At 29.9% G+C, this 57,671-nt stretch carries 46 protein-coding genes, 2 tRNA genes, 1 pseudogene, 1 riboswitch and 1 other annotated feature (1 of these 51 running past the window's edge); of the genes and pseudogenes, 9 read left to right on the top strand and 40 right to left on the bottom strand.

Features of this window, described 5'->3' with window-relative positions; genetic code table 11:
- Positions 1–502, bottom strand: partial view of a CNNM domain-containing protein gene (locus NR218_RS06510; protein WP_406846243.1) — the 5' portion only. Its footprint begins 152 nt before the window's first position; 502 of the gene's 654 nt are visible here — the first part of the coding sequence; the start codon lies at positions 500–502; its stop codon lies beyond the left edge, outside the window.
- A 165-nt stretch (positions 503–667) separates the two neighbouring features.
- Here NR218_RS06510 and NR218_RS06505 point away from each other — a divergent pair, with 165 nt between their 5' ends.
- Positions 668–2,647 carry a P-loop NTPase fold protein gene (locus NR218_RS06505; RefSeq protein ID WP_265848468.1) on the top strand — a complete coding sequence of 660 codons (1,980 nt, stop codon included), beginning with the start codon at positions 668–670 and terminating at the stop codon, positions 2,645–2,647.
- 110 nt (positions 2,648–2,757) lie between these two features.
- Here NR218_RS06505 and NR218_RS06500 read toward each other — a convergent pair whose 3' ends face one another.
- The 7 genes from NR218_RS06500 to NR218_RS06470 all read right to left on the bottom strand — a co-directional run bounded on the left by NR218_RS06500 (position 2,758) and on the right by NR218_RS06470 (position 10,484).
- Complete coding sequence (locus NR218_RS06500) at positions 2,758–3,129, bottom strand: restriction endonuclease subunit S (protein WP_323670459.1); 372 nt, start codon at positions 3,127–3,129, stop codon at positions 2,758–2,760.
- Positions 3,130–3,184: 55 nt separating this feature from the next.
- The gene (locus NR218_RS06495; protein WP_265848467.1) at positions 3,185–3,373 is read right to left on the bottom strand and encodes a restriction endonuclease subunit S; all 189 of its coding nucleotides are present in this window, start codon (positions 3,371–3,373) and stop codon (positions 3,185–3,187) included.
- Between the two features lie 130 nt (positions 3,374–3,503).
- Entirely contained in the window at positions 3,504–3,896 is a 393-nt protein-coding gene (locus NR218_RS06490) for a type 1 glutamine amidotransferase domain-containing protein (protein WP_319946536.1), read from the bottom strand.
- A 244-nt stretch (positions 3,897–4,140) separates the two neighbouring features.
- The gene (locus tag NR218_RS06485; protein ID WP_265848466.1) at positions 4,141–5,178 is read right to left on the bottom strand and encodes a hypothetical protein; all 1,038 of its coding nucleotides are present in this window, start codon (positions 5,176–5,178) and stop codon (positions 4,141–4,143) included.
- Positions 5,178–6,752 (bottom strand): AAA family ATPase, encoded by a 1,575-nt coding sequence (locus NR218_RS06480; RefSeq protein WP_265848465.1) that lies wholly within the window; start codon positions 6,750–6,752, stop codon positions 5,178–5,180. Before NR218_RS06480 ends, NR218_RS06485 begins: the two co-directional genes overlap by 1 nt.
- Before the next feature lie 234 nt (positions 6,753–6,986).
- Positions 6,987–9,164, bottom strand: coding sequence for a hypothetical protein (locus NR218_RS06475; RefSeq protein ID WP_265848464.1), 2,178 nt, complete (start codon positions 9,162–9,164; stop codon positions 6,987–6,989).
- Complete coding sequence (locus tag NR218_RS06470) at positions 9,165–10,484, bottom strand: hypothetical protein (RefSeq protein WP_265848463.1); 1,320 nt, start codon at positions 10,482–10,484, stop codon at positions 9,165–9,167.
- Between the two features lie 112 nt (positions 10,485–10,596).
- On the opposite strand from NR218_RS06470, the gene NR218_RS06465 reads away from it, so the two are divergent.
- Together NR218_RS06465 and NR218_RS06460 are read left to right on the top strand one after the other, a co-directional pair.
- Positions 10,597–10,719 carry a hypothetical protein gene (locus NR218_RS06465; protein ID WP_323670458.1) on the top strand — a complete coding sequence of 41 codons (123 nt, stop codon included), beginning with the start codon at positions 10,597–10,599 and terminating at the stop codon, positions 10,717–10,719.
- 14 nt (positions 10,720–10,733) lie between these two features.
- A pseudogene (locus tag NR218_RS06460) lies at positions 10,734–11,228 on the top strand (DUF1643 domain-containing protein).
- 550 nt (positions 11,229–11,778) lie between these two features.
- Here NR218_RS06460 and NR218_RS06450 read toward each other — a convergent pair.
- The 8 genes from NR218_RS06450 to NR218_RS06415 form a co-directional block, all read right to left on the bottom strand.
- Positions 11,779–12,915, bottom strand: a complete 1,137-nt coding sequence (locus NR218_RS06450) for an SNF2-related protein (RefSeq protein WP_265848462.1) — start codon at positions 12,913–12,915, stop codon at positions 11,779–11,781.
- A gap of 50 nt (positions 12,916–12,965) precedes the next feature.
- The gene (locus tag NR218_RS06445; RefSeq protein ID WP_265848461.1) at positions 12,966–13,649 is read right to left on the bottom strand and encodes a hypothetical protein; all 684 of its coding nucleotides are present in this window, start codon (positions 13,647–13,649) and stop codon (positions 12,966–12,968) included.
- Positions 13,624–14,856, bottom strand: a complete 1,233-nt coding sequence (locus NR218_RS06440; RefSeq protein ID WP_265848460.1) for a ParB/RepB/Spo0J family partition protein — start codon at positions 14,854–14,856, stop codon at positions 13,624–13,626. Before NR218_RS06440 ends, NR218_RS06445 begins: the two co-directional genes overlap by 26 nt.
- On the bottom strand, positions 14,856–17,822 hold the full coding sequence (locus tag NR218_RS06435; RefSeq protein WP_265848459.1) for a DNA-directed RNA polymerase subunit alpha C-terminal domain-containing protein: 2,967 nt from the start codon (positions 17,820–17,822) through the stop codon (positions 14,856–14,858). Before NR218_RS06435 ends, NR218_RS06440 begins: the two co-directional genes overlap by 1 nt.
- 69 nt (positions 17,823–17,891) lie before the next feature.
- Positions 17,892–19,127, bottom strand: a complete 1,236-nt coding sequence (locus tag NR218_RS06430) for a restriction endonuclease subunit S (RefSeq protein WP_265848458.1) — start codon at positions 19,125–19,127, stop codon at positions 17,892–17,894.
- Complete coding sequence (locus NR218_RS06425) at positions 19,120–20,676, bottom strand: type I restriction-modification system subunit M (protein WP_265848457.1); 1,557 nt, start codon at positions 20,674–20,676, stop codon at positions 19,120–19,122. Before NR218_RS06425 ends, NR218_RS06430 begins: the two co-directional genes overlap by 8 nt.
- A complete protein-coding gene (locus NR218_RS06420; RefSeq protein WP_265848456.1) occupies positions 20,677–21,258 on the bottom strand; it encodes a restriction endonuclease subunit S in 582 nt (193 codons plus the stop codon).
- An 88-nt stretch (positions 21,259–21,346) separates the two neighbouring features.
- Positions 21,347–24,139, bottom strand: a complete 2,793-nt coding sequence (locus NR218_RS06415; RefSeq protein ID WP_265848455.1) for a type I restriction endonuclease subunit R — start codon at positions 24,137–24,139, stop codon at positions 21,347–21,349.
- 339 nt (positions 24,140–24,478) lie between these two features.
- Between NR218_RS06415 and NR218_RS06410 the strand changes: the two genes are divergently transcribed.
- The 5 genes from NR218_RS06410 (at position 24,479) to NR218_RS06390 (ending at position 28,041) form a co-directional block, all read left to right on the top strand.
- Entirely contained in the window at positions 24,479–25,180 is a 702-nt protein-coding gene (locus tag NR218_RS06410) for a hypothetical protein (RefSeq protein WP_265848454.1), read from the top strand.
- An 87-nt stretch (positions 25,181–25,267) separates the two neighbouring features.
- Positions 25,268–25,501 (top strand): hypothetical protein, encoded by a 234-nt coding sequence (locus NR218_RS06405; protein WP_265848453.1) that lies wholly within the window; start codon positions 25,268–25,270, stop codon positions 25,499–25,501.
- A 34-nt stretch (positions 25,502–25,535) separates the two neighbouring features.
- Complete coding sequence (locus tag NR218_RS06400; RefSeq protein WP_265848452.1) at positions 25,536–26,285, top strand: hypothetical protein; 750 nt, start codon at positions 25,536–25,538, stop codon at positions 26,283–26,285.
- A 49-nt stretch (positions 26,286–26,334) separates the two neighbouring features.
- Positions 26,335–27,312, top strand: coding sequence for a DUF1002 domain-containing protein (locus NR218_RS06395; protein WP_265848451.1), 978 nt, complete (start codon positions 26,335–26,337; stop codon positions 27,310–27,312).
- A 69-nt stretch (positions 27,313–27,381) separates the two neighbouring features.
- Positions 27,382–28,041 (top strand): hypothetical protein, encoded by a 660-nt coding sequence (locus NR218_RS06390; protein WP_265848450.1) that lies wholly within the window; start codon positions 27,382–27,384, stop codon positions 28,039–28,041.
- A gap of 156 nt (positions 28,042–28,197) precedes the next feature.
- Here the strand turns inward: NR218_RS06390 and NR218_RS06385 are convergent, their stop codons facing one another.
- The 20 genes from NR218_RS06385 to serS all read right to left on the bottom strand — a co-directional run bounded on the left by NR218_RS06385 (position 28,198) and on the right by serS (position 49,943).
- Positions 28,198–29,361: a hypothetical protein gene (locus tag NR218_RS06385; protein WP_265848449.1), complete on the bottom strand. Its 1,164-nt coding sequence runs from the start codon at positions 29,359–29,361 to the stop codon at positions 28,198–28,200.
- A gap of 33 nt (positions 29,362–29,394) precedes the next feature.
- On the bottom strand, positions 29,395–31,188 hold the full coding sequence (locus NR218_RS06380; protein ID WP_265848448.1) for a DUF4209 domain-containing protein: 1,794 nt from the start codon (positions 31,186–31,188) through the stop codon (positions 29,395–29,397).
- 27 nt (positions 31,189–31,215) lie between these two features.
- Positions 31,216–31,839: a hypothetical protein gene (locus NR218_RS06375; RefSeq protein WP_083294933.1), complete on the bottom strand. Its 624-nt coding sequence runs from the start codon at positions 31,837–31,839 to the stop codon at positions 31,216–31,218.
- Between the two features lie 129 nt (positions 31,840–31,968).
- On the bottom strand, positions 31,969–32,448 hold the full coding sequence (rlmH, locus tag NR218_RS06370) for a 23S rRNA (pseudouridine(1915)-N(3))-methyltransferase RlmH (RefSeq protein ID WP_265848447.1): 480 nt from the start codon (positions 32,446–32,448) through the stop codon (positions 31,969–31,971).
- A 420-nt stretch (positions 32,449–32,868) separates the two neighbouring features.
- Positions 32,869–33,651: an MBL fold metallo-hydrolase gene (locus tag NR218_RS06365; protein ID WP_087437087.1), complete on the bottom strand. Its 783-nt coding sequence runs from the start codon at positions 33,649–33,651 to the stop codon at positions 32,869–32,871.
- A gap of 273 nt (positions 33,652–33,924) precedes the next feature.
- Positions 33,925–34,716 (bottom strand): two-component system regulatory protein YycI, encoded by a 792-nt coding sequence (locus tag NR218_RS06360; RefSeq protein WP_049382265.1) that lies wholly within the window; start codon positions 34,714–34,716, stop codon positions 33,925–33,927.
- Entirely contained in the window at positions 34,717–36,048 is a 1,332-nt protein-coding gene (locus NR218_RS06355; RefSeq protein ID WP_265848445.1) for a YycH family regulatory protein, read from the bottom strand.
- Positions 36,038–37,864 carry a cell wall metabolism sensor histidine kinase WalK gene (walK, locus tag NR218_RS06350; protein ID WP_048679004.1) on the bottom strand — a complete coding sequence of 609 codons (1,827 nt, stop codon included), beginning with the start codon at positions 37,862–37,864 and terminating at the stop codon, positions 36,038–36,040. The genes NR218_RS06355 and walK overlap by 11 nt, the downstream gene beginning before the upstream one ends.
- Before the next feature lie 12 nt (positions 37,865–37,876).
- A complete protein-coding gene (yycF, locus tag NR218_RS06345) occupies positions 37,877–38,578 on the bottom strand; it encodes a response regulator YycF (RefSeq protein WP_048787705.1) in 702 nt (233 codons plus the stop codon).
- A gap of 488 nt (positions 38,579–39,066) precedes the next feature.
- Positions 39,067–39,139 (bottom strand) — tRNA-Asp (locus NR218_RS06340).
- A gap of 5 nt (positions 39,140–39,144) precedes the next feature.
- Positions 39,145–39,219 (bottom strand) — tRNA-Glu (locus NR218_RS06335).
- A gap of 392 nt (positions 39,220–39,611) precedes the next feature.
- Positions 39,612–40,895 carry an adenylosuccinate synthase gene (locus NR218_RS06330; protein ID WP_049335768.1) on the bottom strand — a complete coding sequence of 428 codons (1,284 nt, stop codon included), beginning with the start codon at positions 40,893–40,895 and terminating at the stop codon, positions 39,612–39,614.
- 275 nt (positions 40,896–41,170) lie between these two features.
- Positions 41,171–42,571, bottom strand: a complete 1,401-nt coding sequence (gene dnaB, locus NR218_RS06325; protein ID WP_265848443.1) for a replicative DNA helicase — start codon at positions 42,569–42,571, stop codon at positions 41,171–41,173.
- 110 nt (positions 42,572–42,681) lie between these two features.
- Complete coding sequence (rplI, locus tag NR218_RS06320) at positions 42,682–43,128, bottom strand: 50S ribosomal protein L9 (protein ID WP_265848442.1); 447 nt, start codon at positions 43,126–43,128, stop codon at positions 42,682–42,684.
- Positions 43,125–45,092: a DHH family phosphoesterase gene (locus tag NR218_RS06315; RefSeq protein ID WP_265848441.1), complete on the bottom strand. Its 1,968-nt coding sequence runs from the start codon at positions 45,090–45,092 to the stop codon at positions 43,125–43,127. Before NR218_RS06315 ends, rplI begins: the two co-directional genes overlap by 4 nt.
- 27 nt (positions 45,093–45,119) lie before the next feature.
- Positions 45,120–46,031: a YybS family protein gene (locus NR218_RS06310; RefSeq protein WP_265848440.1), complete on the bottom strand. Its 912-nt coding sequence runs from the start codon at positions 46,029–46,031 to the stop codon at positions 45,120–45,122.
- A gap of 89 nt (positions 46,032–46,120) precedes the next feature.
- A complete protein-coding gene (gene metX, locus NR218_RS06305) occupies positions 46,121–47,089 on the bottom strand; it encodes a homoserine O-acetyltransferase MetX (protein ID WP_017175617.1) in 969 nt (322 codons plus the stop codon).
- 71 nt (positions 47,090–47,160) lie between these two features.
- A riboswitch (SAM riboswitch) is annotated at positions 47,161–47,262 on the bottom strand.
- A gap of 85 nt (positions 47,263–47,347) precedes the next feature.
- Entirely contained in the window at positions 47,348–47,677 is a 330-nt protein-coding gene (locus tag NR218_RS06300; protein WP_019834692.1) for an AzlD domain-containing protein, read from the bottom strand.
- A complete protein-coding gene (locus NR218_RS06295; protein WP_265848439.1) occupies positions 47,674–48,369 on the bottom strand; it encodes an AzlC family ABC transporter permease in 696 nt (231 codons plus the stop codon). Before NR218_RS06295 ends, NR218_RS06300 begins: the two co-directional genes overlap by 4 nt.
- 287 nt (positions 48,370–48,656) lie before the next feature.
- Complete coding sequence (gene serS / locus NR218_RS06290; RefSeq protein WP_265848438.1) at positions 48,657–49,943, bottom strand: serine--tRNA ligase; 1,287 nt, start codon at positions 49,941–49,943, stop codon at positions 48,657–48,659.
- Between the two features lie 75 nt (positions 49,944–50,018).
- Positions 50,019–50,222, bottom strand: a binding site (T-box leader).
- Between the two features lie 270 nt (positions 50,223–50,492).
- Here serS and NR218_RS06285 point away from each other — a divergent pair.
- Positions 50,493–51,305, top strand: coding sequence for an NAD(P)H-hydrate dehydratase (locus tag NR218_RS06285; RefSeq protein WP_002488487.1), 813 nt, complete (start codon positions 50,493–50,495; stop codon positions 51,303–51,305).
- Between the two features lie 48 nt (positions 51,306–51,353).
- On the opposite strand, the gene gyrA is transcribed toward NR218_RS06285, so the two are convergent.
- From gyrA to yaaA, 4 genes are read right to left on the bottom strand one after another with little or no spacing between them, the layout of a single operon-like run.
- Positions 51,354–54,008, bottom strand: a complete 2,655-nt coding sequence (gene gyrA / locus NR218_RS06280) for a DNA gyrase subunit A (protein ID WP_019834693.1) — start codon at positions 54,006–54,008, stop codon at positions 51,354–51,356.
- Between the two features lie 41 nt (positions 54,009–54,049).
- Positions 54,050–55,984 (bottom strand): DNA topoisomerase (ATP-hydrolyzing) subunit B, encoded by a 1,935-nt coding sequence (gyrB, locus tag NR218_RS06275; RefSeq protein WP_019834694.1) that lies wholly within the window; start codon positions 55,982–55,984, stop codon positions 54,050–54,052.
- Between the two features lie 9 nt (positions 55,985–55,993).
- Positions 55,994–57,109: a DNA replication/repair protein RecF gene (gene recF, locus NR218_RS06270; protein ID WP_049382260.1), complete on the bottom strand. Its 1,116-nt coding sequence runs from the start codon at positions 57,107–57,109 to the stop codon at positions 55,994–55,996.
- Positions 57,106–57,348, bottom strand: a complete 243-nt coding sequence (gene yaaA / locus NR218_RS06265; protein WP_172457903.1) for a S4 domain-containing protein YaaA — start codon at positions 57,346–57,348, stop codon at positions 57,106–57,108. The genes recF and yaaA overlap by 4 nt, the downstream gene beginning before the upstream one ends.
- Between the last annotated feature and the right edge of the window lie 323 nt (positions 57,349–57,671).

Below are 57,671 nucleotides of genomic sequence, written 5' to 3'. Positions count from 1 at the left end.
GTTTAACGTTGATAATTGGATTAACAAATGTCGCTAACTTAGATGGCTGATCCACATTAAATAATGACTTGGAATGGATAAAACCAACAATTTGATCATCTTTAATGGCTGGATATCTTGTAAATGCATCTACTTTAATTTGTTGAATCGCATCATCAAAACGTGTATTTAAATTGAGTGTTTTGACATGTTCTTGATCGATCATAATATCTTTTGCGACTAAATTATCGAATTTAAATGCTTGATTAATATGATGTAACTCACTGTCATTAATTTCGCCACCTTCATGGCTATCTTGAATTAATTGTTTTAATTCTTCTTCAGAGTGGAATACCTCACTCTCTTTAGCTGGTTTCATGTTGAACATTTTCAAGATTAATCGTGCTGCACCATTTAATAGCCAAATAAATGGATACATTATTTTATAGAAAAAGATGATTGGCTTCGCAAAGAGTAATGTAATATACTCAGCTTTTTGAATCGCAATGGTCTTAGGCGCCATCTCACCTACAACTACATGTAAAAATGTCGCGATAACAAACGCACCACCAATAGTAAATGGAATAGATTTTTTATTGAGGATATTTCTATTTGAATAATTATAGAAATATCCTTATTTTAATGGTTAAATAAAAATTAGATTATGTAGTTTTTATTAAGCAAGGATGTGTTTATAATTCTAGAAGATTTTGAAATAAAAAATAAAAAAGATGACGAATTAAATTTAGATAAAGATGTAAAAAAGTTTATAGATAAATATATTAATAGTAATTATAAAGGCACCGTATTATTAAATGGAAGATGGGGAATAGGGAAGAGTAGTTTTATTAATTTAATTAGAGAAAATTATTCTTTAAATTTTAATCGTACTAGAAAATTTATAACTTTGGACTATTGGAACAAATTAAATGCTGAAAATTTTTATTCATATTTATACTATCAAATACGACCTAAAACTTTTTGGTGTATTAAGTTTTCACCATTATTATTTGTTATTATACTTGCTATTTTTCAATGGATTGTTACTTTGTTTAAAGACGTTAGTATATTTAACACATTTAACTTTTTAATGGGTTTATTTGCAATTTTGATTGGGAGTGTACTGACATTTATTAAAGATCATTTTTCAATTGAAAAAATATTTGAATGTTTGTGTAAAAATTTTATAAAAAGGAATAAACCTATATTTGTTATTGATGATTTCGATAGGATAGATAAAGAAAGTAAACAAATTTTATATAATAATATCTCTACCATAAATATGTTTGAAAACTCTTTAATAATAGTACTTGGAGATTATGGGAAAATAATTTTAGAAAATGATGATATATTTGTTCAAAAAATATTGAATAATATTCAATATATGCCAGATAAAACAGATTCTTTTAATGTTTGGAATTTTGTGAATAATGAGATAGAAAAAATAGTTCCAATTGAAAAATATAGTTCAGACAATACTTTAATTATGAATAGAGTTAGTGATATATTCATCAATGAAAAGAGAACATTTCGAGAGGCGAAACAGTTACTTAATTTATTTAAATATCATTATGAAGAGAAAAGTAATACTAATATAAATTTCAGTGAACTATTAGCTATTAGTTATATATATCAGTTCCATCAAATAGAATATAATTTTATAAAAGAAAATTTAGACATAATATATAGTAATGATTTAGAATTAAACGAAACATACTTAAAAAGAGACGATAAAATTTTAATTCAAAACGTATTTAAAAATAATCAACTAAAAAGCGATTATAAATTTACATCATTTGTATATAGTGTATTTCATAACAATAATTATACAAAATTTAATTATCCATCAATATCTAAACAAATAAATTTTGTTATTTACAAAATTGAAAGCAATCAAACCTCAATAATAACAAATGAATTTGTCCATAATTTTTTAATTAGTGATATAGATAAATCAATACAAATTGTAAATGAAAATAATGATGAATTGGAAAGGTTTTATCATTTTTTAAGTGATAGTTATTTAGACCAAAATGTGGTTAAAGATAAAAAATTATATACTAATCTAATGGAAAAAATGGCCTATCTCTCTGAAAATGAATATAACGATAAATTTAGATATGCGGATTCTTTAATTTATAAATTAATTACTAATCTTAGAGTGAAGTTTGAAATAGAACCAGAAAATCAATATTCAGATATCATTATGATTAGTGAGAATATAGATGTTTCTCAAAAATTAGATTTACTACCAAAATTTGTTCCTGCTAGATCAGATAAACTGCAAGGGCAACAAAAAAAATTAGTCGTTGAAACAATTAAATTTAATTTAATTGATATTAAAAATTGTTCGAAACCTAACATAGTTTTTTATTTTTATACTAATTATTATGAATATATATCAAAATATATAAACATCGATAGAGATTTATTTGAAATTTTTAAATTTAATAATGAAGCTTTAGCTGATTATATTAATAAAAATTTTGTGAGAATAAGTTTAGGAAGTAATGGCAAAAAAAGAGAAATTAGATTATATGAAATATGCTTTAATGATAAATTTAAGGAAAAATTTATAAGTAAAATAGATGAATTAAAAAACATGAATATAATAGATGAAGATATAATATTGAGCACTAAAAAATTTTCTTTATCTGAATATATGTAATCACCTCGGTGAAAAATTATTTTACCAAGTTGAATATAAAAAGTTAGCTTTTAAATATATGGCTAACTTTTTATATTTGGGAATTTTAGTTAACATAATAGGTCGTAGTATTACACAAACATCTTTTGTAGTAATCCTTTTTTACGTTGTTTTAATAACTCAATTTTATGTATCTGCTTATTAATCTTTCTATTAATTATCTGAAACAATCGTCCTATTTGTTTTTGTTCCTTTAATATTGGAATTAACAACTTTATTTGTTCCATCTGTTTTCTTGACACTTCAGAAAATGTTGATCCAGCAGCATGTTTTAATGCATATTTTTTTATATAGTTACTGATAGTGTAAATAAAATAACTATCGATTTTCTCACTATTAGGTATAATCGATTGGAATCCTTGATTAGTACAACCTTCTTTTGCTAATATGGCTGTATTTCCTATACTTGCTCTTGAAGTAAATAAAATTGTATTAATCGGCAATAATTTAGTAGAGCTTTTTTTATAACCTAAATTTGTTATTTTCTTCTTACTACCTCTAGCATAAATTCTTTCCCCCTATTTCATTCGGCGTATACCAATCAATTTCTCCATTCCAATATTCTGATGCTTTTGTACTTGGCGTACCGCCTCCTGTAATTGTAACAACATCACTTAACTTATGAATATGCCACATATCTAAAAAATTCGAAAATCTTAGCTCTGGAGTTTTTATGTGTTCAGTCATGTTTTAACACTCCTAGTTCTTTGTGATATTTGTTTATTTCTGATTCCACATTATATATATTTACTCTTTCACAGCCTAATTCCACAAGTTGTTGAAATATTTCTAATGCGTATATCTTTTGATATATCATTCATTTAGCCATTTTAAAATTTAATCTTTTATTAATTAATTTATCAACGGCTTGTGCAACCTTTTTTGGTGATTGTGGATTTTGCCCAGTCACCACTCTTTGATCGACCTTAACATAAGGTGTAAACGGTGATTTTGCTTTACTATAATATGCTTCACGTTTTTTTATTTCATTTTCAAGCATAAATGGTACAATTTTATTGTAATTTGCTAAAACTTCTTCTGAGTTAGAAAAACCTGTTATTTGTTTATTATCAATTAAATATCTTCCATTATCATTTTTAGCATTTAATAAGTCAGCAATACCATGGCACGCTACAGATACAATACCACCACGCTTGTATACTTTATTTATAGCATTTTGAATATATTGATTGTCTGGAAAATTAAACATAACTCCCTATCCACCAGTAAAGTAGATAACATCATACTCCTTAGGTATTGCTTCACTAATTGACAGAGAATGTTTCAATTTATTCATAAATACATCATCTTTATAATATTTTTTTGTAAGGTTATCTAGCATTAATAGTTTTAAGCTTACCGGATCAATAGGCGTATTACCACCTTGTCATATATGATCAATTTTCTTTTTCATTTTCAGTTATCATTTTAAATTTTCTTTAATAAAATTTTACCTAAGCAATATGATGATGTATTGATATACCAAATGAGTATATTAAATTGCATAATTTTGTTCTAATTTTATAAATATATGTATCAGATGATGTATTAAGTTCTTTAATATCAAATTCTTTTTTTACAATCTCCCCAAAATTAACTAACGCTAATTTGTTTTTGTTTATATATAAATCGGGATATTTATTTATCAAATTAGTATAATATTCTTTTAAATCACCAATGAATTCAGTTTTTTTAATTCCCTTTTTCAAATCGTAATAAAGCAAATAATCTTGATCCTCATTTTCTAAACTAATTAATTTCTCAAATAACTTTGATTTAAAATTAATGTTTTTTTTGTATTCGGAAGGCATGATTAAATTTTCTTTTTCATGAACTTCCAAAATAGTCAAATGTGTATGAAAACACTTATTATCAACTGATTTTTCATAAGCTAATGATATTTTTCTTCCTGTTTCACCAATGTCGTCTTTGGGATGTTTTTTGTCTGAATCAACTATCACAAATACAAAATCTTCATTAAAATCAACACAATTTTTATAAGAATAATCTATTGAGCCCCCGCCTCCGTTATTATAGTGAAACTTTAAATTTGTTCCAGAAATTATCGTTTCAGTTTTTTCAACTAATTGTTTATAAAATTTACCATCCCGGGCATCTTCTGTTAGAAATGTAACTTTATCACTTAAATTAATATTGTTTTTATTTATATATGACCATTTCAAATATGTTTTATTGCTTAATTTTTTATTAGTAGTAAAATTTAATATAATTCGATAATTAACTTTTTCAATAAGACTATAGTATTGAGTAAACATTGAACAGAGATTAATTATAATTTTCTTAACCTTTTCATCTTTTAAATTCGCTAATAAGTCGTTTCGATTAATAAAAACATAATTTGATTCCACTAACAGTACATTATTACTTGATTTCATTATTTTTTCTATTTGATCAATTATATATTCAAATGAATCTATTTTTTCTTTTTTATGTATTTTCACAAAAAAATCATCTGCAATACTAAATATCATTAATTTTCACGCCCTTTCGGAATAAAGAAATCATACGGCCAATTATTTAGGTATCCTTCTTCAGAATAAGATACTTCCCTAATATTTGTTTTGTTTTCACTTTCTTCAAATAATAATATATTTACTTCATCACTTTTAATCTTAGATTCTTTTTTAGCAATCAGATAACCTAAGTAATTTATTAATGTTTCACTGTGTGTTTCAATTATTATTGAAAATTTACATTCCTTGTTCATTAAATATAAAAGTTCTACAAACACTTCTAGAAGTTGACTTTGCAATGCAGGATGTAGGTGTAATTCTGGTTGCTCTATTATAAGAGTTTGAATTGGTTGGCTTCTTGATAAAAAATTTCTTTTTCTCTTATTCGATTTTTGTACTAATCTCCAACAATATACTAATAAAGGTAAAAGTTGTGAATAACCGAATCCAGTATCAGCTAAGTTAATTTCTTGTTCATTCTTCACTAAATTTATAGATATATTAGATTCTTTTTCTCTAACTTTAAATTCAACCCCAAAATTTTCTCTTGTCCATTTTTCCCAATTTTCTTGTTCTACTTTAGATAAATTTCTTAAAATCATGGGTATATTCTCTCCTTGAGGAGCTATTTCATCAACAGATAATCCTTGAATTCTATAATATCTTTCAGCACTAGCTCTTATTGGAGCAATATATTGCGAATTTTTAAAATAATCATCTAAGTAAGAATTAACTATATTTAAGAAAGAATTTAAATAAAAACAACCATTAATATTATATAAATTATCTAATAATTCACTTTTCTTTTCACTTTCTAATTTTTCATATTTTTCTGTCATAATTTTACTTGAAGATATCAATTCTTCAAATTCTTTAACAAAAACTTCTCTAGTGTTTAAAGGTAAATTTTCAATTATATCTTTTATCTTTTTTTCGCCTATTCTTCCATTCTTAATTTTTTTAATTTCATCATATAATTTTGTTTCAATATATTTTGAAAAACTTTTTCTTCTTGAAAGATAATTTTCTTTTTCATTTTTGTATATTAATTGTGGAATCAATTCCTCATTCAAGTAAGTATTTTTTATAAAGTGGAAATCAACATTTTTAACTTCCATATTATTTATAATTAAATTGGAAATATTAGCATTAGTACTATTAAAACTAATAGAATAATCAAAAATTTGAATTTCAACTCTTGATATTTCTTTACTATCAAAGCATACTTTTAAACTTATTTCCTCTTCTTTATCAATAGGTCTGAAGTTTCTTTTAAATGTAAATCTTGAAAATAATAAACTTTTTTTTATATCCTTTTGATGAACTTTAAATAAAAATTCAAAGTCTATAGTATTATTTGTTTTATTATCTGAAATAGAATCCTTGAAGCTACCAAAGTCGACTAATTGTGGTGAATACCATAAAATTGGTTCACTTCTTTTCAATCTTAAGCTTTGTTTAAATAAAGGAAATGTTCTCAAAAATGTACTTTTCCCAATACTATTTTTACCTAATAGAATAGTTAAGGGTTTAATGCTAATGTTTCCAGTATCATTTAATGCTCTCAAATTTTTAATTCTAATTTTATCCATAAAAGTTACTCCTTTAATTATACGAAATATTGCGAAATTAAAAATAAATAATATAGTATCAATTATAAACAATTTTTGTAATTTACAAATATATTCTTACATCATTAACTGATATGCTTCTGCTTATCAGTTAATGATGTGTTTTTTTATTTTAATTTAATTATTGATATTTATAGTATTAGAAGTTAAAATGCAGAATAATTTAAAATATCATATTTCAAATTACTATATTTTTTATTTATTTTGTAAATTTTCTAATCCTATGTTATCACTTTCACTTCCTAAAATAACTGTTTTACTATTTCTTGAAAACCTAGGCCAATAAGTATCTTTTAAGCTTATAAGTGATGAATGCTCTGATTCACAATTTTCAAAGATACAATTTTTTAATTCGAATAGTTTATATTTTACTTTTTCATAACATCCTAAATTTATAACATATCCACCTTTAACATTAATGTTTTTAAATAGACATCTTTCAATTTTTGTATCTCTAAAATCTTTCTTATTAAATAAAAAATCTAAATAACCTTTTTTAAAGCCATCGGGTTCAATTGTAGCATTAGAAAATACTGAATTATAAAATTCATTTCCATCCCTATAGAATGTCTCAAAATAACAATTATTAAATGAAGTTTTCAAAAATTTATTTTTATGATTTATATCTATTGCATCTACATTAATTGCCTTTAAATTTTCAATTGTGCAAAAACTGAAAGACACATTTTTCATTTTGTTCAACTCTGAATTTTCAATTGTACAAGTATTAAAAGTCACGTTTTTCACTTTATTCAATTTTAAATTGTTTACTTTACTACTAGATATATCAATATTTTTACTTTCACTATTTTTTATTTCAATATCTATTATGTCAAAATTACTTATGTTTAATTCCTCATCTACTTGATTTATAATAGTATTTTTTATTATTCCATTATTATCAGCATTATAAGAACATTTTAAATCTCCTAATTCGCAAAAATCATCAAAAATAGAATCTTCTATTTCTATATATTTAGGTCTAGGCCAATATGAAAACAATTTTTTTAAATTTTCAAAAGTTGAATTCTTTATTTTAATCGTTCCTTCATTAGTTTCAAAAAAGCTACTACTAGTATAAGAATTATCTTTATTTGTATCTATAAGTATTTTTCTTTTTAATATACAATTTTTTATTTCAATATCTTTACATTTTAAAAAATTTTGATTCTGAATATCTACATGACTATCCTTTATAATTGTTTTACCATCTTCACCTTCATATAGTGGTCTAGTAGTTCTTATTAATGAATGCGATATATTAATTTCAGAATCATCATCACTCTTTATAATTGAACTATCTTGCTCACTAATCGCATAAATTCTACAATTTTCAAAGTCTAAGATACCTGATTTTAATGTCATAGGGACAAAATCATCTTTTATATTTATATCACAATTTTTAAATTGTAATCTCCCTTTGACAGTAATAATTGATGATAGGTTAATAACCTTATTTTTAATAATTTTTTCTTCATCTTGATTTACAACCATAATCTGTTCTAACTCAAATAAAGTTTTTTCTTCAAGACTTTCTGATTCTTGACTTAAATCGTCTTCAATATCTAAATCTAGAATAAAATCGTCATCTATTGTAACTGAATTAAACCAACTAAAACCTTCTATCCCTCTTAGTTTATAGATATTATTTACTGTATTTTTTATTTCTTTTATTGTTTTATTACCAAAATCAAATAATTCGACAATTTCTTCAAATTTACTATTAAATTCAAAATTATTATCGTTTAAAAAACCATATTCTAACAATAATTGTAGTAGTACTTTTTTTGTAGTAACAGAGTCTAATTGATTTACAGATTCAACTAAATTAATTGTAGAATATTCGATGTTTAAGTACCTAAATAAACTATCTGCAAAGTACTTCTGATTTTCACTTGTGTTTTCGAAAGTTTTAGAAGCTTCTTGCAATAATGTATACAATATTTTTTTATCTACTTCTTTTAAATCATTTATACTTTTACTTTGATTAATGCCAAATAGCATCTGTTCTTTTAACTCTTTTACTTTCAATGCTAATTTTTCTGTATGACTATATAGGTTCTCAACTTTATGCATGTTATTTAATAACATATTATCAATTTCTACATCTGTAGCGGACAATCTTTTTAATAATTCTATTAATACATCCTGTGCTTGAGCCAGACTAGAAATTTGTTGAGAGATTCTAATATTCTTTTTATTTGATAAGGTTGCTAAATCGATTATTCTAGTGTACCACTTCTCATTTTTTATAGTTTGAAATTGTTTTTCTGATTCACTTGTTAATTTGTCAATAGCTGTCTTTAGATATTGAATATCGTTATTATTTTGACCAAAATCATTTAAATTAAATTCAACTTCATACTGACTCACCTATAAATCCTCCAATATATTCGAAATATTTTCTGATGATCTATCTATTTTATTATCTAAACTTTTCATAATTGCATGATTTTTTTTAATTTTTTTCTCATTTATTTCTATTTCATTTATTAAAGTATTCAAATTCATTGTTGTACCATAAATATAACCACTAGAATGTAGTATTTGTTCAAATGCCCCTTTACCAAATATTTCATCCATTATATTTTTAGTAGTTTTACCGACATACATTCCAACAATAATACCTGTTGCAAAACCGATTACTCCAGCAGGAAAGAATAAACTTAACCCTCCCATAGCCGAACCAATAACTGCTCCACTCAAAGTTTCTTGTCCAATCTCCGTAAAAGCCTTTTCTTTAGTTATCTCACCATTTTTATATTTTAAATAATTAAAAATACTTGATGTACTAAAACTTACGACAGCTCCAACAATTCCGCCATTTTTCATTTGTTTAGCAACGGCATTTTTAGTTATTTTACTATTTGCTTGGCCATTTTTAACTTTATTTATTAAACGTTCACTAGAATTTTTTGACGTTTCAAAGTTTCCTATTTCTTTTACTTTCATATTTTCTTTAGCATTTTTTAACTTTTCCAAGAGTTCTATATTATTTTCTCTTATAGCTTTTTCTATATTTTCATTTAACATTTTTTCAACAGATTGCTTAGTACCATCAGTTCCGACTATTATATCATTAGGACTAATAGTATTTTTATCTATTGCTTTTAAAATATCTTTAACATTTGTGCGTAATCCAGTTTTTCCAATAGCATTTTTCACTGAAACGCCTTTCTCTACCCCAGTAAGTCGATTTTTCACTATGCCATCAATACCTGGGGCATTAGACGTCTCTTCACCTACTAATTTCGTTTTTTCAAAAAGTCGTTTAAGACTTCCATTTCTATCTCTTAAAAAATCCACTTCTTGAGCTGTACCAGTTAATCTTCTTTTTAAATTATCTTCTATTGGTTGTCCACCTGATTGAATATATTGTTGAGCTAACTTAGGATCATTAAAAACACCACTGATACTAAAAGCATCTACGTTCAATTGATGAAATACCTGTATATCTCTCGCACATTGTTTACTACCTTCAAATGTTAAATTAGTGTTAGCTAATTTATTTATAGATTTTGCAACTCCATCTAATGATTGGCTACTAATTAGTTCATATTGTGCAGCTAAATTAGTAAAGTTCATTGCCTCACTAATTAAGTCAGGATTGTTTTTTAATTGTTTTTTTAAATCATTACATAGCTCGATCGTCTCATGTACTTCTTTACATCTTTCACAGTATTTCATTGACATGTTTAAACCTCTTTTTAAATATAAATATTGCAAAAAATAATTAATATCTTTAAAAATATTTTATCATAATATTATGTAAATCTTATATGAATAAGAACAACCCGCATACAAATTGGAATATCATTATACAAACTATGTAAAAAATCAAAATGCATTACCTAAAAAAGTCTACGTCATTCGTGAAGATGATGTAGACACTTTTTGTTATGTTATGCTTTTACCAGAAGAATACTAAAGGGAGTGACGATGATGAATACAATCAAAAGTACGATACACATAGAAGCGATTTTTAGCGATGATGAGTAGCACTGCTACTTGATCAAAAAGACAGACTTAGGATGAAAAGAAACTAACGCGTTCAGTGATAAATATGTATACTCATTTAGATGGTGTATTATCACTCGATCTCACAACTATTCTCATACTCAACCAATTAGCCAATTCTAAACAATATGACGCTGTATATATTGTAAATCTGTTCTCTAATATTAAAATCCGAAATAACTTCAAACATATCAAAGAGCCTTACAATAAACATACAATTATACCTTTAATGAAAACGATAAGCGAAAGTGACACAGTCATTCTAGCCTATGGAGCCTATGCGAAGCGACCTGGGTCGTAGAATGAGTTGAACAGGTGACGCAAATGTTGAAGTCTTATAAAAAGAAAGTCAAAAAACTCTTAAATCCAGTAACAAATGAAATTATACATCCACTTAACCCTAAAGTACGTTATAAATGAACGTTGAAATAAAAGGAGGATTATTTATGCCACTCAATCAGATTGAAAAAGGTTGGTAGTTGCTTAGCATCATAAAATTACGTTTCAATAGTGAATAGTATGTTATTTCGTAGCTATTGAAGAAGAGGAAATATTAGATGAAATCTATGATGATTCTATAACAATGATATTTAACAATGATTTCCAAGATATTATTAATTACAATCTATCAAAATGAAACTTGTATTATTTTCAATCAAAATAGAGCATCCTTCACTTTACGGTGAGGGATGCTCATACTTACTTTTTTTAGTTTATCTTTTTTCGATGAGGAATGATCTATGTTTTTTGAATTTTTATCAATTATTAACTGTAATTTCGACTTACTTCACAATTTTTCTTCCAGTTAATTTTGTAATTTTAGCAGATAAACTCGTTTCTTCAATAGGCCTCTTAACAACACATTCTGTTGAATCAATCATTATGTTAATACTAATTTAATATGAATCTTCTATATATTAACTACCATTTATATATTCTTAGTCATTACCCATCTCTCTTAATAAAATTTTTATTTATCTATTAAATGAGTAAAGAAAAATTCTAAGTCTTCATCTTCAGTAGGTAATATTTCTAACTCATGATTATCAATAGCATCTAACATTAATTGTTCTTTTTCAGATAATCTTTTATATATTCTTTCACCTAGGGAGTAGTTCCCTTGTTCCATTTGATAATATTGCTGAAAATAATAATATTGTGTATAATCATCTGATTTTAACCCTAATCTATGTATTCTATCTTTAGATTGTAGTAAATGGACTAAATTGTAACTATACTCAAAGTAAATTGCATCATGACAGGTTTTATGAAGAGAAACAGATTCTGCTAAAGTGTGTGGATTTGTAATAAGTATTTCAACTTCTTTATTTTTAAATTTATTAATAATTCTATTTCTTTCATCTTGACTTACTGCACCTGAAATCACTTCTGCTTTTATACCCATTTTATTTAAATCACTTTTTAATTTATACATAGTTTTGACAAAAATACACCAAACTATTGCTGTTTTAGATTTACTTACTATTCTATTAATAAGTTTTAATAGTTCTTTCATTTTAGACGTTTTATCAATTTTATATACTAACTCCTCTACTTCTTTCGAATAATCTTGGTATTCAACAAACTTTTCATGATTAACACTTAAATCAAGCATTTCTTCAAATTCTTTTAAATCTAATGTTTCTAATAAAAGTGAAGGGGAGCTTTCTAATTGCATAATTTTAGCAAATAAAGCTAATTGATTAGATTTATACTTTGATAAGATAATTTTAAATAATTCTTGTTCTTCAAGACTAGCTTCTATGTCAATAATTTTATCCTCATTTGAAGGCGGTACACCTAACTCTTCTTTTGATGTTCTTGTAAAAAAAGGTTGAATTTTATCGTTAATCATTTTGATTTCTGAATTATTAGGATTACTTAATAGTGGTATTTCAAAATTAAAGAAATGATTATAGTCATATGGATACAATAAATTCAAAAGATTATAAATATCTTTGTAGCCATTAGGAATAGGTGTACCAGTTAAAGCTACCATATACTTAGCGTCTTTTGTAATTCTTAAGGCAGAACCAGCTCTCATTCCGACAGGATTTTTGATACGATGAACTTCATCAAATACAACTAATGTATCTTCAGTGATCAAATCCTTAATTTCTTCTTCTAGAGTATTAAGAACCTCATAGTTAAGTAATATCAATTCTTTATTAAAACTTTCATATTTAGAACCATTTTCTTCTCATTAGTTGTATTAAGATCTTTTATATTTAAATAAGTTAATTTTCGACTATCACCAAAACAAGATTGATATTCAGTTATCCAAGAACTAAATGAGTTTAAAGGACCAATCATTAAAATTTTATTTACTTTGTTGATAGTATTTAAATATGCATACATACCATATACTGTAGAAGTTTTTCCTGAACCAGGAACAGAAAAGTTTCCTGATTTTTGCATCATTGTTAAGTAAAAAGCATCCTTCATTTGTTTTGGTCTTAATTGTCTCTCTAACGCTTGATTAACTATTCTCTCGAATTCGAAATATCTTTCATTAAATCTAAGATCATCATTTTTAATATCATTACCAATAGTATATTTATAATCAATATATGAATTTATTCTGTTAATATACCGAGTAACATTTTCATTGATATTAACACTTACTCCTAATTTAATAGCTAATTTTTTTATTTGCTCAACAATATTATAAATATCTTTATAATATACATTTTTTCTAAATACAATTTTGGAATTAGTATACTCTTCCACATATTTTTTAATACGTAATTTATATATTCGGTGCTTGATTACTTTTTTTAATAATTGCTCGTTTGCTTCTAATGTTAGCTCCTCGTTATGATTCATTTGAACTTGAAACATTACCATACACCTCATGCTTAATATTTTTAATTTCTTCTTCTAATCTTTCTAAGGAATTTAAAAATTGTGGATAATCAGTTTCATCGTCCAATCTTAATACAATATCAAAGTCGATATTTTGTAAAGCATCTATTGCTTTTTCTATTTGGTTTTTGGGAGCATTAATACTGTTTCTTTTTTTTACTTTTTCTTGATATTTATCATAAGTATTTTTAAGATCATCTTTTAGTTCTTCATCGCCACGCACTTCTTTATTAATAAATTCAACAGTGGTTTCTTCTTCCTTATCATCAAACTTTTCTAAAAATCTTTCACATAACTCCAGGTTGTCTTCAATAAAAGGTTTAAATTGCGATGTATTAACTAAATTTTTTATTTTTCTTATATAACGGGTCATATCCGTATTCGGTTTAAGAGCTATATTAGTGAAAATAATATTTTTTACATCTTCCCGTTCTTCTTCTGTTTTTATTTTATTAAGTACAGCTTTTATTTCTCCTAATGGACCATCTAATTCCCAGTCGCGAGCTAAATAATAATGTTCTGGCATATCAATAAATTCTAAGAATTCGACCATTAAATTTGCACGATCAATCAATTTTGTAACTTCACTAGTCTTTTGTCCTGTATTTTTAGCATATTCTTCAACTGTAATTAATTTATTTTTTACAACATCATTATATACACCAACTAATCTATCTATTGGATTATATCCAACTCTTTCTTCACGTCCATGTTGTAAATATAACTCCAATAATTTTATTTCTTTCTTACTATCTTGTATGTCTTTACCTATGATAATTGCATCTAAATAATTAAATTTTAAATCTTCTTTAGCAAGATCTCTCAAACATGTAAAACGACGATTACCATCAATGATTCGTCCATCTCTTAATATAACTGCAGGTTCAGTCTGTCCTAACGCCTTTATATTATTTTTAGTTTTCTTAAATGCATTTTCATCACTTTCTTTAATAAAATCAGCAATAATCTTGTTGTATTCCTCAATATTACTTAAATCAAATGATTCTAGGTGGTTATCTGCTTTATACTTACTAATCCAAGTTGCAATCCTATCATTTTGATCATTATAGTATAAATTGTCTAATTTTATTTTATACACATCATATTCATCAGTTATACCATCTACTGTTAATCTAGTCGTCAAATTAGTTTTTATTAATTCATTTGTATTTATCATATTCATTAATATTCAAACTCCTCATAGTAATAATTCAAATCTAAATAAATTTTTTCCATAATTTCGTCATAATACATATCGGTCCTCTTAATTGATTCAATTAATCTATAATATTCCAAATTTATATCATATTTTTCATTAATGATTTCAGTTAAATCAAAAATATCTATCATTTTCACTTTCATAACTTCTTCTTCAATTAAATCACTAACTCTAAAATCTTGTTCTTTTTTTAGAAGATAATTCCCTCCTATTTTATTACTATATATATTTTCCAATCCTCTCAAAATAGATCGATAAAATATAGGTTCAAAACCAAAAGAATCAATTTTTTCATTATCAACAACAACAATAATTGCACTTATTGACCATACTTTGTTATCGTCTAATTTTTCTAACACTTTATGTCTAAAATCTTCTAAAACATTCGGTGTTAGACCTATCTCATTCAATTTTTTTCTTGTAATATACTTCTTAGGAGAGAATTCTAATAATTCCATAGTTTTATACTTGTCATATAGCCATGATCCAAATGAACTTAAGTTCCATATTCTTTTATCTATGTTTGTTAAGTCAACAATGTCCATATTATTATAAAATTTTTCGTTATAATAATTAATGGTTGTTTCATATTTATTTTTTAATATATACGAACTAAAAGTTTTATAATCTAAATATTTTAAGATAATTTGTAAGTCTGTATCAACCTGATTTAATTCTTTTTTTAAATCTTCTATAAACATAAACTCTTTACCGTCAAGAACATTTTTGACACAATTAAGAGATTCTTCATTAATAGAAACAAAGTCTTTTTTAATATAATCATCTACAATATAATCGTCTATATACTTTAGATAATTAGCTCGAACTGTTTGCTCTTTAACTCCAAATGCTTCGTAATATAACTGAACGAATTCATCTACATGAAGGGGAGCATATTCATACATAAAGTCTTTTACTTGTTGTTCTCTATCCACATTGCCAATTGCTATATTAGGCATTCTTGTTAATTCTATATTTAAATCGCGTCTCTTTTCACTTGTTCTTCTAATAATATTATGTAACTCATTTTCATGTTTAATATTATATTTTTCCATAAGTAACGAGTGATACTTAAACAAAATTAATGTCGATATTTCAAGATCTTTCCATTCTTCAAAATTAATTTTTTCATAAAATAAATCCCAATCATATTCATCATATGCATAGTATCTATAATATTTTTTCCCACGACTTACTGCATTCGAAGTATCACTTAATCTATTTTCTAAATATCTAATATCAATATTGAATACTTCTTTATCTAACCTCTGTTCTTCGAGAAATAAATTAATTATTTCTAATAAATCATTAATATGTAATGTCTCTTTTCCAAATTCTTCTAATACGTAATCAATAATGCTTGTTTTCGTCTTAGGAATTAATTTATTATCAATTACAATTTTTCCTTTTTGTAATTCATCTCGCACCCTTTTTTTCAATTTTACAGAGGCTTTTTCATCATTAAGAATATCTTTCCATGACTTAGTACCTTTTTCATATCTATTAGATAAATAATAATATAAGCTATCTTCGAACAACGATTCATATTGCTTTTTATCTAAATTATAGTTACTAAACCAATAGGCATTTTCATCTTCTTTAAAAGTTTGTTTCGTACTACTCGTAACTTTTTTTACTAACTGCCTCACTCGTTCTCTAGTAACTCCAATAGCTTTACCAATCTCTTCTAGGGTCTTACCTTCTAGTCGAAGTTTCATCATTTCTAATACGTTCTCATTATAATTATCAGTTACATATGATAAAATCGAATACTTTTTTGAATACACGTTACCAAATTCATCAATTGATATTAAATCTAGTTTTATTAAATTATTAAAATACTTATAAACATTTAAATTGGTAAAATGAGAGCTTAGTTCATCACATATTTCTTTTTTTCTATACATATAAGAATTATTTTTTATAAATGAATATACTACCTCTTGCTCTGTATCTTCATTAAATATCATTTCTTTTATATTTTTAATTATAAATTGATTTCCTATTAACAAATCTAATTTATAGCTAATGGAAAATTGTTCATTATTCAATACTGCATTAATAACGTTATCTAAATTAACTAAAATATTATTTAATTGCTTTTCTCTCATGACTAATAAATAATTATACGGTGATTTTTTTAGATATATTCTCGAAATATCACCTATAAAGATTTCATTTTTGTTTTGTACAACAACGTATTTAAATAACTTTTCAAAAATGTCATTCAAAGTTTTTTTAGCTATACCTGGTATATTTAATAAATCATCGTATGAAACTAATAATAATCTATCTATTTTATTCAAATTATACGTAAGTACTATTTTTCTTTCTTTGTTAGAAAATCCAAGTTCCTCAATATTGAGTTCATTCACATATCTGCTTTTAAAAAAATATTTTATTGTGCAATTTAAAAGAGTTTTGGGTATATTTTCATAAATAACCCTTCTAATATCTTTATCTGGATTGTTTAAGACTAATTTAAATAAGTCTCTATCTACTAAGTTGATTTTTTCTCTTAATCTATTGCAAATACTTTGAATTTCACTTATAAGTTGATCATCGACTTTTCTAAATTTCTTTATATCTTCGTAACTCAAATCAATTACTGCATCTATTAATTTTATATTGTTTATTTTCATAATTTTTTTAATATTTTCGTTATTAATTACTTTTTCAATATCCATTGATTTCAACGCTTCAATAGTTATATCTTTAGAAATGATAATATCATCATTATTCTTGAAAGTTATACTATCTCTAAATTCCTGAATTTCTTGGATAGATTTAGCACCTAAATTTCTTATATTCTTCAAATCCTCATCAGTTAATTTCTTTAATTGATAGACATAATCATAACCATTCTTTATTAATTGATTTTTACAGCGATTTGATAATTGTGAATCTTTTATTCTCATTTTATCTCTCATGGAATCCCCCTAGTTTACACAAAATGGATTTAAAGACAACTCTGTTAACATAATAGGCCGTTATAAGAATTACACAAACATCTTTTGTAGTAAGCCTTTTTTACGTTGCTTTAATAATTCAACTTTAGTAGTATTTTGATATATTTTAAAATCTAATTTAGTTAAAAATTCACCAATTTTATTAACTATATTCCAATCAATATCATTTGTATTTAATTTAACAGGTAGTTTTATTTTGGAATCCATAATAATTGGCCCAGAAAACTTTACAGACCAATTATATGTCTGGGTTAACTTTCTCAATGAATATAAAATAAAAGTATGTGCTTCAATACTTAAATTCTCATTATAAAGAACTCTCATTACATTTGAAGTAACAAAATCTTGTGTTTGTATAAACATTGCATCTGGGTTATCTATAGAAATTGTTATACTACCTTTTTTAAATTTTTTTAGATTATTCCCATGGTAATCTAATGTATCTTTACTGATATTCATATATACTCCATTATTTGTAGTCTGTGCTATAACATACGGAATATCACCATCTAAAAGATTACTTTTAGGTAATCGATTACCACTTTCTATCTTTGAAAATATATCTTTAATTTTGAATTCAGACCAATTATCAAAATTATTAGTAACCTTATCTTTAAATTGTAATTCCTGTGAAAAAATCTTTTGCATATATCCACGCTTTTGTTGCTCTAATAATTCTAATTTCTTCTCTTCCAATTCGATTTGTTGGTCGAGTTTGCTAAAGAAAGTTCCAATTTTTTCTTGTTCTTCGATATTTTTAGGTATGATGAACTTCATCATTTTAATAGTTGCAACAGTTAAATGTGGTTGAGCGCTTTGAACTGTAACTTTATTTAAAAAACGTTTCATAAAATTTGAAGTGAAAAGTGTTAAAAAGAATTGAGAAGGTTGTATAGTTCTTAAAATAACCATTCCTGAATTAATCCGCATATCTTGGAAAGGAATTTCTTCATGATAGCGGACTACATTGCCTACCGTTCCTCTTGTGGTTAAAATTAAATCATTTAATTTTAATTTACCTTTACCCATTGCAATATCTTTTTTTCTAGTTATAAATTTTAGATTTTTAAAACTCCATCCTTTTTTAGTAACATTTTCAGCACTTAAAAAAATACAATCACCTTTTTTTAATAAATCTTTACTACTAGGATAATGTTTACCTCGATCACCATCTATAATAGAAAAATCATCAGTAATAGACTTATTTTCCCATTCTTCACTAAATTCAGGGAATCTTAATTTTGGAGTATTAGTTTGTTCAGTCATGTTTTAACACCCCTAGTTCTTTGAGATAGTCGTTGATTTCTGATTCTACATTGGCGATTTCTTTATCAATATCTGACAATTGTCGTTGAACTAAATCTAAGTCAATCGGTTCTTCTTCTTCAAATGTATCGACGTATCTTGGAATGTTTAGGTTATAGTCGTTGTCTTTGATTTCATCTAGGGAAGCGACGTAACTGAATTTATCAATCGTTTCTCTATTACGATATGTTGTGACAATTTTATCAACATCTTCATCGGTCAAATGATTTTGGTTTTTACCTTTTTCGAATGATTGTGAAGCGTCAATGAATAATATATTATCATTATTCTCACGACATTTTTTGAATACTAATATACTGGTTGGAATACTTGTTCCAAAGAAAAGGTTTGCTGGTAATCCAATGACCGCATCTAGATAATTCTTTTCTTCAATTAAATATTTACGAATCGTTCCCTCAGCTGCTCCACGGAATAATACACCATGAGGTAAAACGACAGCCATTGTGCCATTATCATCTAAATAATGAATCATATGTTGAATGAAGGCAAAATCTGCTTTTGACTTAGGTGCTAATTTACCATAACCACTAAAGCGTTCATCGTCTAAAAATGATGGGTCGGCACTCCACTTCGCACTATAAGGCGGATTAGCAACCACTGCATCAAATTTTTCTCCTCTAAAAGCAGGGTTTTCTAATGTATCATCATTATCTATTTTAAAACGTGTATAGTTCACATCATGAAGCAACATATTCATTCGTGCTAAGTTGAATGTAGTATTGTTATATTCTTGACCGTAATAGAAGCGGACATCAGCTTCACGTCCAACACGTAACAATAATGAACCTGAACCACATGTTGGGTCATAAACATTTTTTAAATTAGGTTTATTCGTTGTGACAATCTTAGCTAAAATTTTAGACACTTGTTGTGGCGTATAGAATTCCCCTGCTTTTTTACCTGCATTAGCCGCAAATTGACCAATTAAATATTCATAAGCATCCCCTAACATATCAATTTCAATATCACTATGCACAAACGGAAGTGTAGCTAAATTAACCATGACTTTAGAAATAAGTTTCGTACGTGCTGCATTCGTATTACCTAAACGTGTCGAGTTTAAATCCATATCAGCGAATAAATGATCAAAGTCTTCTTCACTATCTTCACCACGTGTTGATTCTTCGATTTTATTAATCGCTTTATGTAAATCTTCGATTTCGAATGTTTGAGTTTCAATTTTCTGAATTAAGTGACTAAATAAATCTTGAGGTTCAATCACAAAACCAATTAAATTAATTAATTCTTGTTGTAACGCTTCACGATATTCTTCATCTTTCCAAGCGTCTGCATATGAAATGTTGTCTTCTTTTAATAACTCAGCTACTTCTTCTTCTGTTTTTTCTGATAAGAATCGATAAAAGATAAGTCCTAAAATATAATTTCTAAACTCGCTTGCATCCATGTTTCCACGTAAATCATTCGCAATACTCCATAATTTCTTTTGTAATTCGGCTTGCTGTTGTCTTTGTTTTTCCGTTGTTGACATTTATATGTCCTCCTTAAATAAATATTCTGATAAAAATTGGTCCATTAAGTAAGTTCGTTTCGCTTGTAAATACTTTAAGTGTCTACGTCGTTCATCAAGTTTTCCTATACGCTGTTGTTGTTCTAATGGAGGTAGCGTCATCTTAAGTTGTTTAAGTTGATTCAACGTTAATTTTTTGACTAATGAACCTCCTTGCTTAAATTGATTTAACTGACTCTTCGCTTGAGATGATGCATTCATCCAATAGACAAAATAATTAGCATCGATGTGTGCTGTGTCAATTTCAATATGTGTATAATTATAAGGTAGAATACTTTCATGATGTTGTTGACTCACAATGACACACTCACTCGTCATCATATTAATCACGATATCACCCGTATGCACCATCTTGGCTTGATGTTTTGTGCTTAGTGTTACATGCTTAGGTTGATGTGTTGTCGGTTGAAAAACTCCATCATCGAACTCCATCATACGTTGATCGTAGATAGGTAATGTTATGCCCTGAGAAGTTTCTACGGTCTCAAGTCGATTGATTAAAGAACCATTATGAAACGTAAATAATTGAGATATTTGACTCACCTTCTTTTTGTATTTTTTTATTACTACAAATTGAGTATATAACAAAAAATCCTTGTAGTAAAGAAAAAATACAAGGATTTTATAAAAATTATTCAATCATACCATATTTTTCAACTGTATCTTCAATAAATTGTATAATTTGGTCGGTTTTTCTTTTACGTTTCATAAAAGGCTCTGATATATTTTGACCGATAGATTTACGATCGATATTACCACTATATTCATACTCATTAACAGCTTCGTTAAGTAACATAGCAGAAAAGGCTTTTTGTTCTGCAAATGCATCAATTTCTTTGGTTTTTTCTTTGTCTTCAAATTCATAGTAAGCTTCATTAATATCGGAATCTTCTTTTAGTGATGGAACAACTTTATCTAAGAAGCTACGAATCAAATCAGCTTTCAAACGTAATTGTTGATCATCGGCTTTATCTAATAACTTATGAATTTGATGACGTTTTTCATCACGTGCTTTTGCATCAGATAGATTAATTTGACCAATAAGATCCATAATATACTTCACATTAATCAAATCATTACGCATTAATTCAACTTGGAAATCAATATCATTTAAGACAGAAACAGCGTCATCGTTATCTCCTTTTATAACACGCACGACTTCTTCATAGATATTTAGGTATTTCCCTTTATAATCTTCATACGTTTGTTCTGCAATGCCAAGTTCATTTTCTGTAAATTGAAATTCATCAAAGGTTTTTAATTTGATTAAAGTATTCGATAATTCACGGAATGAAATAACAAATTCTTTTTTTAAATCCTCAGCCTCTAATTTATCGACATCTAAAGGCGTTGGCGCTAGTTGAAAAACGTTTTGCAAGATATCTCTGAAATTATCTAAATATTCTTCGTAAGACAGACTTAATACTGTATCTGTATTATCTGTTTGTGAGAAAATTTCAATGGCTTCATCCGTTTGTTTTTTTAAATCACGATAACATACAATATTACCGTAAGGTTTACGTTCTTTTTCAACGCGATTCGTTCTTGAATAGGCTTGAATTAAATCATGATGTTTCAAGTTTTTATCAACGTAAAGGGTATTCAGTTTCTTACTATCAAAACCAGTCAAAAACATATTAACTACAATAAGAATATCAATCTTGTCATCACGAACCACTTCTTTCATACGCTTAGATACGTCAGAAAAGTAGCCTTCGAAATTATCTGTATTATAGTTCGTTTTAAATGTTTGATTATAATCATTCATAATGCGGTCGAGCACTTCTCTTGAATGAACATGATTGTCATCCTCTTGTGCATCTTCATTAGCCTGATACGTAAAAATAGTTGCAACATTTAAATCATGAACACCTTCGGTTTTTAGTCTTTGGAATGTATCATAATATTTAATCGCCATTGGAATACTTTGAACCGCAAACATAGACGTGTAATTTCCGTTATCTGTTTTCTTATGATAATTTGAAATTAAATGTCGGCAAACAGCTTCAATACGTTCATCTGCCATCCAAATTTCTGACGTATTAATTTTTGATATATATTCTTCGTCTAAATCTTCATGTGAATTAAACGTTTGATTATATTCAACGGAAAATCCAAGTACATTATGGTCTCTAATAGCATCTTTAATGAGATAGTGGTGTAAACATTTATCAAAAATGTCCGCTGTAGCTCGGCCATCTTGACTCTTGTTTTCTTCAAAACGTGGTGTCCCCGTAAATCCGAAATACTGTGCATTTTCAAAATGTTGCTTAATTAAACGATGCATATCTCCAAATTGCGTACGATGACATTCATCAATAATAAAAATCACTTTATCTTGTTTATATGATTCCATTACTGAATGATTGGACTTCACTGCGTTCGCCATTTTTTGAATCGTTGTCACAATTAAAGGTAAAGTTGGATCGACTAACTGTCTCAATAATTTACGCGTATTATCCGTAAAATCAACCGAGTCTTCTTGGAATTTATTAAATTCAGCTAACGTTTGATTATCTAAGTCCTTACGGTCGACCAAGAAAATTACTTTTTTAATATTTTCTTCTCGCGATAATAATTGACTCGCTTTAAAAGAGGTCAGTGTTTTACCACTACCTGTGGTATGCCAAATGTAACCATTGTTATTTGTTTCTAATGCACGATTTAAAATAGCTTCCACTGCATAGACTTGATAAGGACGTAAGGCCATTAGAATTTTATCTGTTTCATTGACGACCATATAACGACTAATCATCTTAGCAATGTGACATGGTTCTAAGAAATCTTCAATAAAGTCTTTAAGATAGTTAATACGCTCATTTTGTTCATTACTCCAATAAAACATTTGTCCCTTAAAGATTTCACGATCACTATTGGCGTAGTAGCGTGTTTCCATTTTATTACTAACGACAAATAATTGTATGTATCGGAATAAACCCGTATAGTTTTGACGACGATAACGCTCAATTTGATTAAAAGCTTCCGTAATCGCTACCCCGCTACGCTTCAATTCTATTTGAACTAATGGTAGACCATTAATCAAAATCGTCACATCATAACGACTTTTATACTTATCTTTCACACTGATTTGATTAGTTACTTGGAATTTATTCTGACACCATTGTTTTAAGTTCATGAAATCTATGTAAAGATCCGTATCATCATCTCTCTTTAGTACATAGCGATCGCGTAATTGCATCGCACTGTCAAAGACAGACTTACCGTTAATCCCTGTCATTAAACGTTCAAACTCACGATCCGTCAGCGGTTTCCCATTTAATTTATCCTTATGACGTTCATTGATAATGTTCCGAAAATTATCATGTAGTTGTTCAACGTTATGTATATTTACTCGTTCGTATCCTAAACTCTCAAGTTGTTGTAGCACTTCATTTTCTAATGCATATTCACTTTGATAAGCCATTCATTCATTCACCCTAAACTTAATCTTTCTTTAAATATATCAAAATTTAGTAATAATTAATATTGTATGCTGTGTTTTTTATTAACATATTCATAAATCCTATTTATTAGGTTGATGATATTTCACTAAATTACTTAAAAAACTCATTAATCAATCGATTAATGAGGCAATTACAATAGATACATATATAAATAAATCTATTCGTTCTGTCACTTATTCATCCAATCTATACATTAATTAAATAAAAAATTTCATATAATATATTTTCACATTAAATGTTAAAAACTATCCTTTTAGGGTACGATATAAATAAATATGCTTTTTAAAGGTGATTTATAAATGATTTATAATAAATTAATTAGTAGTGCATTAGCTTTTACAATAATTTTGAGTGGATGTAGCTTAAACCTGAATTTAGATGATAAAGATAAAAAAAGTTCGAATGATCCACAACAATCAAAAGTGGCACAAAATGATAAAAACTCATCAAATGAGCAAAATGAGTCAGAGAATAATATCAATAATCAAAATATTAGTAAATCTTCAACAGCTAAAGAAAATGATCAACAACCTCCAATAAATAAAAAACCTATAAGTGAATATCATGCATTAAATGTAGCTAAAATTTATGCTAAAAAATATTTAAATTCTGGACGAGAACAAAGTGGATTTTATATTGATAAAAATGCAACAAATAATGAAGCTTATTTTGTTAATTTTAAAAACGGAACAGTTGCTGGACCTGCATTAACACAAACAATTAAGGTTAATAAATATCGTGGAGAAGTCATAGATAGTTATACTAATGCAACTGATGAAGAAATGAAACAATTTAATAAAGCTAAAGAACAAAAGTATGGTCAAAATCAAGAAGACAATAATCAAATTACTAATGACAATCAAGAAGAAACAAACACCAAAAATCAATCATCGGAAGATAAAGAAGGTACGGAATCTAATCATAATGATGATAATGTGCAAGAAGAATCATCGTCTTCTGAGGATCAACAAGCACAAGACAAATCATCAGAAAATGATTAGTAGCTTAAATCTATGTAATTTAGACTATATTTTTAACATATTTTAGTGGAAATAGATAGAATATAAGAAAAATAAGGAATGTTCAACATGTCCAACAAAATTGCAATTGCTGGTGCGGGTGCATCGAGTGAAGATGTAAATACTTCAGAGTATAATGAAGAGGATGAGCAATCTAAATACACAGCAGAAGATGCAACACAAGAAAATAACAACCAAAACAATGATGAAAATACTGATGGTAAAAACTATGAAAATGAACAAACCCAAGATGTTGAATCAAAAGGTTCAGGAAATGACAAAGAAACTTCAAACGCTTCATAAATATAAAAACATTATTATCAAAAGGAGTCTTTAATTGGTTAGTGTTACACAAAGAATTTCACAAATTAAACAACCCCGTGGTGGATATTTAAACAGAAAATCATTTGAAGTTAAGCAACTAGAACCAGAAACATTTATAGATACAAAAAATGAAAATATAGCACCTCAAACAATTGGCTTAGTCGTAGACTACCTTACTCGTATGATGACTAATCAAGACAAAGAAAAATCATTTTCCATATCGTTAACTGGCGCAAAATTAGCTGGGGAATTACAAACAGCCGAATCATTGTTAAAAGATATTAATGATAATGATGATCTATCTATTATTAAAGCATGTCAGTTGGTAAATTACGATATAGTATATAGGGCAGGAAGAACACCTAAAGAAGCTAAGATCCCTAATCAAGATACAATTCTTAATATAAAATCACTTATAAATAGAAGTCTTTCATTTTTTGATCGAGTTGGTGAAGTTAAGGTGGATGGTTTCACATTTGAGGGTGGATATACAAGCATTATTAATGCTGGAGATGGAGACTTTTTAACAGAGGACACCTTGTGGGATTTTAAAGTTTCCAAACAACTGCCACAGAAAAATAGTACACTTCAATTAGTCATTTATTATTTAATGGGCAAAGCTTCTCAAAAATCTATGTTTGAAAATATACGTTATATCGGTATTTATAATCCAAGATTTAATCAAATTTATAAATACGATATGACACAATCTGACCCTGAAATGATTAAAGAGGTAAGCAAAAATGTTATTGGTTATGATTAATCAAAGTTGATGTATAAATTGTATTAATTTAAGGGAAGGTGCATTAAAAATGAAAAAAACATTAACTAGTTTAGCAGTAGCTACATTATTGTTATCAGCAACAGGAGTTATTAAAGCGGCTGATAATAAAGAGGATTGGGATGAACCTGTTTTTATTAAAGGCGCTGACTTAGAAGGGCAAGATTTACAACAAACTGAGGATGATCTAGGGGTTGATGATAACTATGAAACTTATAGTGTTAATGTCAATGATGTGAGTAATTATATCCCAAACAGCAGTAATCTAAGTTATATTTATTCAAGTGCAACAATTGAACATAAAAAATGGGGTAAAGGTGTTGATGTGAAAATTGATACACCAGATCACATTACAAAAGTGACATCCGAACAATATCAAAATGCTGCAATTACAGCAGGAATTAAAAATGCAGAAATACATATAGCTTCTGTAGAACCAGTAACGGGTGAAGGTGCTTTAGCAGGTATTTATAAAGCTTATGAAGAAAAAGGTAACGATCTAAATACTGAAGATATTCAAAATTCAAACCAAGAAATGAATGACTTAGGTACAATTTCGGAAGAAAATAAAGGTAAAGATGGATATTCAGATGAAGCTTTAAATGCTTCTATAGCAGATATTAAAGAACAACTTGCAGATATTAAACAAAATCAAGATAAACAAATCACACAACAACAAGTTGAAGACACTGTTAATAAAGTCCTCGATGAGCGTGGGTTATCAGAGATATTATCAGATAATCAAATTCAAATGATTAATAATAATATGGTTAATGTGGCAAACTCTAATGCCTTAACTTCCGATCCTAAAGCATTTAAGCAAAATGCAAAAGATGTATTAAAAAATATTGAAAAAAACTCAGATGATTTATTGAATAAAGCGAAGGATAAAGCCAAAGATTTGAATACAGAAGAAAATAGAAATCTCCTTCAACGCATATGGGATAGTATTGTAGAAATTATTCAATCGATCATTCAATTTTTCTCTAATTTGTTAAATAAGTTATAACGCTACCAAAGTAATATTTTTAAATTCAAAATAGATGTTAATAAACCTCTAAGAAAGGTATGTAATATATTGTCAATTTTATCTACAATCATTGGAGGAGTGTGCACAATAATTGGCGGTTTGATAGCAGTATGGTGTAGCAATTTTATTGAAAACAAAAGAAAAGTACAGCAAGTAGAAGTGCAATTTCGACTCCTCATTCCAAAATTACATTTCTGTGTTGAAAAAAATAATCAACTCACTGATTTAAATTCAGCTATATGGGGGGAGCAAATTCACAGCTTGGTCTTTCTACCAAATGGTTTAGAATTATGGAATAGCAAAGCGGAACTCAAACATAATGATTTAGAGACGTACAAATATTTGTTGGCAAATTTTGATGATTTAAGTACAAATGAAGATATACTTAACACATTTATTGATGAAGGTGTCAAATTAAAAGAGAGTCAAATAACAGAAATTAAAAATTTTTTAAAATATGCATACACTAAAAATAAAACTCAAGATCAGATACCATCTAATTTAATGATAATTTTAAAAACATCCGAAGACATTATCCAACAAACATCTACATCCTTATACTTGATGAACGGTAAAAAAAGACAGTTAATACATGAACTCAATACTTATATACACTATTTTTTAAATAGTCTACAAAAAATTACAAATTATTATTTTGTGTTTCACATCATAATATATCAACTAGAATTAATTCTTATTAAAAAGTAATTAATAAAATTTAATAAACTCTGCTTTATATCATAAAATTACGTCTCAAAAACCGCATCACTTATGATACGCTTCCCCTTATCAATGAAATTACTAAAGTAAAAATTATTATAATATCTTAATACTTTATATTCTTTATAATCAACTCTAATAATTCTATTTTGAAATAATTTTATTAATATATTTTTCATACATCTCAATATTTTCTTTTATGCTGTACTTTGCTTCTCTTACATTAGAAATTCGTATATCTCTATCTTTTCCTAACAATTCTTGTATTTTAGAAGCTTTATCTTTTGATAATTTTTTAAATATATTATTTTCTCTATATACATATAATTTTTCTTCATACGCTAGCATCCTGCTTATTGAATAGTTATTTATCACATTACTCAAACCCTTATCTGCTGTAAAAATTGAATGTAAAAAAACTTCTTTACTATTAGTATTTCTTAGAGCGATTTGGTCTTCTGACGTTCTAATATGAAATAAATCCCAAGCAATACCTTTTAATTTACTCAATAAATTTTTACTATTCAAATTGGTAGATTTAAATATATTATTTTCATCATTATTTATGTAGTCAAAAATAACACTTAACTCTAACTCTGAGTATGCTAATTTATTTTCAGTTTCTTTAATAAAATTTTGAATCAAGTAAAAAATTTTATTTTCTGCTGATTTTTTACTACTATTTTTTATATAAAATGCCATTAAAACTAATAGATAAATTGATTGAAATTGTAGAATATTTGAATCTTGTATATTCAACATATGATAGTATCTATCATCTGTATCTAAAATTACTTCTGAATCATTAAAATATCTTGAGAAATTACGACTTTCAAAATCAAATTGACTTATCCTATCAAATATTGAAAATGATAAAATAGTTTCATATGAAACTATTTTATTTATACTATGAATATTATTTCCATTTTCTATTAAGTAAGGTACGCAGCTTATTTGTTGTTTACTTTTTTTTATATTAGTTAAAATTTTAAAGAAATCACTCTCATACTCACCCTTCACAATCAAATTTCGTAAATAGCTCATTATGTTACTATCAAAGTCAATACATTGACACACTTTAATTAATTCATTACCATTTATAACATCATTATCAATAATTATTAAATTATCATAGTTAGCTATTTCAACAAGATGGTACTTATCGCTATTATTTAGAATTTTTGGAATTTTTCTTTCATTCATCCTTTCCTCAAAATCAAATAAACGTGATCCTTCTAAGAATTTTTTATTTTTTGAATAATCGATTAATGGTTTTTGTGTGATTAGTAGCAACTCTTCTAATTTCATGATATGTCCTCCAAAAAGATTATATATTAATTATCACTTAGTCATTTTTTCAATATTATATCTAGTTAATACCAAAAATAAATAAACAATTAAAATACATTTCGTATAATTTATTTTCGAAAATTCTATTAACCCATGAGCTATTTCATTGCGTAAATTCAGCCCTGACTGTTCAACCATTACAATTTGAATTAGTTTATGTACATCATTTCCAAAGGCAGATTTCACCTCATCTCTGAGTAAAAATTCATTGAATGTTACTTCTTGTTGCGTATTTCCTTTCCTAATAGATGTAGTTGAATAGCCAGCTTTAGAAAACATTCTTCTAACTGTAGATTCAAATTGAGGGACTAAAATATGCAAAGCACTCAAATAATCCTTTTCTAAAAATCGAGATATTCCATGTTCTATAAAAGGAATATTTTTATTATCTAGTAGTTCCCACCTATTAAATTTTTGCATGAAATCTTCAGTAGAAATTTCAAATTCTAATATTAATTTATCAAAAATAGCTTTAAGAAGTAATTCAACATTAATATTTAAATAATGCATATAATTAATATTAAAATTGATTGTTTTATTATTTTCTTTTGTAGTAGTTTCCACTATTTTTTTTCCATCATTCAATAAACCTTTTGAAATTAAATCTTGCAAAGAAAACTCTTTACTTAACTTATCAACTTGCTCTTCAATTACTGTGATTTTAGGTATTAAGTCATTACTGTTTGCTATTTCATCTAACGAATTTTGTATATCTGACGAAATAAAACATTCAACGATTTTATCAATTTCCTCTTCTGGAAATTCTATTGGAATTCTTATTAGACTCATTTCATTACTTTTTTCGTATTCTTCGTAGGTTTTTTTTACTAAAATTTTCATCTCATTAAATTTTTCTCTTTCTCCAATTTCGCTATAATGTTTCATAGCTTTTTCTAAAAAATGTGCTTTTACCAATAAACTCTTATCTTTTCTTCCTTGTTGGTATTCTGCCTCTAACTCGTAGCTTTTTCCAATTTCTTTTTCCAATTCATTTATTTTTTCAGAAGAGATTAAACTGAATCTTCTGTATTGAATAAGTTCTTCACAAAATATTATATGAGATTGATAATCTTTATCTTCAAAATATTTTTTAATAGCTTTTTCTAACACAATTATAATTTTATTTGAATATTCTTCTAAAATTATTTTTTTGTGGTTAGATTTTAAAATTTCTCTTGTAAGTTCCGAAAGTTCATATACCCTTCTATATTCATTATTATTATCAAATTCATTAATTTTTAGATAAATTAATTCGACAGCTTTTTTGAGTTCTTTCTTATTTCCCATTAGAAGAGATACTTCAACCAATCTAGATATCACTGAGTCATAGTTACTAGCTTCACTATAATGTTCACAAATATAAACTAGGCTAGTTAGTAAAGACTGTGAAATCTCATATTTATTTTTAGCTATTTTATTATTACCATACTCAAATAAGAAATCGGAATATCTTACTTTTAAAAATAAATTGTTTGTCTCATTTAACCTTTGCTCATAGTATTCGATTTGGTTATCAGTAAAATTTTGAATATCTGGCCACTCTCTACCATCAGCAAAACTAATTACCGCTGAAAACCTTCTTTCCTTTTTATTTTTTGATAAAATAGGGTTTCTCTCACATAAAGAGAAAATTTCAATCTCATATTGTGCCAATTTCTCTTCATTTTTTAGATTTTCATTTGCAGCCCAATCTCGAATTTTTTTAAAGCCTTCTATAAATTCTGAATAATATTTAGTAGCCTCAATTAATTCCAGTTCATTTACTTTTTCTTTAAATTTGTCCATATCTTACCTCATTGAATTTAAAATATATTAATCTTCACTTTCTATTTCATTGTTTTGCATAAGTTCTAAATAAGCTAATTGAATAAAACTTCTATATCTATAAACAAGATCATCGTCCAAAAGATAGCCGCCATTCCTATCAATATCTCTAACTGTATCGTAAATACTTTTAATAATTTTAGTTGGTTCATAGTTCTCATTTTGAAAGTCTTTTGTAAGAAATTCAAAAGCATTATATAAATGTTCAATGGTTTTAAAATGACCATTTTTCGCAACTTCTTTAAAAACCTTTTCTGGTAAATTAATCAAAGAAAAGTACTCATTAAATTTATTATTTTCTTCTGCTATATTTTGCCCTGCTCCTAAGTGAATATTATCTCTTGGATCTTCTCCACCTAAGTGACGAATTTGGAAACTTTCAGATACTTCCATTGCATCTTTTAAATGAGCAATTTCTGCTAATGAAACACTTACTTTACCTGCATTATTTTCAAAATTAATTTGATGAATCCTATTTAATAAACCTGTAATTTCTTTTCTAAATACTAAAATTACAATCAATAAAAGTAATGGGAAACTGAAGTTTTTATATAAATACGCTGAATATTTTAAAACTTGCTCTAAAATAATACTAAAATTTGATATTTCCAAGAATACACCTCATTTGTGTAAAATAATATAATGATAGAGAAGAACTAACAGGTTTTTCATCAATCATAAATTAATGATGCGAAAATAATTTCTATATTGTTTTTACTTAAATGCTAAATATTCCTCCACCTACTTATGATAACTTTCGCCTCTCATAATCTTAAATGCTCGATACACCTGTTCAATTAAGACGACGCGCATCATTTGGTGTGGGAAGGTCATTTTACTGAATGAGAGTGCGTAGTTGCTACGATTTAAGACGTCTTGATGTAGTCCGTTTGATCCTCCAATGACGAAGACGAAGTCGCTTTGCCCTTGTGTCATACGTTGTTGTAGTTCTTTAGCTAAACCTTCTGATGACAACATTTTACCTTGTATTTCTAATGTAATAACGGTGGCTTGTGGTTTAATTTTGGCTAATAATCGTTGTCCTTCTTTTTCTTTGACTTGTTCAATCTCTTTATCACTCATAGTTTCGGGTGCTTTTTCATCCGGCACTTCAATCATCTCAATTTTAGAATATGCACCGAGTCTTTTTTCATATTCAGCAATCGCTTGTTTCCAGTATTTTTCTTTTAATTTGCCGACAGCTAAAATAGTAATCTTCATTATAGTCCTCCGTGTTGATAATAGTTATTCTACTTATCCACAAGTTATCAACTTGTTAACAGAATTCCCTCTAATTATAACAGGAATGTATATAAATTCTGTGGAAAATTTGAGATTTATCTACAAAAAATGTCATTTATATACTATTTTTGTGGATAAGTATGTGTATAATGTGAGTATTTCTGTGTGTATTATTCACAATAGTGGATAACTTTCTTTAAATTTGGGGATAACTTCACGACCGTCTTTTATATTTATTCACAGATTCTAAATAAATCACTCTAATTATCCACTTTTTAATGAATATTCATGTATAGTCCAAATTGTTAGATAATAACTTTAATTTTTCCAAAAAAAGAGCTTAATAAAAACCTCATATTTTCTTAAGGCTTTCATTAAGCTTCATACTTCATTTCAATTTTATAACGTGTAAATCGGTGTCGCTTGTGCTTTATCTGTATCACATAATAATACTTCTTTTTCAGTATCGATATCATGTTCATTTAATACTTGTCCAACACTCATGCGTGCTAAATCTTTCATATTATTATCACGAGATAAGTGTGACAGATAGATACGTTTCGTATGACCTGTAATCACATCCGCCATCGCATGTCCTGCATCTTCATTTGACACATGTCCCATATCACTTAAAATACGCTGTTTCGTCTTCCAAGGATAACGACACATGCGTAACATATCTACATCATGATTACTTTCAAACATAAAAGCGTCACTACCTTGAATCATACCTTTCATTCGATCTGACACATAGCCGGTATCTGTAATCATTGTAAATTTTTTATAGTTATTATGGAAAATGTAAAATTGTGGATCAATCGCATCATGAGAAACATTAAACGATTCTATATCAAAACCTGCAATCGATTTTGTTTCATATGGATTGAAAATAAATTTTTGATCCATTGGAATTTTATCATCTTTTTTCTCAATCGCTTTCCACGTTTTTTCATTCGCATACACTGGTAAACCATATCGACGTGCAATGACGCCAAGTCCTTTAATATGGTCGCTATGTTCATGTGTCACTAGGATGCCATTCAGATTCTTCATATCTCTATCAATCTGACTAAATAAATCTTCCATCTTTTTACCCGTAAGACCAACATCTACTAATAGACTGCCTTTCTCACTTTCTACATAAGTCGCGTTTCCTGTACTACCGCTTGCTAATACGCTCATTCGAATCAAGATGGTTCATCCTTTCTCTTTATCTTAAATTTTAATTATTTAGAGTGCCTTCAGTCTAATTATTTTATATTTACTCTTTTTCTAAAAAAATATAGTTTCGAACTTGTATCTCTGTTCGAAACTTTCCGCTCTAAAAGTACTTTTATATTATACTATACCAACCTGTAACTAGAAATTCCAATTCTCTGTTTATATTAAATATGTAAGAGCAAAACAACGGGCAAATTTGACCGTCATTTTGCTCTATTTAAAATGAATCACTTTTTAGTTATCAATCACTTTAGGATTGACTGAAGTGGCTTCAACATAATATTTTTTCGTTTCTTCTTTACCTTTATGTTTCACTTTGATTTCCCAGTTTGCTTGTAGTAATTGAACGTTGGTTTCTCTTACTACTGAGTAATATCCTAATCTTGCATCTAATACTTCATCGCCAGCTTTTAAATAACGATTGAAATACAAGCTTTCAATTGCTTTACGCGGCGTAATGACTTGCTTCTTAGGATTATTGTCACCTTTTGCAGGTTCAATTTTACTCATTAATGTTTGTTTATACATTGTCGCTTTACCATCGTCTATATTAAAGCGAAGGCGTGCTTTATTGTTATTAAGCAATGGGTACCCATCATACGTTTGTTCGTAAGTGACTGTATTTGAATTAATATCGCCAAGTTGATAGACCTTACCATTATAAATATGATTGATAATGTAATCTTTTAAATCGCTGAGATTACGATCACTTACATTTACAGTATTGTCTACGTCACCGCTTACTGTGAAACCAGAATCACTTGTTTCTAATGAAGATTTATTTTCAGCGTATGATTTAAAGTTTTTAGAAGTAGCAGTAATCATTTGCATCTTCGTACCACTTACATCTTTATTTAATACATCTGTCGATACTTTAATCTCTTCTTGCTGGAAGTTTACTTCATTATCGCTTTCAGTTTCATTAATTTGCGATTTAGTCACCTTATTAATATAAATCAGAATGAGAAAAATATTGACTAGAACAAACACGAAAATAAACAATGTTTTGGTTAGTTTCCAGTTCATTTATTCAAGCCTCCCATCCTGATATACATACCATTCACCATCATACTCAACATACCACGTTGGAATAAATTCACTATTACGTTGTACTTCGATGTCATCTTTATCTGGCTTATCATCTTCTTTATAGCCAACGATCATATTCGATATTTTTTCAAAATCAATATTATGATTGTTCGCAAGTGACGCACGCACAGTTTCCAAACTATCTAATGATGTCGTTGCACCTTCTAAAGGCACGCTTGAACGTAGAAGGGCACGTTTATAGTCATAAATTCCTTTTTCTCCCCAAGTCACGTTAATTTCATTTAACTGCTGATCATTAAATGTAGGATGTCCATTGAGGAATAATTGATAGGTTAATTCTCCTGACATATTATCCGTATTGAACAGACGGAAATCATCGTTAAAGAAACCACCATGATTATTAATATATTCGAATGTACTTGGGATGGAAGTATCCATATCTTTCGAACCAGATTCATCTTCCGATAAGTTTTTATAATGGTACTTTTTACTGTCATCATTATAGTTTGCGACGCCGGTATTATTATTATATGTGGTTGAACCACTTTTTCCGCTTCGAATAATGACAGAATCATCAAATAAAATTGAGTTCATCGTTTCGACTGAAATCGTATCATATACCATACGATATGAGCGTAGGTCTTTTGGATGTTTCGGCGCAAAAATATGCGTCGATTTATCAATCGTCGTCTTATTCGTAATCACTTCCGAATAGGTTTCCATATCTTTTTCTAAATGATGAATGGTTTTAGTAAATGGCGTTACCTTAGCGTCTATCGTCACTTTCATGACTTGTTGATGATGTTTACTCAACGCATATAATTCTAAATCACCCTTAGGATTTTTATCAATTAAAATTCGATTAAAACTAAAATGTTTAGGAATTTTAGCTGAGTTATTAAGTACTTGACCTAAATAGGTTGTTAATGGCATATCATACGTAAAATCCAACACGACAAAATCATGGTCTAATATCGGAGTTTGCAAGTTATACCCTTTTTGCATCAATTCTACTTTACTCACTTCATGATCTTTGAGTGGATCAATAACTTGAGCGAGTTGAGATCTTGATGGTGTCAATCCTTTTACTTTATCCCCTTTAACTGACACAACTTGATAAGGTGAAATCACTGTGTCCATCTTTGCAGCTAAAGGTTTACCAATGGTTTTAGTATTATTTTTTTTACTATCCGCGCTGTCTAAATTATTTAAATCTGGAGTAAAGTTCCAAATCATATACGTAAGGACAATACTCATCATGACTAAAAGAAAAAGGATAACTGATTTAATATGTTCCTTACTGTTCATCCCAATCACCGTCGTCTATCACTTCACATGGAAGTGTAATAAATATCGATGTGCCTTGTCCTTCAACACTGTTTGCCCAGATACGACCATTATGTGCTTCGACAATTTCTTTTGAAATGGCCAGTCCAAGACCTGTACCACCCATTTTACGTGTACGTGCTTTATCTACGCGGTAGAAGCGATCAAAGATTTTATCTACTTTATTAATTGGAATACCGATGCCATTATCTTTAATACGAATGGTCATTCGATTATAAAGTGCATTTTGTTTCACGTGGAACTCGACACGTTTATCTCCACGAGAATATTTCATCGCATTCGTAATGACGTTATCAAATACTTGTGTCATCTTATCTGGATCTATTTCTGTGAAAATCGTTTCATTTGGAATTTCACGTACAAACGTTGTATCTTTCGCTGCCATTTCATGTCGATTAATAATTTTATTAATAAACATATTAAAGTCGACAATTTCTTTTGTAATTTGTTCTGTCTCATTATCCATTTTAGATAATTGAAGTAAGTCATTTACTAGTCGAATCATACGTACCGTTTCTTCACGTGTGACTGAAAGGAACGATGGCGCAAGATTTTCATCTTTCCAAGCGCCTTCTTCAAGTGCTTCAATATAACTGTTCATTGATGTTAACGGCGTACGTAATTCGTGTGATACATTGGCAACGAATTCGCGACGTTCACGTTCCACTTGTTGTTGCTCTGTAACATCGTGTAATACGGCGATATAACCATTAACAAATCCCGTATCTTGTACAATCGTGCTAAAGTTGACACGTGCAATAATACCTTCTTCTTCGTTCATATCAATTAAGATACTATCATTATTCTCTTGAATTTCTTCTAATGAAAAATCGCCTTCTATTTTTAAAACATTTAGCATGTAATAACCAATGAGATCTTCTTTCGCCATACCTAACATTTTAATCGCCATATCATTCACAATACGAATACGACCACGTCGATCCGTCGCAATGATACCATCACTCATATGTGTGATGACAGAATCGAGTCGACGTTTCTCACTTTCTGTATTCGCTTGGGCTTCTTGTACACGTTTAGAAAGATTATTAAACGCAAGCGCAAGTTCACCAATTTCGTCATTACCATAAATCTTAACACGCTGTGTATAGTTCCCTTTCGACATTTCAACTGTTTGGTTACGCATATCTGTAATCGGTCGCGTAATCGTTCGCGCAATAAAGAAACCGAGTATAACCGTGATAAATAAGGAAATAGCCGTACCAATAATAAAGATTTGGTTAATATTGTTAAGCTGGTTATATACATCATTAATATTTGACTCTATGTAAATATTACCGATCACATCATTGCTATTCTTAACTGGTAAGTTGTAAATCCAAATCCGTTCTTTACCATGACCATAGTCTTTTAAGACGTTATGACTATTTGCTTCGCCAAGAGAGATTGCTTTTTGAACAGAGTTATCATTCACTTTTTGATTAATTAAGCTATGTGATGATAACTTCGCTGTAGCCATTATAATTTGATCTTTATCAATAAAGCGGATTTCTTCAATCTCTTGTCGGTTAGCGTATTCATTCAGTAGCGATTGAACTTCCTTTTGTGCATTTGAAGGATTGTCTTTATAAATACGCTCAATATTGACTTCGAGTTGTGTCGCATATTGTTTAATATTCTTCATGAAATTATTTGTTAATTCTTTTTCTAAACTATTAGTGAAATACAGACCAATAATCTGCATTCCAATAATAATCAGTAAGACATAAACAATAACGAGTTTTGTGTGAAGGGATTGGAGTTGTTTCAGCCACTTCATCGTTTGCAACTCCTAATCATGTTGTTGGAGGAAGTATCCAACGCCTCGACGTGTCACAATATATTCTGGATGAGATGGATCGTCTTCAATTTTTTCTCTTAAACGACGAATGGTTACATCCACTGTACGCACGTCTCCAAAATAATCGTAGCCCCAAACCGTTTGTAATAAGTGTTCACGTGTCATAACTTGACCCATATGTTTTGAAAGATAGTGGAATAATTCAAATTCACGATGTGTTAATTCAATATCCTCACCACGTTTTTTAATTGAATAAGCATCGGGATAAACCACGATATCTTTAATCGCAATTTCATTCGTTGTACCTTCAGATTCTTGCGCAGGTTGAGAATAGTGACGTCTTAAGTTTGCTTTCACACGTGCAATTAATTCACGTGTACTAAATGGTTTCGTCACATAATCATCAGCACCTAATTCAAGGCCCAATACTTTATCAATTTCTGAGTCTTTCGCTGTTAACATAATAATTGGCATTTCGTATTTTTTACGTACTTCACGACATACTTCCATACCATCACGACCTGGTAACATAATGTCTAACAATACGATGTCTGGCTCTTCTTCATAAATTAAATCGACTGCATCATTACCATCATAAGCGCAATGAACTTCATAGCCTTCTTTTTTTAAATTAAATTCTAAAATATCCGCAATTGGCTTTTCATCATCAACTACAACAACTTTTCTAGCCATATCTATAAACCTCATTTCTCAAATTGTAGTTTAAACCTTAATGTTTATTATATTTTGAGTAAAACATTAACTGTATTATATGGCGCTATCTTACGTCTTAACGCACGTTTATCTACTATATAATTTAACATTAATATTCACTTAATTCTATTTTCATATTTAAAATTATAGAATAACATTAATTTAAAGTTTACCACTCTCGTTTTATATTACAAATAAGTTGAGCACCTTGAATATTGGACAAAAGTCGTAGGAAGACAGAAACGGTACAATGTTACAAAATGATGATAGAGGATAATCGTTGAAAATTAAGAGTGATATATAAAAGATGTATAAAAAAAGAGAGAAATATTAAAAATATATTGCGACGTCACCTATTTGTAATACGCACATCGTTTTACTCATGATAACGTCTATATATTTATAAAAATAAAGACGCAATATTAAAAAAGCATAAAAAAAATGCCTACCCTTTTGGATAAGCAATACGGTCTCGACGGGAATCGAACCCGCGATCTCCTGCGTGACAGGCAGGCGTGTTAACCGCTACACTACGAGACCTAAAATGGTGACTCCTACGGGACTCGAACCCGTGTTACCGCCGTGAAAGGGCGGTGTCTTAACCGCTTGACCAAGGAGCCGTTCTTAAGCACAAGATAGATTATAGCATAGCTTTTATTTTAAAGACAAGAACTTTTTTACATAATTTTAATATTTTTTTATAATTCCTTAATTTTTAGAAAAAAAGAGTTGTTTTGAAGGTATATTACATAACAATATACTTTTTTTCTTTACTTTTACATTATTAATTCATATTCAAATTTAAATGATATGGTTATCATTATCTTATTTTATGTATATAAAAAACGTTGCTAAAGTGAGTCACTTTAACAACGTTAGATGTATACAATTAAATGTTTTATTATTAACGGGCTTCGAAACGTAATTCTCTCATCCATCATATGCTAATCTCTAAAATCAAAAACCGATTTTCGCTCTTAGCACGTTATTGCTCTAGGTTTATACGCTTTTCTTACCATAATTTTTCTAATAGGTTTGTTTGCTCACGGTCAGGGCCTACAGAGAAGATTGAAATATGAACGCCACATAATTCAGAAATACGTTCTAAGTATTTACGTGCGTTTTCAGGTAATTCTTCTAATGTACGACAACCTGTAATGTCTTCCGTCCAACCAGGTAATTCTTCGAAGATGGGTTTACAACGACGTAATTGATCTAAGTTTGCTGGATATTCTGTGATTGTTTCACCATCTAACTCATATGCTGTACAGATTTTAACTGTATCTAAACCTGTTAAAACGTCAATTGAGTTAATAGATAAGTCTGTAATACCACTTACACGACGAGAGTGACGTAATACAACTGAGTCGAACCAACCTACACGACGAGGACGTCCTGTTGTCGTTCCATATTCACGACCTACTTCTCTAATATGATGACCATCTTCATCGAATAATTCAGTAGGGAATGGGCCATCACCTACACGAGATGTATAGGATTTACATACACCGATCACTTTAGATACAAAAGTTGGACCCACACCAGTTCCAACTGTCACGTTACCTGCGACAGGATTACTTGACGTTACAAAAGGATATGTACCATGGTCGATATCTAACATAACTCCTTGTGCACCTTCAAATAAAACTTTTTCATCAGCTACGAAAGCGTCATCTAAAATTTTAGCTGTATCTGTGACGAATTCTTTTAAACGTTGACCTGCTGCATAGTATTCATCGAATATTTCATCAAAGTGTGGACAAGTTTCATTAAACATCCCTTTGAAATATGCATTTTTAATTTCAATATTTTCTTTTAAACGTCTTTCAAATGTGTCTTTTTCTAATAAATCAGCCATACGAATACCAATACGCTGTGCTTTATCTACGTAAGCTGGTCCAATACCTTTTTTCGTTGTACCAATTTTATTATCGCCACGACGACGTTCTTCATATTCATCTTGTGCTAAGTGATACGGTAAGATGACTTGCGCACGGTTTGAAATACGTAGATTATCTGTAGAAATACCACGTTCATTTAAAGCGTCTAATTCTTTTAATAATGCAACAGGATCTACAACTACGCCATTACCAATCACTGCTAATTTATCTTTATAAAAAATACCTGATGGTACTAAATGTAATTTGTATGTTTCTCCACCAAATTGAATGGTATGACCTGCGTTATTACCACCTGAAAAACGCGCAATCACATCTGCTTGTTCTGCTAAGAAATCTGTAATTTTACCTTTACCTTCGTCTCCCCATTGTGTCCCAACTACTACGATTGATGACATGTGAGCACCTCCAAAGTTTTCTCAATTAACCACTAAGTATTCTATCAATACGTTTCATATAATGCAAATAAAAATCGAACATTAAAAATAGCATTCATATCAATCAAATCAATACGTATATTTTATTAAAAAACCTTTAAAATTGTTAATTTATCAATATTTCAAGACAGTTTTACAAATGTTTAATACACATACTTCACTTAACTTTAATTTTAAAAAACAAAATAAAAACCGTACATTTATATTAAAAATAATAATAATGTACGGTAAAAATTTTATGACATGTCTGCATGTGCATAATCAATGTCTGTAAATTTATTATATTGTTTCATAAAGTGTAACTTCACTGTGCCTGTAGGGCCGTTACGTTGTTTAGCAATAATAATTTCAATCTCACCATTATCGTCATTGGATTGAGGTTCGAACTGCGTACTATCGTCATCTTCTTCACCATCGCCTCGATTATAGTAATCATCACGATACAAGAAAGCAACAATATCTGCGTCTTGCTCAATTGATCCTGATTCACGAATATCACTCATCATTGGTCGTTTATCTTGACGTTGTTCTACGCCACGAGATAACTGACTCAGTGCGATAACAGGACATTCTAATTCACGAGCGATGGCTTTTAACGTACGTGAGATTTCAGAGACTTCTTGTTGTCTATTGTCTGAAAAACGTGAGCCACTCCCTTGAATAAGTTGTAGATAGTCAATGACAATCATATCCAGACCATGTTCTTGTTTAAGACGACGACACTTTGATCGTAAATCTGTAATACGAATTCCTGGTGTATCATCAATAAAAATCTTTGTTCTTGATAATTTACCTACTGCAATCGTAAATCGATTCCAGTCTTCTTCTGTCATTGTCCCCGTTCTTAAACGGTTAGAATCTACATTTCCTGAACTACAAATCATACGTGTCGCAAGTTGATCGGCACCCATTTCAAGTGAGAAAATACCTACTGTATAGTTATCTTCATGAGTGGCTACTTTTTGAGCGATATTAAGTGCGAAGGCAGTCTTACCTACAGAAGGACGGGCTGCTAAAATAATTAAATCATTTCTATTAAAGCCCGCAGTCATCTGGTCTAAATCGCGGTATCCAGTAGGAATACCTGGTGTTTGCCCACTATTTTGATCAAGTTCTTCTGCAGTCTCATATACTTGACCTAAGACATCTCTAATATCTTTAAATCCATCACTTTGACGGTTTGCTGAGAGTTCAAGAATACGTTTTTCAGCATCACTTAAAATAGCATCTAATTCAAGCTCATTATTATACCCATCATTCGCAATGCTATCAGCTGTTTGAATTAATCGACGTTTAAGCGCAAGATTAGCAACTATATTTCTATAGTATTCAATATTACGTGTCGTCGGTACATTATTCGATAATTCAGCTAAATATTGAGGGCCACCAGCCTCACTTAACGTACCTTCTTTCGTTAATTGTTCCATTAACGTGACGACATCAATCTCATGAGCATCTTCGTTTAAGTTCATCATTGCTCTAAAGATATGTTGGTGTGCTCCTCTATAAAACGACTCAGGAAGTAATACCTCCTGAGTCGAACCTATTAATTCTGGATCTAAAATAATTGCACCTAAGACAGACTGTTCAGCTTCATTGTTATGGGGCATTTGTCTTTGACCATACATATTATCCATCAATTATTACACCCATCCATCTTAAAATTTTCGACATGCTAGTGCAACATTATATCTTTCTATGAATTGCTTTTAAAAGAGTGGACTACCTATTTGTGTCCCAAATCTTTTTATTTTTCTACAGTGTGTACGCGAATTGCACCTTCAACTTCTTTGTCTAATTTAACAGGTACATTAGTATAACCTAACGCGTGAATACCGTGTGGTAAATCCATTTTACGTTTATCAATTTTAATATCGTGTTGATTTTTTAATGCGTCAGCAATTTGTTTTGTACTAATAGAACCAAACAATTTACCACCTTCACCAGTTTTAGCACTTACTTCAACTTCGATATCTTCTAATTTTGCTTTTAATGCTTTAGCATCATCGATTTCTTGTTGTCTATTCGCTTCAGCACGTTTATTTTGTTGTTCTAATTGTTTTAAATTACCTGGTGTTGCTTCAACAGCATATTTATTTTTTAATAAAAAGTTATTTGCGTAACCTACTGGCACGTCTTTAACTTCACCTTTTTTACCTTTACCTTTAACATCTTGTGTAAATATTACTTTCATGTATCTTCACTCCTACTCATTTGTTCAGTAATTGCTTGTTGTAATTGATCGATTGCTTCTTCTATAGTGACACCTTTTATTTGCGTTGCAGCATTTGTTAAGTGACCTCCGCCACCTAAGGCTTCCATTGTTAATTGAACATTAATACCGCCTAATGAACGTGCTGAAATACCAATTAGATTATCTTCACGTTTCGCTACAACGTAAGAAGCTTCAATGCCTTCTAAACTTAACAATTCATCCGCAGCTTGTGCAACTGTTACAGGATGATAGATTTTGTCATTAGAACCGTGAGCAATCGCGACACCGTGATCTTGAACTTCAACTGTACGTATCAATTCAGAACGATTAATATACGTATCAACATCATCTTTAAGGAATTGTTGCGTTAAGATTGTATCCGCACCATGCGCACGTAAATAACTTGCCGCATCAAACGTTCTTGAACCTGTTCGTAATGTAAAATTACGTGTATCAACAATAATACCTGCATACATAATTGTAGATTCTAAACGTGATAACCGTTGTTCTGTTGGCTGATATTCTAATAACTCTGTGACAAGTTCTGCAGTTGAACTTGCATAAGGTTCCATATAAACGAGTAATGGATTTGAAATAAAGCTTTCTCCACGTCTATGATGATCAATGACTACTTTACGATTCGCTTTATTTAGAATATTTTCATCTAATACCATTTCAGGTTTATGTGTATCTACCACAACAACCGTTGTTTTTGACGTCATCATATCCCAAGCCTCATCAGATGTCACAAATCGTTCTTTCAATTCAGGTTTTTTATCAATTTCTTCCATCACACGACTTAATGTTGGATCGATATCTTCTTCATTAAGTACCACATATGCTTCTAAATTATTCATTGACGCAAATCGAGATACTCCAATAGCTGCTCCAACGGCATCTAAGTCGGGACGTTTATGTCCCATAATAATCACTTTGTCGCCTTCAGTTAAGATATCTTTCAATGCGTGAGAGATAACACGTGCTCTAACACGTGTTCGTTTTTCCATCGGGTCAGTCTTACCTCCGTAAAAGCGGACATTACCATTCATGTTTTTAATTGCAACTTGGTCTCCTCCACGACCTAAGGCTAAATCAAGTCCTGATTGAGATAATTCACCAAGTTCAATTAAATCTTCAGTACCTTCACCAACACCAATACTTAATGTCAATTGTGCACGGTAGCCTACACTTTTTTCACGTAACTGACTTAGAATTTCAAAATTAGAATCTTCTATTTCTGCTAAGATTTTTTGGTTTAAATACGCTACGAATTGATCTGAACTATAACGTTTAAAATAAATGTTATATTCAGTTGCCCATCGACTAATAATACGTGTCACCATTGAGTTGATTTCAGAACGTTGTGTGTCATTCATATTTTGGGTAATTTCATCGTAGTTATCTAAAAACAACGTTGCAATGATAGGCTTTGATTCTTCATATAATTCATTTGTATGTACCTCTTCTGTAATATCGAAGAAATATAAACAATGCTCTTCTTCAGAATAACGCACATGATAATGGTACTGACCATGTTCGATTTCGATTTCTTGTACTCTTTCAAGTTGCTTAAGAATATTCGGAAAAACTTCATTGACTGGTTCTGAGATGACATTAGTTTCTAGATGTTCAGACATATATTGGTTGATCCATTCGATGTGATCTTCAGCATCAATCACAACTAAGCCAATTGGCATGCGTTTAATTGCTTTATTATTTCCTGCTGAAATATGACCACTCAGATTATCCACATAATTATCCATTTTTGATAATGCTTGTTTAATCAATACCGCACTGATCACAATCATAATGATTAAAGCAATCGCCGTAAACGTTGCCATTAAAGGTTTAAATATAAACCCTACGATAACAATTGCAATCGCCGTAAGCACCATCAAAATGTAAGGAATAAGCAATGCTTTTTTAGTGGATTGACGGTTCATTCTTCCACCTCTATTCACTTTTTAAAGTCATTTTTTAATCATTCGTTTTAAGTTAATCCCTAAATCAAGTACGCCAAGTAATGATACGATATGTGTAAAGGGTGAAATAACTGTCCCCACGACCATTAATAATATGGATACCGCATCAGGTAAGCGTTTGGCCTTTCCAAAGAAATGAATCAAACTCAATCCTTGGATATACATTAATAATGATAACACAACTTCGAAATTTAATACGATACTTTGGAATATACTTGGTTTTATCGCAAACATTACACATACTAGCACAATCATGTAAATCCATAATAATGTGCGATTCATTTGCCAAGCAAATAAAGGTCTAAACATAGGCGTTGCTACTTTGAATTTACGTAAAATTGGAAATGTAATGATGATATTCATTAAAACTAAAAGAAAGACAATAATAATGATGTAACTTGGAAGTTGAACAGCCATTTGACGAAATCCTTCTTCTAAGATGATCTTATAATCTGATTCAACGCCTGAATTTACAATCGCATTGTTCATTGCGTCTTTTGCTGGTTTAATCAATACTTCGGTATTTGGAATCTTTTTGAACGCTTGTAATAACATAAATACAATTAACGTCACAATACTTATATACATTGTTGTGATATATAAGATGCGTTCTTTAGATGTACGTTCTTTTAATAATTGGCCAATTACAAAACTTAGTAATAAAACTAGAATCATGGCACTTAATACAAAGGTATTCCCTAATAAGGTCGTGATAATTACAGTGAGTAAAGCTCCAATTCCAAATGTAGCAATTGATTTATGCCACATGACAATCCCTGGAATGGTAGCGAATAAACATAGAACCAGACCAATTATTGGCAATACATACGTAACTAAAGCAACTGCTACAAGCACGATAGTCCCTATAATCATTGCTTTAGGATGTACTTTTGAAAACACATTCGCCACTCCTATACTTTTTTGACTATAATTTCTATTTTAACCTCTATATTCAAATTAAACAAATGTGTTAACTGTTCTCTTATCTATTATTTTCGTTTAAATTTCGAAACTTTTAAAAAGTGATACAAGTTAGGTGCCCAGTCATTAAAATTAAGTAAAAAACCATCATGGCCTACGTTGTCTGGAACAAAAAAGTGACGATGATATTTAAAACGTTCTCCTACTGCTCTGACTTGATCATCTGGATATAACAAGTCATCTGTAAAGCCCATCGTTAGTACTTTTGTATTTAAAGATTGGAAGACCTCATCCACATCATCGCGCTGACGATCAAGATGATGACTATCTAAGACATTCAACATCGTTAAGTAACACGATAAATCGTAGGATTCTTTAAACTTATTGCCTTGATAACGTTGATAATTGACTACTTCATCTGGTGTGAAACGCGCGTCATAACTTTTTGAAGAACGATATGTTAAGAATCCAAGTTGTCTTGCAATACTAAGTCCCTCTTTACCTCCAATATGAATCGCTTCACGTGCAATTTCATTGAAAGCACGACTGTATGAAGAGGTTTTATCTGTAGCTGCTAAGATGACTGCCTTATCTACTTCGAATTGATGATTATATAATAATTCCATCACTTGCATGCCACCTAAACTGCCACCAATTAAAATATCGATTTTAGTAAATCCAAGGGCCTTTATTCCCAATTCAATTGCCTTAACGATATCTCTTAATGTGATGGTTTTAGGAAAATGAGCATCGTTTAATGGGGAGCTTGAACCAAAAGGACTTCCAATAACATTAAAAGTAAGAAACTGATAATCATAGATTGGCATATAACCACCATCAATGATTTCACGCCACCATCCAGGATGTTCATCTGTACCATAAGTTAAATGATTACCAGTCAGAGCATGACAAACCACAACAAGCGGTTGTCCCGAATAACCTACGTGCTCATAACGCAATTTTAAATTCTCAATCGTTTCACCTGATTCTGTTGTAAAAGCACCTAAATGTAATGTATCTACTGTATAATTTGTCATGCTATGCCTCCTTAGAATAAAAAAATCGCTTCTACTCTTAATTTTAAAAGTGTGAAGCGATAATACTTTAGTACTTATCATTCGAGTATCTCGTTGGTTGTAGCACCGTACAAATGATTTGTCGGTTGCTGAAGCTTCATAGGGCCAATTCCCTCTACTTCTCAAAATAAGAGTATCTATATATTGATTGAATTGTTTAATTTAAACTTATTTTAATACAATTGTCTAGTTAACTTCAATGCGCAGTAAATAAATGAATTAAAAGAACCATCGTATACTTGCAATGAATACAATACCTACAATAATAGTGATGGTTAGACTACGTGTCACAAATGCAATAATGACTGTAGGAATGGTTGCTACAATGAATGGAATATTTAATTCAAAGCCTTGCATACCTTTATGTTGAACGATAAAACTATCAATAACTAACGCAGTGAATAATGAAATTGGAATAAACGACAGCCATTTGATGACTGTTTCTGACAGTTGAATACGTGAAATCATTAAAAATGGTACGACACGTACAATTAATGTCACTAATCCACATAAAACGATAAGTAAAAGCATATGTCCAGTTATCGTCATCGATCCATCACCACCCCAAGTGTTGCAGCACAAATTGATGTAACAAGAATGGCCACATAAGAGGGCATCAACCAACTTAAAATGAACATCATTACAATAACGAACGCAATTAATACGATATATATACTTACTTTGGAACGTGTAATCGTTTCAAATTGAGCCATAGCCAAGAAAATAAACATGGCTGTAATCGCAAAGTCTAACCCTAACATTTCAGGATGAGAGATGTATTTCCCAAAGACTGCTCCTAACACACAAGCTATTGCCCAAAATGAATAAGCAGTAATATTTAATCCATGTAACCATCGATCATTAATTGTTTCCCCTTTTAAGTGTGGTGTTATAGCAACGCCAAATGTCTCATCAGTAAGAATAGAAGACAAAGCTAAACGATTCCATATACCATAATCTTTATAATTAGGTGATAATGTCATAGACAATAAAAAGAAGCGGGAGTTCACAATTAACGTCGTTAACACGATTGCTGATATAGGTGTGCCAGTAATGACTAAAGCACAAATAATAAATTGTGCTGCGCCTGCATAAACCAGTAAACATAACAGAAGAATTTCTAGAACACTAAAATGCTGAGAAGCTGCCACGATGCCAAATGATAGTCCTATACCGATGTATCCTAGTAGTGTTGGAATACATTCTTTGACCCCTTGTTGAAATGTTACATGTGACGTCATGTTAGCTCCCCCCTTTATATATATGTATTTTTAAATTGACTATATAGTATAATTAAATTCAGTCTAATATAATCTAAGAAACGCTTCAATATTTTTAGACATCCGTTTGAGTGAGGTTAGAGAGAAGGGGGTTTCAAAATATTGATAGTTCAAAACTTTAAAAATATCAGAAATTTTTGATATTTTTAAAGTTATCTCTCTTAGGGATGTCTTATTTTAATATGAAAATAAATAAAGCGATAGAGAACTACGTCACTCTATCACTTTATGAGTTGAATTTTATTTAATTATTCGTTGACTGGACGAATTTCTGTTTTGCCGCCCATAAATGGTACAAGTGCTTCTGGAATTGTAATTGAACCATCTTCGTTTTGGTAGTTTTCTACGATAGCTGCAAATGTACGACCTACTGCAAGTCCACTACCATTTAATGTGTGTACTAATTCTGGTTTAGAAGAAGCATCACGTTTGAAACGAATGTTAGCACGACGAGCTTGGAAATCAGTACAGTTTGAGCAAGAACTAATTTCTTTGTAGTCATTATAACTTGGTAACCATACTTCTAAGTCATATGTTTTACTTGCGCTAAAACCAATATCTCCAGTACATAAGATCACGCGACGATATGGTAATTTTAATTCTTCTAAAATTGCTTCGGCATTTTGAGTCATATCTTCTAATGCATCCCAAGAATCTTCAGGTTTTTCAAAACGCACCATTTCAACTTTATCGAATTGATGTAAACGAATTAAACCTCTTGTATCTCTACCAGCTGATCCCGCTTCACTACGGAAACATGCAGTTTGACCAGTGAATTTTTCTGGTAACACACCAGGTTGGATAATTTCATTTCTATAGAAGTTTGTTAATGGAACTTCTGCAGTTGGAATTGTATATAAGCCTTCTTTTTCAACTTTGAATAAATCTTCTTCAAATTTAGGTAATTGGCCTGTACCAAACATTGTATCTGCATTTACCAATTGAGGTGTCATCATTTCTGTATAACCATGTTGTGTTGTATGTTTTGTTAACATATAGTTCATTAATGCACGTTCTAATAAAGCACCATCTTTAGTTAAATAAACGAAGCGCGCACCTGATACTTTTGCAGCACGTTCGAAATCAGCCATTTTTAATTCTTCTACTAAATCCCAGTGCGCTTTTGGTTCAAAATCAAATTCACGAGGCGTACCCCATTTTTTTAATTCAACATTTTCAGTGTCGTCAGCACCTTGTGGTACGTCATCTGCAATTAAGTTTGGAATACGAATTAAGATATCACGAATTTTGTTATCTACTTCATTTAATTTTGCATCATTTTCTTTAATTTCATCGCCTAATTCACGCATTTCTTTAATGACGTCATCCGCATCTTCTTTGTTACGTTTTTTTTCAGCGATTTGATCACTTACTTTGTTACGACGTGCTTTCATTTCTTCTGTTTTACCAATTAAATCACGACGTTGATTATCTAATTCTAATACTTCATCAACAACCTTTGAATCATCTCCTCGTAATTCAATTTTGCTCTTAACTTTGTCCGTTTCGTCTCTGAATTGCTTGATGTCTAACATATAATATTCATCCTTCCAAAAAATTTATATTGAGTGACCATAGCGATTTAAAATAAAAAAAGACCACGTCCCCATACAAGGGACGTGGTCTACGCGTTGCCACCCTATTTAACAATTTAATTAAATAAACTAAATTGCACTCCACTATCGATAACGGTTAAAACCGATTGTTCAATATAAGTAGGTAGATTCGCATAAAAATTAATTACTTGTTTACACTAACCACAAGCTCTCTGAAATTAATACCCTTATGTTACTTAGCCTACGAACAATGCTTTATTAAGTTAATTTTAATATAGCAAAGTCATATATAATTTTCAAGCAGTTACCTCAACCAAATATAACAAACTACATACGTTAAAATTCTGTCAATTTTAGCATTTATAAATTTATTTAAAATAGTGTTGACGAAACGCTTAAGCAGGTATAATATTTTCTATTGTATTTAAAATGCACATGATATTTTCGCTTGTCTTAATAACTCATCATTTCATTGATTTAATATATAGAAGTTATGACTTTCGAATCTAAATAGGGAGGATTCATCATATGGAAACATTAACTAATGTGACAATTCCTAAACGTAATGACGAAACGCATAAAGGTGATTATGGAAAAATTCTTTTAATTGGTGGTAGTGCAAATTTAGGCGGAGCAATCATGTTAGCTGCCCGTGCATGTCTTTTTAGTGGAAGTGGTTTAATTACTGTAGCCACACATCCTACTAATCATGCAGCCATTCATTCACGTTGTCCTGAAGCAATGGTAATAGATATTAATGATACTAAAATGTTAACAAAAATGATTGAAAATACAGATAGTATTTTAATTGGACCAGGTCTTGGCGTTGATTTTAAAGGAAATAATGCGATTACTTTCTTACTACAAAATATTCAACCCCACCAAAACTTAATTGTAGATGGTGATGCAATTACAATATTTTGTAAACTTAAACCTGATATTCCTACATGTCGCGTTATCTTTACACCACATCAAAAAGAATGGGAACGTCTAAGTGGTATTCCTATTGAAGAACAAACGTATGAAAGAAATAGAGAAGCTGTGGATAAATTAGGTGCTACTGTAGTACTAAAAAAACACGGTACAGAAATCTTCTTTAAAGATAAAGAATACAAATTACCAATTGGCACACCTGCAATGGCTACAGGTGGTATGGGTGATACATTAGCTGGTATGATTACAAGTTTTGTAGGTCAATTTGATAGCTTACAAGATGCCGTTACGAGCGCAACTTATATTCACAGTTATATTGGTGAAAAACTTTCTGAAAAAATGTACGTCGTGCCCCCTTCAAAATTAATTAATCAAATTCCTTATGTAATGAAAGAATTAGAACGATAAATAATAAAAATAAGACTTCCCTATATGTGGGAAGTCTTATTTTTATATTTAATTCTGATCTGAATCATTCTCAATATCTTCATTTACACGATCCATGAAATCTTGTCTTACTTCGATGCGTTCATCATCTTCATCAGATTCAGTATGCAAAGCGTTACCAGGTGTCGTATCATCTATCACTTGTTCATTTGCACTTTCTGTAGTTTGAGCACTCGCATTTTCTGTTTGTTGTGCCGCTTCAGTCGCAGCTTCATCTTCAGTTTTATCAATGACTTTCGCAACGGTTGATACAGCTTGATTATCGCCTAATTTCATTAATCGCACACCTTGTGTGGCACGGCCATTTTGAGAAATATCTTCAACCTGTAAACGAATAATAATACCACCATCCGTTACAATCATTAAATCTTCTTGACCGCTTACCGTTGTAATACATACAACATTACCATTACGTTCTGTAATTTTAGCCGTTTTTATACCTTTACCGCCACGATTAGATAAACGATATTCACTTACAGGTGTTCGTTTACCATAACCTTTTTCAGTAACGACTAGAACTTCATCTTCACTTTCAGCATAGGCTACGTCTAAACCTACGACTACGTCATTTTCTCTTAGAGAAATACCTCTCACACCTGAAGCTGTACGACCTAGTGGGCGTAAACTATTTTCAGGGAATCGAATTAATGAGGCATGTGCTGTACCAAGTAAAATATCTTGTTTACCATCAGTAAGACGAACTGCAATTAATTCATCATCTTCTTTAAAGCCAATCGCAATTTTACCATTCTTATTAATATGAGAGAAGTTACTTAATGCAGAACGTTTAACAATACCTTTTTTAGTAGCAAAGACTAAGAAACTGTTCTCATCTTCTAAATCTCTTACGGCAATCATCGTACTAATCACTTCATCATTTTCAAGCTCAATCGCATTAATGACTGGAATACCTTTAGATTGACGAGATAATTCAGGTACTTCGTATCCTTTCAACTTATAAACACGGCCTTTATTCGTAAAGAATAAAACATTATCATGTGTACTTAATGTTACAAGTTGACTGACAAAGTCTTCTTCTAAGGTATTCATACCTTGTACACCTCGTCCACCTCTGTTTTGTGAACGATATGTAGATACAGGTAAACGTTTAATATAGTTGTTATGACTTAAAGTGATGACGATTTGTTCTTCAGGGATTAAGTCTTCATCTTCTAAGTGATCTAAACCACCCAATTGAATTTCAGTACGACGTTCATCACCGAAACGTTCTTTAATTTCTGTAAGCTCATCACGAACAAGTTGAAGTAATACATCTTCATTTGCTAAAATCTCTTCTAATTCTGCAATATAACTTAATAATTCATTATACTCATTTTCAATTTTATCGCGCTCTAACCCAGTTAAACGACGTAAACGCATATCTAAAATGGCTTGAGCTTGACGTTCAGACAATTTAAAACGTTCTTGCAATGTTTCCATCGCCACTTTATCTGTGTCAGACTCACGAATAATAGAAATAATTTCATCAATGTGATCAAGCGCAATTCTTAAACCTTCTAAGATATGTGCACGATCTTTCGCTTTTTTCAAATTGTATTCTGTACGACGACGTACAACTGTTTTTTGATGTTCTAAATATTCAACAAGCGCTTCTTTTAAGTTAATTAATTTAGGTCGACCATTCACAAGGGCAATCATATTTACACCAAATGATGTTTGTAATGGTGTGTGTTTATATAAATTATTTAAAATAACATTTGCATTGGCATCTTTACGTACATCAATAACAACTCTTACCCCTGTACGTAAACTTGTTTCGTCACGAAGATCTGTAATACCTTCAATTCTTTTCTCACGCGCTAATTCTGCAATTTTCTCAATCATTCTTGCTTTATTCACTTGATATGGAATTTCAGTCACAACAATACGCTGACGACCACCGCCACGTTCTTCTATTGATGCACGTGCACGCATTTGAATTGATCCACGACCAGTTTCATAGGCACGTCTAATGCCACTTTTACCTAAAATTAAGCCAGAAGTTGGAAAATCAGGACCTTGAATATCTTCCATCAATTCTGAGATTGTGATATCAGGATTTTGACTTAAACGTAAGACTCCGTCAATGACTTCTGTTAAATTGTGTGGTGGAATATTTGTAGCCATACCAACCGCAATACCTGAAGCACCATTCACTAAAAGGTTAGGGAAACGAGAAGGTAAGACTTCGGGCTCTCTTTCTGTACCATCATAGTTATCTAAGAAATCAATAGTATCTTTATTGATATCACGTAACAGTTCTAATGTGATTTTGGTCATTTTTGCTTCGGTATAACGCATTGCCGCAGCACCGTCACCATCCATTGAACCAAAGTTACCTTGACCATCAACAAGAGGATAACGATAGCTAAAGGTTTGTGCCATTCTTACCATAGCATCATAAATTGAAGAGTCGCCGTGTGGATGATATTTCCCCATAACGTCCCCAACAATACGTGCTGATTTTTTATAAGGTTTGTCTGGAGTCATTCCTTGTTCATTTAGACCATATAAAATACGACGATGTACAGGTTTTAAACCATCACGTACATCTGGTAATGCACGTGAAACGATAACGCTCATCGCATAGTCTAAAAATGATTCGCGCATTTCGTTGGTTATATTTCTTTCATTAATTCTTGATTGTGGTAGAGAATCAGCCATCAAGATATCCTCCTTTTATAGTCAGTTCACATTAAGTTAAATTAGAAATCTAAATTAGCATAAACTGCATTATCTTCGATAAATTGTCTACGATTTTCAACAACGTCACCCATTAACATTTCAAATGTTTGATCCGCTTCTACTGCATCTTCAAGTTTTACTTGTAACATCATACGATTTTCAGGATTCATTGTTGTTTCCCATAATTGATCGGCATTCATTTCACCTAAACCTTTGTAACGAGAAATTTGCCATTTTGGAGTAGGATTTAGTTCAGCTTTTAATTTATCCAATTCACGATCGTTAAAGACGTAATATTTTTGTTTACCTTGTGTTAGCTTATACAATGGTGGTTGAGCGATGTATACATACCCAGCCTCAATTAATGGACGCATAAATCTGTAGAAGAATGTAAGTAATAATGTACGAATATGCGCACCATCTACATCAGCATCTGTCATGATAACAATCTTATGATAACGGGCTTTAGAAATATCAAATTCGCCACCTATGCCTGTACCAAATGCTGTAATCATTTGACGGATTTCATTGTTATTTAAAATACGATCTAAACGTGCTTTTTCCACATTTAATATTTTACCTCTCAACGGTAAAATCGCTTGTGTTTTTGAGTCACGACCTTCTTTTGTAGACCCCCCGGCAGAGTCACCCTCAACTAAGAAAATTTCACTTTCATCAGGATTTTTACTTGAACAGTCTGCCAGTTTACCAGGTAAACTTGAAATTTCTAATGCTGATTTACGACGTGTCACTTCACGCGCTTTTTTAGCTGCTACACGTGCTCTTGACGCCATGATTCCTTTTTCAACAATGATTCTTGCAACATTTGGATTCTCATATAAAAAGCGTTCAAAGTGTTCTGAAAATAATCGATCAACGATTTGACGTACTTCAGAGTTACCTAATTTCGTCTTCGTTTGACCTTCGAATTGTGGATTACCATGTTTTATAGAGACAACTGCTGTTAAACCTTCACGTGTATCTTCACCTGAAAGACGTTCTTTATCATCTTTAATAATCTTACTTTGAGTCCCATAACTGTTTAAGACACGTGTAAGTGCACGTTTAAAGCCATCTTCATGTGTACCACCTTCATATGTGTGGATATTATTCGCATAGGATAATAAGTTTGTAGCATAACCGCTATTGTATTGTATTGCAATTTCTACTTCGATATCATCTTTTGACTGATGAATATAAATAGGTTCGTCATGAATAGGTTCTTTATTTTCGTTCAGTAATTCAACGTAAGATTTAATACCACCTTCATAATGATACGTGTCTTCACGTTGTTCTTCATCTTCACGTTCGTCTCTTAGTGTAATTGAAATACCTTTATTTAAGAATGCTAATTCTCTAATACGTTTTTGAAGTGTTTCATAATTATAAACTGTTGTTTCTGAAAAGATTTCACTATCTGCTTTAAAGCGAATCACTGTACCTGTTTTATCCGTACTACCTATTTCTTTAAGATCAAATTGAGGCACGCCTTTTTTGTATGCTTGATGATAAATTGTTTCATTACGGTGTACATACACTTCTAAATCTTGTGATAACGCATTTACTACAGATGAACCTACACCATGTAGTCCACCAGATACTTTGTATCCGCCACCACCGAATTTACCTCCGGCATGAAGTACAGTAAGAATAACTTCTACTGCGGGACGTCCCATTTTTTCTTGAATATCGACAGGAATACCACGACCATTGTCAGTCACTTTAATCCAGTTGTCATTCTCAATCACTACTTCAATTTGATTAGCATATCCAGCTAGCGCTTCGTCAATACTGTTATCAACGATTTCCCATACCAAATGATGCAAACCTCTTTCTGAAGTTGAGCCAATATACATACCAGGGCGTTTACGTACCGCTTCAAGTCCTTCTAATACCTGTATTTGTCCAGCACCATAATTATCTGTGTTGTTTACATCTGACAATGTATTCACCATCACTTTCTATTACTTAATAATTTCACCTTGATTAATTCGGTAAAGTTTCGCATTATTCATGATTTCATGATCAATACCGTCTACCGATGTAGTTGTTACGAAGGTTTGTACTTTATGTTGAATTGTACTGAGTAAATGCGTCTGACGAGAATCATCAAGTTCACTTAAGACATCATCTAATAATAAAATCGGATATTCTCCGACTTCAATGTTCATTAATTCTATTTCTGCTAGTTTAATTGATAAAGCGGTTGTTCTTTGTTGACCTTGAGATCCATAGGTTTGAGCATCCATGTCATTCACATTAAATCCTAAGTCATCTCTATGTGGACCGTATAAACATACTGCTCTATCCATTTCACGTTGTTGATATTCATTCAGTAACGTGATGACTTCATCTAATAATTCACTCTTATTTTTACTTGTATCGCTAAGTTTAATACTTGGTAAATATTTTAGAGATAATGTTTCACGTTGGTTCGTAATACCAGCGTGGATAGGCTGTGCTAAAGCCTCTAATTCTTCAATAAATTGCTCACGTCTTAAAGTGACATTAAGCGCATATTGTGCAAATTGTTGATTTAAAACCTCTAGCATCGTTTTATCTGTTTTTTGACCAAGTTGTAACTGCTTAAGATAATTATTTTTTTGTTTGAGAATACGTTGATATTGAGCTAAATCGTTGAGATATACTGCAGAAATTTGCCCTAATTCCATATCTATAAATCGTCTTCTAATTTGAGGAGAACCTTTAACAATATTTAAGTCTTCAGGTGCAAAAAGAACCACATTTAGATGTCCAACATACTGTGTTAGTCGACTTTGTTCCAAGTGGTTCACTTTAACTTGTTTACCTTTTTTAGTTATATACATCGTTAATGGCATGGTTCCGTGTCTATAACTTAGCTCACCCTCTATTTTAGCATACTCAGAGTTAAACCGTATAAGTTCCTTGTCATTGGAGGTTCGGTGACTTTTAGCTAAAGCAAGGACATAAATTGATTCAAGTAAATTTGTCTTTCCCTGTGCATTTTCTCCAATAAGAATATTCACTTCAGGATGACAATTTAACGTAACCCCTTCATAGTTACGATAGTTTTCTAATTGGAGTGTTTTAAGCTTCATTGCTCACCTTGATGAATAATAATAAATGAATCGATATCTGGAATATCAGGGAAGTCGATACGATCTTGGTCAGCTAGCTTTTTTCCACGACGTGTTTCACGTTCGCCATTTAATAAAACATCGTAATCTTGTAAGAACCATTTTGCTTGTCCACCTGATTCGATGATACCTTCTGTTTTAAGAAATTGACCTAACGTAATCTCGCCTTCAACTGTTACTTCTTGAACCAAAATAATCACTCCATTTCTTTATATATCATTACTATATTATACCTTTTTTAGGAATAAATTTCATTTAAAATGAAGTGTGAAACCGTTTACTTTCAAATAAGTTTTTGTTATTTTAATTTGTTATGTAAAAAATAGATCATTTTTTGAAATTATGACAAAAATAATCAGAGACAATATCTCAATTTTTAATTTTAAGGCCTATTTTAGCGAATATAATGAGTCGTGGATAAAAACATCGTTTTACTTAATTTAGCTTCATTATGAACCTCTGAGATAGTTTAAAATCAATGTTTTAATGAATTAAAAAAATAGGCTGGGACATAAAGTATCTG

Source organism: Staphylococcus sp. SUC_1.2, from assembly GCF_026222585.1.
This window is presented reverse-complemented; position numbering and strand designations above follow the sequence as displayed.

Bases quoted from the DNA above. Each gene is read 5' to 3' on its own strand.
- gyrB (WP_019834694.1), bottom strand. From the start codon at position 55,984: ATGGTGAATACATTGTCAGATGTAAACAACACAGATAATTATGGTGCT.
- recF (WP_049382260.1), bottom strand. From the start codon at position 57,109: ATGAAGCTTAAAACACTCCAATTAGAAAACTATCGTAACTATGAAGGG.
- metX (WP_017175617.1), bottom strand. From the start codon at position 47,089: ATGACAAATTATACAGTAGATACATTACATTTAGGTGCTTTTACAACA.
- NR218_RS06410 (WP_265848454.1), top strand. From the start codon at position 24,479: ATGATTTATAATAAATTAATTAGTAGTGCATTAGCTTTTACAATAATT.
- NR218_RS06355 (WP_265848445.1), bottom strand. From the start codon at position 36,048: ATGAACAGTAAGGAACATATTAAATCAGTTATCCTTTTTCTTTTAGTC.
- dnaB (WP_265848443.1), bottom strand. From the start codon at position 42,571: ATGGATAATATGTATGGTCAAAGACAAATGCCCCATAACAATGAAGCT.
- gyrA (WP_019834693.1), bottom strand. From the start codon at position 54,008: ATGGCTGATTCTCTACCACAATCAAGAATTAATGAAAGAAATATAACC.
- NR218_RS06285 (WP_002488487.1), top strand. From the start codon at position 50,493: ATGGAAACATTAACTAATGTGACAATTCCTAAACGTAATGACGAAACG.
- NR218_RS06445 (WP_265848461.1), bottom strand. From the start codon at position 13,649: ATGTTTCAAGTTCAAATGAATCATAACGAGGAGCTAACATTAGAAGCA.
- NR218_RS06385 (WP_265848449.1), bottom strand. From the start codon at position 29,361: ATGAAATTAGAAGAGTTGCTACTAATCACACAAAAACCATTAATCGAT.
- NR218_RS06470 (WP_265848463.1), bottom strand. From the start codon at position 10,484: ATGTCAATGAAATACTGTGAAAGATGTAAAGAAGTACATGAGACGATC.
- NR218_RS06315 (WP_265848441.1), bottom strand. From the start codon at position 45,092: ATGAACCGTCAATCCACTAAAAAAGCATTGCTTATTCCTTACATTTTG.
- NR218_RS06430 (WP_265848458.1), bottom strand. From the start codon at position 19,127: ATGACTGAACAAACTAATACTCCAAAATTAAGATTCCCTGAATTTAGT.
- NR218_RS06330 (WP_049335768.1), bottom strand. From the start codon at position 40,895: ATGTCATCAATCGTAGTAGTTGGGACACAATGGGGAGACGAAGGTAAA.
- NR218_RS06425 (WP_265848457.1), bottom strand. From the start codon at position 20,676: ATGTCAACAACGGAAAAACAAAGACAACAGCAAGCCGAATTACAAAAG.
- NR218_RS06495 (WP_265848467.1), bottom strand. From the start codon at position 3,373: ATGACTGAACACATAAAAACTCCAGAGCTAAGATTTTCGAATTTTTTA.
- walK (WP_048679004.1), bottom strand. From the start codon at position 37,864: ATGAAGTGGCTGAAACAACTCCAATCCCTTCACACAAAACTCGTTATT.
- yycF (WP_048787705.1), bottom strand. From the start codon at position 38,578: ATGGCTAGAAAAGTTGTTGTAGTTGATGATGAAAAGCCAATTGCGGAT.
- NR218_RS06365 (WP_087437087.1), bottom strand. From the start codon at position 33,651: ATGAGCGTATTAGCAAGCGGTAGTACAGGAAACGCGACTTATGTAGAA.
- NR218_RS06490 (WP_319946536.1), bottom strand. From the start codon at position 3,896: ATGTTTAATTTTCCAGACAATCAATATATTCAAAATGCTATAAATAAA.
- rlmH (WP_265848447.1), bottom strand. From the start codon at position 32,448: ATGAAGATTACTATTTTAGCTGTCGGCAAATTAAAAGAAAAATACTGG.
- NR218_RS06300 (WP_019834692.1), bottom strand. From the start codon at position 47,677: ATGACGATAACTGGACATATGCTTTTACTTATCGTTTTATGTGGATTA.
- NR218_RS06405 (WP_265848453.1), top strand. From the start codon at position 25,268: ATGTCCAACAAAATTGCAATTGCTGGTGCGGGTGCATCGAGTGAAGAT.
- NR218_RS06380 (WP_265848448.1), bottom strand. From the start codon at position 31,188: ATGGACAAATTTAAAGAAAAAGTAAATGAACTGGAATTAATTGAGGCT.
- rplI (WP_265848442.1), bottom strand. From the start codon at position 43,128: ATGAAAGTAATATTTACACAAGATGTTAAAGGTAAAGGTAAAAAAGGT.
- NR218_RS06395 (WP_265848451.1), top strand. From the start codon at position 26,335: ATGAAAAAAACATTAACTAGTTTAGCAGTAGCTACATTATTGTTATCA.
- NR218_RS06295 (WP_265848439.1), bottom strand. From the start codon at position 48,369: ATGACGTCACATGTAACATTTCAACAAGGGGTCAAAGAATGTATTCCA.
- NR218_RS06440 (WP_265848460.1), bottom strand. From the start codon at position 14,856: ATGAATATGATAAATACAAATGAATTAATAAAAACTAATTTGACGACT.
- NR218_RS06415 (WP_265848455.1), bottom strand. From the start codon at position 24,139: ATGGCTTATCAAAGTGAATATGCATTAGAAAATGAAGTGCTACAACAA.
- NR218_RS06360 (WP_049382265.1), bottom strand. From the start codon at position 34,716: ATGAACTGGAAACTAACCAAAACATTGTTTATTTTCGTGTTTGTTCTA.
- NR218_RS06435 (WP_265848459.1), bottom strand. From the start codon at position 17,822: ATGAGAGATAAAATGAGAATAAAAGATTCACAATTATCAAATCGCTGT.
- NR218_RS06485 (WP_265848466.1), bottom strand. From the start codon at position 5,178: ATGATATTTAGTATTGCAGATGATTTTTTTGTGAAAATACATAAAAAA.
- serS (WP_265848438.1), bottom strand. From the start codon at position 49,943: ATGTTAGACATCAAGCAATTCAGAGACGAAACGGACAAAGTTAAGAGC.
- NR218_RS06480 (WP_265848465.1), bottom strand. From the start codon at position 6,752: ATGGATAAAATTAGAATTAAAAATTTGAGAGCATTAAATGATACTGGA.